Consider the following 57,671-nt stretch of genomic DNA (forward strand, 5'->3'; position numbering starts at 1 on the left):
ACCGTCTCGCCGGTGCCCGCGTCGGCGCCGACGCGGGCGACCCGCTCGCCCTGCCCGACGCGGCGCTCGGCCTCGCGGTCGGCTCCGTCACCGGCTCCGGGCCGAGCGCGGTCGCCGCGACGGGACGGCTGCGCGCGAGCCTGCGGGCGTACGCGGTGATGGAGGGCGAGGACCCGGTCGCCGTCCTGTCCGACCTGGAGCTGCTGCTGCGCCTGACCGAGCCCGCGCGGTCGGCGACGGCCCTGTTCGCGTACTGCGAGCCCGCGCTGCGCAAGGTCGTCCTCGCGGGGGCCGGGCACAGCCCGCCGCTGCTCGTCGGGCAGCGGCGCACGGAGTTCGTGGAGACCTCCCTGTCCGCGCCGCTCGGCATGCTCGCCTGCTGGGAGGCGCCCAGCGTCGAGATCCGCCCGGAGCCCGGGGAGACGCTGCTCCTCTACACCGACGGTCTGCTGCACCGCACCGGCGACGCCACGGACCGCGCGTTCGCACGGCTGCACGCGGCCGCCGCGAGCGTACCGAAGGCGGCCCGCGAGGACCCCGGTGCGATCGCCGACCACGTCCTGGGCGCCGTCCTGCCCGACGGTCCCGACGCGGGCGACGGCGAGGGCGACGTGGTCCTGCTCGCGGCCCGCTTCGCGTAGGGGCACCGCCGCGGGTGCCCCCTGCGCGCAGGGGTGCCGCAGGCGGTCGCGCTTCGAGTGGGGCCTCCTGGCCCGTGTGAGCCTTCGGTTCCATCGTGTAACGGGTCTTCTGCCTCTGGACCCCCTTCCGTACGGCCGTACGATGAGGGTGCCCGTTGTCGTACATAGGAGGCAGACCGTGTCGGACGCCCTCAATCCGGAGACTCCGGAAGAGACCGAAGAAGAGCCGATCAAGCAGCGCAAGAACGGCCTGTACCCGGGTGTTTCCGACGAGCTCGCCGCGTTCATGAAGGCCGGCTGGGCCGACACCGAGCTGCACGACCTGGAGCCGGTCCCGCAGGCCGGGCACACCGCCGCCCGCCGTGCCGCGCTGTCCGCGCGCTTCCCGGGCGAGCGCCTGGTCGTCCCCGCGGGCAACCTGAAGACCCGCTCCAACGACACGGAGTACGCCTTCCGCTCCTCCGTCGAGTACGCGTACCTCACGGGCAACCAGACCGAGGACGGCGTCCTCGTCATGGAGCCCACGCGCGACGGCCACCGGGCGACGATCTACCTGCTCCCGCGCTCCGACCGGGAGAACGGCGAGTTCTGGCTCGACGGCCAGGGCGAGCTGTGGGTCGGCCGCCGCCACTCGCTCACCGAGGCCGAGCGGCTGTACGGCATCCCCGCCTCCGACGTGCGCGAGCTGCCCGAGGCGCTGCGCGCGGCCACCGGCCCGGTCCGGGTCGTGCGCGGCTACGACGCCGGCATCGAGGCGGCCCTGACCGACAAGGTCACCGCCGAGCGTGACGAGGAACTGCGCGTCTTCCTCTCCGAGCTGCGCCTGGTCAAGGACGCCTTCGAGGTCGGCGAGCTGCAGAAGGCCGTGGACTCCACGGTGCGCGGCTTCGAGGACGTCGTGAAGGTCCTCGACAAGGCCGAGGCGACGAGCGAGCGCTACATCGAGGGCACGTTCTTCCTGCGCGCCCGCGTCGAGGGCAACGACGTCGGCTATGGCTCCATCTGCGCCGCAGGACCGCACGCCACCACCCTGCACTGGGTGCGCAACGACGGACCGGTCCGCTCCGGCGACCTGCTCCTGCTGGACGCCGGCGTGGAGACGCACACGTACTACACCGCCGACGTCACCCGCACGCTGCCGGTCAACGGCCGCTTCGACGAGCTGCAGAAGAAGATCTACGACGCCGTGTACGAGGCCCAGGAGGCCGGTATCGCGGCGGTGAAGCCGGGCGCCAAGTACCGCGACTTCCACGACGCCGCGCAGCGCGTGCTCGCCGGGAAGCTGGTGGAGTGGGGCCTGGTCGAGGGCCCGGTCGAGCGGGTCCTGGAGCTCGGCCTCCAGCGCCGCTGGACGCTGCACGGCACGGGCCACATGCTCGGCATGGACGTCCACGACTGCGCCGCCGCGCGCACCGAGACGTACGTCGACGGCACCCTGGAGCCGGGCATGTGCCTGACCGTCGAGCCCGGCCTGTACTTCCAGGCGGACGACCTGACGGTGCCCGAGGAGTACCGGGGCATCGGCGTCCGCATCGAGGACGACATCCTCGTCACCGAGGACGGCAACCGGAACCTGTCCGCCGCGCTGCCGCGCCGCTCCGACGAGGTCGAGCGCTGGATGGCGGAGCTCAAGGGCTGACGGCTCCGGCCGCGCCGGGCGCGCGCCCTTGTGCGCCGGGGCGTACGGTGCGCCGAGCGCCGGGACGGACTCGTTCCGCAGCGCCGGACAGGCTGGTCGCCGGCCTGTCCGGCGCTTTGCGTTGTCCAGGGGTACGCGGGTGGGGGCGCCGGGGGAGGCGTGGGACAGGGGCGCGGGGCGCGGGCGTGGGCCCACAAGGCAGGGGCGCCCGGCGAGGGCGTGGGACACGGGGCCGGGGCGCCTGGTGAGGGCATGGAACAGGGGCGTGGGGCGCGGGTCGAAGTGGCCCATGGACAGGCGTGGGAAATGGACCACTTGAGGGGGCCACCGCGTTCCTAGTGTTCGGGGCATGACGACTCCCCGGCTCCTTCCCGCCCGCGGCCCCCTGCGGCTCCTCGCCCTCGCGCAGTTCGGCAACTCCGTGGGCGACGGCGCCTACTACGTCACCTCCGCCCTCTACTTCACGCACGTCGTCGGGTTGCCTCCGGCGCGGATCGGGGCCGGGCTGACGGTGGCCTGGGCGGTCGGCTCGGTCGTCGGCGTGCCCCTGGGGCGGCTCGCCGACCGCCGCGGCCCGCGCGGGACCGCCGTCCTGCTCGCCCTCGCCACCGGCGCGGCGGTCGCGTCGTTCCTCGTGGTCCGCGGCTTCGTGCCGTTCGTCCTGTCCGCCCTCGTGTACGCCACCGCGCAGTCGGGCCTCTCGGCGGCGCGGCAGGCGCTCCTGGCGGGGCTCGTGGCGCACGAGGAGCGCACCGGCGCCCTCGCGCACCTCCAGGCCACGCTGAACGCGGGGCTCGCCGTCGGCGCGGCGCTCGGCGGGGTCGCGCTGCACCAGGGCGACCGTGCGGCGTACCTGGCGGTGTTCGCCCTGGACGCGGCCGCCTTCGTGGTGTGCGCGGCCGTGCTGTGGCGGCTGCCCGCGGTGGCGCCGTCCCCGGTGGTGCCGGGCGACGGGCTCGCCGTCCTCAAGGACCGCCCCTACGTGGCCCTGACCCTGCTCAACACCGTGCTGCTGCTGCGGATGCCGCTGCTCAGCCTGGGTGTCCCGCTGTGGCTCACCGAGCGCACGCAGGCGCCTGCCTGGCTCGTCTCCGTGCTCTTCGTGCTCAACACCCTGGGCGTGATGGCTTTCCAGGTGCGCACCGCGCGGGCGGTGTCCGGCCTGCCCACGGCGGTGCGGGCCCTGCGCGGATCGGGCGTGCTGATGCTGGTGACGTGCGCGGTGTTCGCGCTGTCCGCGCTGGACGCCGGGCCCTGGGTGGCGGCCGCGGTGCTCGTCGCCGGGTCCCTGGTGCTGCTCGCCGCCGAGATGCTCCAGTCCGCGGGGTCCTGGCAGGTGGGCTTCGACCTCGCCCCGGCCGGGCGGATCGGCGAGTACCAGGGCTTCTTCGGCACCGGCGTCACCGTCGCCCGCACGCTGGGCCCGCTGGTGCTGACCGCGCTGCTCGTGGAGTGGGGCGCTCCGGGGTGGCTGGTCCTGGGCGGGGCGGTCCTCGTGGCGTCGTACGCGATGGGGCCGGTGGCGCGGTGGGCGGAGCGGGCCCGGAGCACGCAGGTGCCGTGCTCCGCGCACGCGACCGCGTAGGGCGGGGCCAGGGGGCAGGGCCGGGGGCGCCGGGTTCAGCCCTGGCGCTCGTCCGTGCCGGCCACCTTCCCCGTGGCCAGGGCGATCCGGTTCCACGTGTTGATCGTGAGGATCAGGGACAGGACCTGGGCCAGTTCGCCCTCCTCGAAGTGGGCGGCGGCCCCGGCGTACACCTCGTCGGGGACCCCCGCGTCGGCGACGCGGGTCACGGCGTCGGTGAGGGCGAGCGCGGCCTGCTCCTTGGCGGTGAAGAAGTTCCCGGCCTCGCGCCAGACGGCCACCATGTGCAGCCGGTCCTCGCTCTCGCCCGCCTTGCGCGCGTCGTTGGTGTGCATGTGCAGGCAGTACGCGCAGCCGTTGAGGTGCGAGGCACGGATCTGGATCAGCTCGACCAGGGCCGGGTCGAGCCCGTCCCGGGCGGCGGCGTCCAGACCGATGACGGCCTTGAAGACCCTGGGCGCGGTCCTGGCGAAGTCGAGGCGCGGGGCCGGGGTCGCGGCGGGGGCGGGGGTGACGGCGGGGGCGGGCGTGACGGCCGCGGGCACGGGAGCGGTCGCAGGGACCCCGGGCGTTGCGGCGGTCGCGGCACCCCCGGCAGCGGCGGCGGACGTCGTGGCGGCGGACGTGGGGGCGGCGGACGTCGTGGCGGTGGTGGAAGCGTGCGTGGTGTTCGTCATGCCCACGAATCTAGGGTCCGGATAGACCACGAGTAGGGTGCATTTCCATGACGGAATCATGGGTCAATTCCGCGGAGCGCATCGGCCGTGACCTGCATATCGACCTCTCCGGGGGCGGCAGCCGCCGGGCCGCACTCCTCCACGCCCTGCGCGAGGCCGTGCGCTCCGGGCGCCTCGCCCCGGGCACCCGGCTGCCGCCGTACCGCTCCCTGGCCGCCGACCTCGGCCTGGCCCGCAACACCGTCGCCGACGCCTACGCCGAACTGGTCGCCGAGGGCTGGCTGACCGCGCGCCAGGGCTCGGGCACCCGGGTCGCCGAACGCGCCGCACCACCCCCGCGCGTACGTGTCCCCAAGCGCGCCCCTGTCGCGCCCGAGCCGCCCGCGCACAACCTCGTCCAGGGACAGCCGGACGCCGGGTCCTTCCCCCGCACCGCCTGGCTCGCGGCGGCCCGGCGCGCGCTGACCGCCGCGCCCAACGAGGCCTTCGGCCCCGGCGACCCCCACGGGCGGATCGAGCTGCGGCGCGCCCTCGCCGCCTATCTGGCCCGCTCGCGCGGGGTACGGGCCGACCCGGAGCGGATCGTGGTGTGCTCCGGGTTCGCGCACGCGCTGCGGCTGCTGTTCGGCACGGGCGGCGGCGGAGTGCTGCGCGGTCCGCTCGGCGTGGAGGCCTACGGGCTCGGCTTCCACCGCTCCCTGCTCACGACCGCCAAGGTGCGGACCGTCCCGCTGGGTCTTGACGAACACGGCGCCCGCGTCGAGGACTTGGCGGACGCTCCGGTTCCGGTACGGGCGGTGCTGCTCACGCCCGCGCACCAGTTCCCCACCGGCGGGCCGCTGCACCCCTCGCGCCGGGCCGCCGTCGTCGACTGGGCCCGCGCCCGCTCCGGGATCGTCCTGGAGGACGACTACGACGGCGAGTTCCGCTACGACCGCGAACCCGTCGGCGCCCTCCAGGGCCTCGACCCCGAACGGGTCGTCCACATCGGCTCGGTGAGCAAGAGCCTGTCCCCCGCCGTGCGGCTCGGCTGGATGGTCCTGCCCGAGCACCTCGTCGACGCGGTGGTCACCGCGAAGGGCGAGCGGGAGGCGTGGGCGAGCGTGCCCGACCAGCTCACGCTCGCCGACCTCATCGAGTCCGGCCACTACGACCGCCACGTACGCCGTATGCGCCAGCGCTACCGGCGCCGCCGCGACCAGCTCGTCGCCGCGCTCGCCGCACGCGCCCCGCACGTCACCGTCACCGGCATCGCCGCCGGACTGCACGCGGTGCTCCGCCTGCCGCCCGGCACGGAGGCGTCCGCGGTCAAGGCCGCGGCGTGGCACGGCGTCGGCCTGGAGGGGCTGGCCGCCTACCGCCACCCCGAGGCGCGGACGACGGCACCGGACGGGCTCGTCGTCGGCTACGCGACACCCGCCGAGCACGCGTACACGGCGGCGCTCGACGCGCTGTGCCGGGCGTTGCCGCCACCGCCCTAGCCTCGCCCTCGCGGCCTGCCCGGGGGCCGCCCTCCTGGCGCGGCCCCTCCGGGCGCGGCGTCTCCTAGCGCGGCGTCTCCTGGCGCGGCCCCTCCTGGAGCGGCGTCTCCTAGCGCGGCCCCTCCTGGGGCGGCGTCTCCGGGCGCGGCCCTCCTAGCGGGGTGTCGACTCCGTGAGCTGGTACAGCTCCGGCACGGACACCTTGATGGGTTCCTGGGTGGTGCGGGCGATGACGACCACCACCGGCTCGTCCGGGTCGGGGTTCTCCTCGCGGTGCGGCACGAACGGGGGCACCAGCAGGAAGTCACCGGGGCCCGCGGTGATCCGTACCTCCTGCTCGCCGTCGTGGAACACGAACACCGGGTGGCCGCTGACCACGTAGATGCCCGCTTCCGAATCACCGTGGTGGTGGTTGTCCGTCGAGCTCAGCGGCGGGTTCACCACCTTCCCCATCCAGAGCCTCCTCGAACCGACCGTGTGCCCGCTGAGGGCGGCGTACCCGTCCAGCTCGTCGGCACGGACGTGGTGCACGCGGTTGTTCAGCGACGAGCCGGTGTCCGTGGTGCGCGCGGATCCGACGCCTGCCTGAATCGCGGTCATGGTGAAGCCTCCTGACGGTCCTTCGAGTGCCGCTGTCCGGGCCCCAGCCTGCGTCCACAACCCCCGGTACGGCAATGAAAGTTGCCGTACCGGCAAAGCTCCATCGGGGCGCGGTCAAGCCGGACGGGAAACGGCGCGCACCTGACGCCTCCCGGACTCCGCTCGGTGGAGTGCGGTCCCCCCGGCGCTGCGCCGACCCGCCGACGTTGTGCCGAACGGGTCGACCAAGGCCGGTCCGACGTCACTTCGCGGGCGGTCCGGCGTTGCACAACGAGAGCTCTTGAGCAGTCCCGAGCAAGGAGCAGCAGTTGATGGATGTCGCGGACCGGGTCACCGCCGTACTGGTCAGGATGTACCGGCTCGCCCCGGAGTCGGTGCTCCCCGACGTACCGCTGTACCGGCTGCACATCGACTCACTGGCCCTGGAGGAGCTGCGGCTGGTGCTGGAGGACGAGCTCCGCATCGACCTGGAGGACGTGCGCCTGACGTCCCGCAGTACCGTACGGGAGCTGATGGACGCCGTGTGCGCGAAGACGGCAACGGTGTGACGGCGGGGACCGCAAGGCCCTGTGCCGCCGCGGTGACAGGCATCGGCCTGGTGACCGCGGCGGGCCACGACGCCAAGGAGACCTGGAGCGAGATCACCACGGCCCGGGCCCCCCGGGGCGTGCGCCGCCTGGAGTCCCTGCAGGGTCTGCCCTGCGACTTCATGTACACGGTGGAGGGGCTCGACCTCGAAGCGAGGCTCGGCCGCGCCACCCTGCTTCTGGACCGCTTCGCCCAACTGGCCGTGATCGCCGCCCGCGAAGCCGTGGCCGACGCCGGGCTCGACCCGGACACCTGGGACAGCACCCGCGTCGCGGTCGTCGTGGGCACCGCGCACGGCGGCCTGCACTACTACGACGAGCAGCAGGCCGTCCTGGCCGAGCGCGGCGCCCGCAGGGTCGCGCCGAAGGTCGCGCCGCTGAGCGTCAACAACAACGCCGCCGGCGGTGTCTGCCAGGACCTGGGCGCCCGCGGGCCGAGCCTGGCGGTCAGCACGGCCTGCGCTTCGGGCACCGACGCGATCGGCACCGCCCTCGGCTGGCTGCGCGCCGGCCGCTGCGACATCGCCGTGGCGGGCGGGGCGGAGGCCCTGCGCTCGCGGCTGATGTTCGCCAGCACCTGCCGGATGAAGGCGCTCTCCACCCGGGTGGACGCCCCGGCCGCCGCCTGCCGGCCGTTCGACGCCGGCCGCGACGGCTTCGTCGTCGGCGAGGGAGCCGGACTGCTGGTGCTGGAGCGCCCGGAACACGCCCGGGCCCGGGGCGCCGCCGTCCGGGCGTACCTCGCCGGGTACGGGTCGTCCAACGACGCCCTGTCCCCCGTCGCTCCCGACGAGAGCGGGCAGGGCATCGAACTGGCCCTGCGGGCCGCGCTGGCCGACGCCCGCGTCACCGCCGAGGACGTCGGCCACGTCAACGCCCACGGCACCTCCACGGTCATGAACGACCTCGTCGAGAGCGCCGCCCTGCACCGCGTCTTCGGCGACCGCCCGCTCGTCACGTCCACCAAGGCCATGACCGGCCACGCCCTGGGCGCCGCCGGCGGGATCGAAGCCGCCCTGACCGCCCTGGCCCTGGAGGAGCAGGTGGTCCCGCCGACGGTGAACCTGGAGGAGCAGGACCCGGGCGTGCGCGTGGACGTGGTGGCCGGGGCCGCCCGCCCCGCACGGCTGGAGTGCGCGGCCACCTCCTCCCTCGGCTTCGGCGGCCACAACGCCGTCCTCGTCCTCACCAGGGCCTGACGCGAGGACCGGCACATGGAACGCGTGCGCACCCTGACCGTGGACGGGCTGGCCTACCGCTACCGGCTCGTCCGTCCCACCGCCGCACGGACCGAACCGCTGATCGCGCTGGGCGGCGCCTTCCAGGGGATGTACGACTGGGTGCAGCTCGAGGACGCCCTCGCGGACGTGGCCTGCCTGGTCACCGCGGGCCTGCCCGGCGCGGACGGCTCCGACGTGCCGCGCCCCGAGCACACCGTCGACACCCTGGACAAGGCGCTCGACGCCGTCGTCGACGACCTGGCTGACAACCTGTCCGAGGACCTGTCCGGCGGCCTGTCCGACGACTTGTCCAGCGGCCTGTCCGGCGACCTGTCCGACGACTCGGGCGTACCGCGCGTGAACCTCTTCGGCTACTCCCACGGCGCGGTCATCGCCTTCCGCTACGCCCAGCGCCACCCCCGGCGCTGCGCCCGCCTGCTCCTCGGCGGCGTGCCCGCCCACCTCACCGACGCCCCCTTCGCCCGCTACCGGGAAGCCGGCAGGCTGTTGGCCTCCGGCGACACCGAGGGCTTCGTCAGGACGGTCTCCGCGGCGATGTTCTGCCTGGACGACGGCCGCCGGGTGCACCGCCGTGAACTCGCCCTGCGCTCCTTCCGACGCTCCCTCCTGCACGTCACCCAAAGGCATCACGCCGAGTACATGCTGGCCCGCGCCCTGGGGACCCGCACCGCCCTCACCGGCGGCCTGACAGGCGTGCCCACCCTGGTCTTCGCGGGCGCGCACGACACCCTCACCCCTCCCGGCCTGCAACGCGGCTTCGCCGCGACCATCGAGGGCAGCCGCTTCGTGACGATCCCCGACTGCGACCACATGCTGCTGATGGAGCGGCCCGATGCCGTCGCCGCCTTGGCCAAGGCCTTCATCACCGACAGCGAGCCACCCGCACACGCGCTGGGCCCTGCCGTCCGCCGCGGTGACCGGGCCGGGGGCCCGGCGCGGGGGTGCGAGCCTCGGTAGGCCTGCGCAGCCCGGCCCCGCGGGGTGCTGCTAGGCGCTGCGGGGTGCTGTCAGGTGCTGCGGGGTGCTGCTAGGCGCTGCAGGGTGCTGCGGGGCCGCTACGCGGGTCTGCGTCCGCGCGGGCCCCACAAGGCCTGGCGGAAGCGGGCTGAGGCACTGGCTCCGGTCAGCGCGGGCCGCCCGGCACGCCCTGCGCCTCGTCGTACGCCTCCCGCGCCGCCGCTATGGCCGGGCGGTGCGCTATCGACCAGTCCGCCAGCGACTTGATGAGATGCGTCAGGCTGTGCCCCATCTCCGTCAGCTCGTACTCGACCTGCGGCGGAATCGTGGGGTGCACCGTCCGCCGCACCAGGCCGTCCCGCTCCAGGCGCCGCACGGTCAACGTGAGCATGCGCTGCGAGATACCGCCGTGGATGCGGCGCTGCAACTCCTTGAACCGCAGCACCCCGCCCGCGAGTTCGACCACGACGTACACCGACCACTTGTCGCCGAGCCGGTCCAGCACGTCCCTGACACCGCACTCGTCCTGCGGCGTCTCACAACTGAGCACCGGTCCCTCGACCGGCGACCCGGTTACCGCCCTGTGCCCCACTGACATCAAAGTGCCTCCTTACGCGCTCCCCCACCACCGATCCACGATGGTCACGCACCGAGTGCACCGCACCTCCCGCACCGGTCGTCATCCATCTCAACTGCCCACGACGGGGGATCGTTCCCATGCTGTTGATCACCGGCGCCACCGGCGCACTCGGCACCCTCATCACCACCGGGCTCACCGCCCGCGCGGCCGACGACGTCGTCATCGGCACCCGCTCCCCCGGCCCCGGCCGACGCCGCGTCGACTTCGACGACCCGTCGTCCCTCGACTTCACCGACGTCGACACCCTGCTGGTCATCTCCGCGGGCGCCGCGGAGGACGACGTCGTCATCGCCCGGCACGACGCCGTGATCTCCGCCGCCGAGAGATCCGGCGTCGGCCACCTCGTCTACACCAGCCTCAGCGGCGACGGCGACCACCTCACCTACGCCCTCGCCCACCGCTGGACCGAGCGCAGACTCCGCCGCTCCACCCTGACCTGGACGGTCCTGCGCAACGGCCTGTACGCGGAGTTCCTCGCCGCCATCGCCGCGCCCGGCCCCGACGGGACGATAGCCGCGCCGCTCGGCGACGGGCGCCTCGCCGCGGTCGCCCGGGAGGACCTGGCCGAGGTCGCCGTCCGTGTGGCCACGGACCCGGCCCCGCACGCGGGCCGCACCTACGAACTCGTCGGCGAAGAGGCCCTCGGCGGCGCCGAGTTGGCCGCGGCGATCGGCGGCTCCTACGAACCGGGCACGCTGGAGGCGACCCGCGCCGCGGTGACGGCGGCCGGAGAGGCCCTGCCCTTCCAGATACCGATGCTGCTCAGCACGTACTCCGCGATAGCGGGCGGCTTCCTCGACGGCACGTCCATAGCGGACAACGCGCTGCGCACGCTCCTCGGCCGCGCGCCCCGCTCCGCCCTGGAGGTGTACGCGGCGGCGACGCGGAGCTGAACGCCGCCCTCGGCCACGGCGGGATGGCAGGGGTGCCGCTCAGGACACCATCAGCGGCGCGTCCTCGCGCCACTTGAGGATCTTGTCGAAGCTGATCACCGCGCCGCCGTCGCGGCCCGGCTTGTTCCCGAAGTGCACGTCGTCGGCGAGCTCACGGATGAGACAGAGACCGCGTCCACTTTCGGAGGTCTCAGGGGGAGGGGTGGGGGCGGGGGAGGGGGAGGGGGGAGGCCCCTGAGGACGCGACTGCCGCCGCCCCCGCACCGCCTCCGTCCGAGCCCTCCGCCGTGTCCGGCGGCCCCGTCGGCCGTCGTCCCTCCTGCCCTGGGGGGTCCGTGGTGCGAGGGTGCTCGCGCCGCTGGCGAAGACGCGGCCGGGTGGCAGGCCGGGGCCGGAGTCGGCCACCTCGATGCGGCACTTCTCGCCGTCGAGGTAGGCGGTGACGCGGTACTCGCCGGTGGGCGGGCCGGTCTCGCCGCCGTGCTCCACCGCGTTGGCACACGCCTCGGTGAGCGCGAGGGACAGGTCGTACGAGACCTCCGGGTCCACCCCGGCCGTCTCCATCGTGCCGATGAGCAGGCGCCGCGCGAGCGGGACGCTCGCGGCTTCACGCCGCAAATGGAGGGACCACCAGATGCTCATGCTCCAGCCTCCTGGCATGCTCCAGCCCTCTGGCCGCGGCTCGACATACCCCTACGTATTGCCGCGAGTGCCCGCGGATAAGCGCCCAGTTGACGTGATGACGCCCATACGGCGGACGCGGCGGAAACCGTGTCCGGTGTACCGGGACACGCGCCGCCACGGCCCCGCCGGTCCGGGCGGACGCACCGCGAGCAGGCCTTACCCGCACTTTCCCGGCTAGTTGGAACATTCCGGGTGGTTCCGGCATCTTGCGGCATTCACGGGAGCATGTGGACCTGCCGTACGGCGCCGGGCGGCCCAGTGCGATGATGGCCCGGCCATGACTGCCCCCCACCAGCGCCAGGCGCGCGCCGGAGCCGATCTCCGGCTGCTGCGGGCCGCGATGTTCGCCGCGGTCTGCCTCGTGCTGTCCGCCGGGGGCCATGTGCTCGCCTCCTGCGCCACCGTCCCGCTGTGGACGCTCGGCGCCGGTTTCCTCGCCGTACTCGTGGTGGCGGTGCCCCTGGCCGGGCGGGAGCGCTCCCTCCCCGGCATCGCGGGGGCGCTCGCGGTGGGCCAGCTCGGGCTGCACGCGCTGTTCGGGCTCGGCCAGCACGGCACGGCCATGGCGACGGCGAGCGGCACCGAGAGCCTCTCCCTCGTCGAGCGCGCCGCGCGCATCGTGTGCGGGGCGGGCGGGGCGACGATCACCCCCGTCCAGGCCCGGCACATCCTCGAGACGGCGGGCATCGACCCGTCCGGCGCCCACGGCGCGCACGCGCACGCCTCGGGCGAGGCCGCGGCCACGCACAGCGGGATGGCCGCCGGTTCCGCGGCGTCCCTGCTGCCGTCCCTGCCGATGCTGCTCGCCCATCTGCTGGCGGCGCTGGCCGCGGGCTGGCTGCTGCGCCGCGGCGACGTCGCGCTCACCCGGCTCGTCCGGCTCTCCGCCCAGGGGGCGCAGGTAGTGGCTCAAGGGGCGCTCATGCGTTCCCTGCGCGCCGCCCTCACCCTGGTGCGCGCGCTGCGGGCCGGCCTGATCGGTACGCCCGACCCGGTGACCGGTCCGGCGCGGGCCGCCGGTGCCCTGGTGCCGCCGAAGCTCCGGACGGCCGCGCTCCAGCACACGGTGATCCGGCGCGGCCCGCCCGCGGCCGCCGCGCTCACGCTCGCCGCCTGACGCGGGCCGCTCCGAGTCGACGTACGCGTACGTCCGTACGTACTGCTGTCGGAGGGGTGCCGCGCGGCGTGTCCGCGCGCGTGCGGGGGCCGACCGGCCCGCCGCGGCGCGTCCCCCCTTCCGAACACCCAGTACGCACGGCCGTGCCGTCCGCTCCGCGCGGGTCCCCCGGGATCCGCCGCGCCGGGCCCGGTCGCAGCGCACTCCTGCCGAAACCGGAGTACTCCGCCATGACGACCCAGACCCAGAAGTCCTCGACGTCGCCGAAGTCCGCCCTGACCCGCGTCTCCCTGGTGGGCGGTGTCGCCGCCTCCGCCGTCCTCCTGCTGTCCGTGCCCGCCTTCGCGCACGTCAGCGTCAGCCCGGAGGGCGAGGCCGCGAAGGGCGGCTACGCGACCGTCAACTTCAAGGTCCCCAACGAGCGCGACAACGCCTCGACGACCAAGCTGGAGATCACCTTCCCCGCCGACCACCCGCTCGTGTCCGTGATGCCGCAGCCGGTGCCGGGCTGGAAGGTGAAGGTCACCAAGACCAAGCTCGACAAGCCGCTCGAGATGCACGGCAAGAAGATCGACGAGGCGGTCTCCAAGGTCACCTGGACCGCCGACGGCAAGGGCGTCGAGCCCGGCTACTTCCAGAAGTTCCCGCTCTCCCTCGGCCAGCTTCCCGAGGACACCGACCAGCTCGTGTTCAAGGCGCTCCAGACGTACGACAACAAGGAGGTCGTCCGCTGGATCGAGCCGCAGCAGAAGGGTGCCGAGGAGCCGGAGTTCCCGGCGCCCGCGCTCCAGCTCTCCGCCGCCTCGGACGACCACCACGGTGGAGCCGCCGCCGGCAAGGACGACACCAAGTCCGACGACGCCAAGTCCGACGCCGCCGGGTCCGGTGACAAGAAGGAGTCCGCCTCCTCCGACGGGGACAGCAGCGACACCACCGCCCGCACCCTCGGCATCGTCGGCATCGTGGTCGGCGCCGCGGGCGTCGCCTTCGGGGTGCTCGCCCAGCGCCGCCGCGCCAACGGCTGAGGCGTCCGCCCCGGCTGCCCTCGGGACGCGCCGGCCGGCCGCACCGGCCCCGGCGCGTCCCGGCCCCCTCACATCTGGGACATTTTCGTATGCGCAAGTTGAGCAACCACACCCTCACCCCGGGCGCGAAGACCCCTAGGACCACGGCCTCGCGGACGGCGACGTCGCGGGCGCTCGCCACCGCGGCGCTGCTCGCCGCCGCGGGCCTGACGCTGACCGCCTGCGGCAGTGACAGCGGTGACAAGGGCGACAAGGCGGACAAGGTCGCCGACGTCTCCGTGGAGCCCGAGTCGAAGCAGGCCGCGACCGTCCTCGACAGGCCGTTCAAGAAGCCGGACCTGGTCCTCACGGACACCCACGGCAAGAAGTACGACCTGCGCGAGCGGACCAAGGGCAAGCCCGTGCTGCTGTACTACGGCTACACCAACTGCCCGGACGTCTGCCCGCTGACGATGAGCAACATCGCCGTCGCCAAGAAGGACCTCCTGCGCAAGAAGGCCGTCACCAAGGCCGAGCTCGACCAGCTCCAGGTCGTCTTCGTCACCACCGACCCCGAGCGGGACACCCCCAAGGAGCTCGGCAAGTGGCTGAAGGCCCAGGACCCCGAGTTCATCGGCCTGACCGGTGACTTCTCGACCATCCAGGCCAGTGCCCGCACCGTCGGCATCAGTATCGAGCCGTCCAAGAAGCTCAAGAACGGCAAGATCGAGTCGATGCACGGCACCCAGGTCGTCGCCTTCTCGCCGAAGACCGAGGCCGGTTACGTCGTCTACAACGGCCAGGACACCCGCGCCGAGGAGTACGCGCAGGACCTCCCCAAGCTCATCAAGGGACAGAAACCGTGAACCACCGCACCACCCGGCGCCGCCTGCTCACCGGCGGAGCCCTGGCACTGGCCGCGGCCCTGGCCCTGACCGGCTGCGACAGCGGCGACGACGACTCCGGCGACGCGGCGGACAAGCCCGAGCTGAAGGTCAGCGGCGCCTACATCCCCGCCCCGGCCATGGCCGACATGGCGGGTGGCTTCTTCACGCTCACCAACAAGGGCGCCGCCGACAAGCTCACCTCGGCGTCCAGCCCGCTCGCGGGCAGCGTCACCCTGCACGCCACCAAGGGCGGCACGATGAAGGAGCAGCGGTCCTTCGACGTACCCGCGAACGGCGAGCTGGTGTTCGCGCGGGGCGGCAACCACATCATGCTCGAGAAGCTGAAGCGCAAGCCGAAGCAGGGCGACACGGTGGAGGTCACGCTCCGCTTCGAGAAGGCGGACCCGATCACGGTCGAGATGCCGGTGAAGGCTGCCACGTACAACCCGGGCACCGGCGGTGACCCGAGTACGCACTCGGGGGACTCGACGGCGCACGAGGAGCACGCGAAGGACCACCCGAAGGCCCGCGCGGGTGACCCGCAGCCGCACACCGGCGACTCGGCGGACCACGGCGAGAAGTCCCGCTCCGGCGGGACGTCCCGCTCCGGCGATGCGACGGCCCACTCCGGACACCCGAAGACGCACACCGAGAACGATCAGCACGGCACGGCCGAGGAACCCCCGGCCGAAATGCACGCCTCGCACTCGTCGCACTGAGGGGACTGAAGAGTTGATGCGGACCACCGCCCCCCGCCCGGGGCCGGACCTCGCCGGACTCGGTCGGCTGCTGCTCGTCGTCGTGGCCCTGTTCGCCGCCGTCCTCGGGGCCGTCCTCGCCACCGCGGCGCCCGCCGGCGCGCACGCCGCGCTCACCGGCAGCGACCCCCGGCGGGGCGCGGTGGTCGCGAAGGCACCCGAGCAGGTGTCCCTGACCTTCTCCGAGAAGGTCGCCATGGCCGACGGTTCGGTACGGGTCCTCGACCCCGCGGGCAAGCGCGCGGACACCGGCAGGACCAGTGACCTCGGCGGAAACACGTACGGGGTGAAGCTGAAGCCGGGTCTGCCCGACGGCACGTTCACCGTGGCCTACCAGGTCGTCTCCGCCGACAGCCACCCCATCGCCGGGGCCTTCACCTTCTCCATCGGCGCCCCGTCCGACACGAAGGTCGTCCTGCCCGACCAGGAGGTCGGCGGCGGCCTCGTCGGGACGCTCTACGACACCGCGCGCTACCTCGCGTACGCCGGGTTCATCGTCGTCGTCGGCGGTGCGGCGTTCGTCCTCGGCTGCTGGCCGCGCGGCGCGGGGGTGCGGCCGTTGCAGCGCCTGGTCGTGGCCGGCTGGCTCGTCCTGACCGGCGCCACCCTCGCGACGCTGCTGCTGCGCGCCCCCTACACCGGCTCGGGGAAGCTCGCCGACGCCTTCGACCTGGCCGCGCTCGGCGACGTCCTGCAGACCAAGACGGGTGCCGCGCTCGTCTCCCGGCTGCTGCTGCTGGCCGCCGCCGCGCTGTTCATCGCCGTCCTGTTCGGCGCGTACGACAAGCGCGAGGACCCCAAGGAGAAGCGGGACCTCGCCTTCGGCCTGGCCGTCGGCGGCGGGGTCGTGGCCCTGGGCATCGCGGCGACGTGGGCGCTGGCGGAGCACGCCTCGACCGGTATCCAGGCGGGGCTCGCCATGCCCGTCGACGTGCTGCACCTGCTGGCCGTCGCCGTGTGGCTGGGCGGGGTGGGCGCGCTGCTGCTGTGCCTGTACCGCGCGCCGCTCGTCGACGCGGGGGCCGTGCGCCGCTTCTCGCGTGTCGCCTTCGCCAGTGTCGTGGTCCTGACCGTGACGGGCCTGTACCAGTCCTGGCGGCAGGTCGGCTCGTGGACCGCGCTCGTGGAGACGGACTACGGGCAGCTCCTCCTGGTGAAGGTCGCGCTGGTCGTGGTCCTGGTGGGCATCGCGTCGGTGTCCCGGCGCTGGACGGGGCGCATCGCCGCCGAGGCGGGCGGTCTGGCGCCGGAGGCGGCGGCCGCGGCGGTCGTCGAGCAGCGGGGCCGGGCCGCCGCCTCCACCGCCACGGTGGCCACCAAGGCGACCGCCACGACCACCGGCAAGGCGACCAGCAAGAAGAAGAAGCCCGTCGCCGTCGCGCACAGCTCCAGGGCCCGGACCGGCGCGACGACTGACGAGGCCAACGACAAGGCCAACGACAGGGCCACCGACAAGTCCACCGGCACGGCGACCGGCGCGACCAAGGGCGCGACCACGGGCGGGACGGCCCACGCGGACACCGGCAAGGACGACCCCGGGAAGTTCGGTCCCGGCAAGGCCGACCCCCGGAAGTCCGCTCCAGGCAAGGCCGACCCCCGGAAGTCCGGTCCAGGCAAGGCCGACCCCGAAAAGCCCAGCTCCGGGAAGCCGGACGGCGACGACAAGCGCGCCGCTCAGCTCGCCCGCCAGCGGGCCGCCATGGACGCCGCCCGGGAGAAGCGGGTCCGCGACGCCGACCCGCACCGCTCGGGCCTGCGCCGCTCGGTGCTCGCCGAGGCCGGGGTGGCCGTGGTGCTGCTCGCCGTCACCACGGCGCTGACCACGACCGAGCCCGGGCGCACCGTGGAGGAGACCGAGAACACGGTCTCGTCCGCGCAGCGGGCCGCGGGGCCCGTCAAGCTGGAGTTCCCCTTCGACACCGGCGGCCGGGACGGCAAGGGCACCGTGCGGCTCGAACTCACTCCGGGCCGCACCGGCAGCAATGACCTGCACGTCTACGCGACCCGGCCCAACGGCAGCGCCTTCGACCTGCCCGAGGTGAAGGTGGCCCTCACTCTGAAGGCCAAGGACGTCGGCCCGCTGCCGGTGGCTCCCGACCGCATCGCTACCGGACACTGGAGCGCCACCGGGGTGCAGGTTCCCATGGCAGGCAAGTGGAAGGTCGCGGTGACCGTCCGCACCTCCGACATCGACCAAGTCACTCTCGACAAGAACGTGCAGATCGGCTGAACCACCATGGCGGACCACACCATTTCGCGACGGCGCCTGCTCGGTACGGCGGGCGCCACCGGCCTCGCCCTGGGGGCGGCGGGCGGCGCGGCCGGGTACGCGGCGGCGTCCTCGGGCTCTTCCGGCGGCTCGGACGGGTCGCGGGCGCCGTTGACGTCGCTCGGCTCGGACGAGGTGATGTTTCACGGGAAACATCAGCCGGGGATCACCACGCCCGTGCAGTCCTGCGGCCATCTCGTCGCCTTCGACCTGGCCCCGGGCACCGGGCGCAAGGAGGCGGCGGCCCTGCTGCGCCGCTGGTCGGAGGTGGCACGGCGGCTGATGGCGGGCGAGCCGGTGGGCGGCGAGGACCGGGACACGGACGTCGCGCGGGACGCGGGTCCGTCCTCGCTGACGGTCACCTTCGGCTTCGGCCACGGCTTCTTCGGCCGTACCGGTCTGGAGAAGCAGCGGCCGGCCGCGTTGGATCCGCTGCCGGAGTTCTCCTCGGACCGTCTCGACAAGGCCCGCAGCAACGGTGACCTGTGGGTGCAGATCGGCGCGAACGACGCCCTGGTGGCCTTCCACGCGCTGCGGGCGGTGCAGCGGGAGACGGGCGCGGCGGCGCGGCTGCGCTGGCAGATGAACGGTTTCAACCGTGCGCCGGGGGCCACGGCCCGCCCGATGACGACGCGCAACCTGATGGGCCAGGTCGACGGCACGAACAACCCGAAGCCGTCCGACGACGACTTCAACCGGCGGATCTTCGTGCCGGACAAGCCGGCGGACGCCGACCCGGCCTGGATGGCGGGCGGCTCGTACGCCGTCGTACGCCGTATCCGGATGCTCCTGGACGACTGGGAGAAGCTCTCCACCAAGGCACAGGAGGACGTCATCGGCCGCCGCAAGGCCGACGGCGCGCCGCTGACGGGCGGTACGGAGACCACGGAGATGGACCTGGAGAAGACGACCGAGGGCGGTGACCTGGTCGTCCCCCTCAACGCGCACGCCCGTATCAGCCGCCCCGACCAGAACGGGGGCGCGGCGATGCTGCGGCGGCCGTTCTCGTACCACGACGGCTTCACCGCCAAGGGCGAGCCGGACGCGGGGCTGCTGTTCATCTGCTGGCAGGCCGACCCGCTGCGGGGGTTCGTCCCGGTGCAGCGGAAGCTCGACCGGGGTGACGCGTTGTCGGCGTTCGTACGGCACGAGGCGAGCGGTGTCTTCGCGGTGCCGGGCGGGGCGGGTCCCGGGGAGTACGTGGGGCAGGCGTTGCTGGAGGGGTGAGCGCGGGGATGTCGGCGCCGTTCGTGAGCCCGTGTCCGGCGGGCCGTCGCGCCGCATAGGCTGACCGCATGTCGGCGACGCGCTACACCTACCTCGGCCCTGAAGGCACCTTCACCGAAGCCGCCCTGCGCACCCTGCCGGAGGCGGCGACCCGCGAGCTGGTGCCGATGGTGTCGGTTCCGGCGACGCTGGACGCCGTGCGCGCGGGGGAGGCCGCCGCGGCGCTGGTGCCGATCGAGAACTCGGTGGAGGGCGGTGTCACGACCACCGTCGACGAGCTCGCCAAGGGTGAGCCGTTGATGATCTACCGCGAGGTCGTGCTGCCCATCGCGTTCGCGCTCCTGGTGCGTCCGGGCACCGAGCTGAAGGACGTCAAGACGGTGACGGGCCACCCGGTGGCCCAGCCGCAGGTGCGCAACTGGCTGGCCGCGCATCTGCCGGACGCGGTGTGGGAGTCGGCGGCGTCGAACGCGGACGGCGCGCGGCTGGTCCAGGAGGGCCGGTTCGACGCGGCGTTCGCGGGGGAGTTCGCCGCGGTGACGTACGGCCTGGAGCCGCTGGTGACCGAGATCCACGACGCGGCGAACGCGGAGACGCGGTTCGTGCTCGTGGGCCGTCCGGCCCGGCCCGCGGCGCCGACCGGCGCGGACAAGACGTCCCTGGTGATCTGGCTCGGCGACGACCACCCGGGTGCGCTCCTGGAGCTGCTCCAGGAGTTCGCGGTGCGCGGCGTCAACCTGATGCGGATCGAGTCCCGTCCGACGGGACGCGGCATCGGCGACTACTGCTTCTCCGTGGACGCCGAGGGGCACATCACGGACCGCCGGGTGGGCGAGGCGCTGATGGGCCTGAAGCGGATCTGTCCGAAGGTGCGTTTCCTCGGGTCGTATCCGCGCGCGGGGGTGGCGCCGCAGGAGGTGCGGGCGCTGCGGCCGGGGACGTCGGACGAGGAGTTCATGGCGGCTTCGGACTGGCTGGCGCGGTGCCAGGACGGCCGGTTCTGAACGTTTAGCGGGTGAGCACCGGGGTTGTCCCGGTGCTTTCGCATGCCCGCGTGCGGGCGGGTGCGCTCTCGCGGGGGACTCGTAGGGGCTGGTGTGGGCCGGCGTGGGCCGGTGTGGGCTCGTGTGGGCCGCTGTCCGCAGTCCTACCTGCAGATTTAACTTGTCCACAGGAGTTATCCACAGGTCCCCTTCTCGACCTGGGGACAAGTCGACAAGGGAACTCGACATTGCCGACATATAGGCCCTCAGTGCGCAAGACCGCCCAGAGCCACTCTCGCCACTCCTTCGTCCACCGCTTTCCACACGGCGACTCTTTGGAGTTAACCATTTCCACTCGAAAGTGGGCGCTGAGCAGGTTTGGGCCGGGATTCCCTCGTTGTGCGGGAGCATGGAGAGGGGCTTCTCGCGGCATCCACAGATCTTTCGCACAGCCTGTGGATAACTTCCTGGACGCACCCATTCCTGTGGACAACCCCGTCCCCAAGTCCCGTTCCCCACAAGGAAATCGAGTCAAGGCGGTGCGGGGCATCTGCCCCGATTCAGGGAACGGCGCCCCTTTTATTGACCTCGCGGGAACCGCCCTTCGCGGCCGCGTGGACAGCCGCGAAGGGCGCGTTCCGTCGCCACCGGGGGCGAAACGAGGGGCGAGAAATTCACATTCCGGCATATCGGGCATAACGGCGTCAGGTGTGAATATCGAGTCGTGACCCGGAAGCGCCCGACGGTAGCCTGGAGGGGTGATTGACCTTCGCCTGCTCCGTGAGGACCCCGACCGTGTTCGCGCTTCGCAGCGCGCCCGTGGAGAGGACGTCGGCCTCGTCGACTCCCTGCTCTCCGCCGACGAGCGGCGCAGGTCGTCAGGTGTCCGCTTCGACGAGCTCCGTTCCGAGCAGAAGGCGCTCGGCAAGCTCATCCCCAAGGCCTCCGGCGACGAGAAGGCCGAACTCCTGAAGAAGGCGGGCGAGCTGGCCGCCGCGGTCAAGGCCGCGAACGCCGAGCAGGACGAGGCCGACGAGGAGACCAAGCGCCTCCTGCTGCGCCTCGGCAACCTCGTGCACCCCGACGTCCCGGTCGGCGGCGAGGAGGACTTCGTCGTCCTGGAGACGCACGGCACGATCCGTGACTTCGCCGCCGAGGGCTTCGAGCCGAAGGACCACCTGGAGCTCGGCCAGGCGCTCGGCGCGATCGACGTGGAGCGCGCCGCCAAGGTCTCCGGCTCGCGCTTCTACTACCTGACGGGCGTCGGCGCGCTTCTGGAGCTCGCCCTGGTCAACGCGGCGATCGCGCAGGCCACGGAGGCCGGGTTCACCCCCATGCTGACCCCCGCCCTGGTGCGCCCGCACGCCATGGAGGGCACCGGCTTCCTCGGCCAGGCCGCCGAGAACGTGTACCACCTGGAGAAGGACGACTTCTACCTGGTCGGCACGTCCGAGGTCCCGCTCGCGGCGTACCACATGGACGAGATCATCGACGCCGACAAGCTGCCCCTGCGGTACGCGGGCTTCTCGCCCTGCTTCCGCCGCGAGGCCGGCACGTACGGCAAGGACACCCGCGGCATCTTCCGGGTGCACCAGTTCGACAAGGTCGAGATGTTCTCCTACGTCGCGCCCGAGGACGCACAGGACGAGCACAAGCGGCTCCTGGACTGGGAGAAGCAGTGGCTGACCGCCCTGGAGCTGCCGTTCCAGGTCATCGACGTCGCCTCCGGCGACCTGGGCGCGTCCGCCTCGCGCAAGTACGACTGCGAGGCCTGGATCCCCACCCAGGGCAAGTACCGCGAGCTGACCTCCGCCTCCAACTGCGACGGCTTCCAGGCCCGCCGCCTGTCCGTGCGCATGCGTGAGGACCGCGACGGCAAGAAGCACGTGCAGCCGCTGGCCACGCTGAACGGCACGCTGTGCGCGGTGCCGCGCACGATCGTGGCGCTCCTCGAGAACCACCAGCTCGCGGACGGCTCCGTGCGCGTGCCCGAGGTGCTGCGCCCGTACCTGGGCGGCCGGGAGATCCTGGAGCCCACCGCCAAGTGAGCGCCCCCTTCCCCTACCGGCTCGTCGCCACCGACCTCGACGGGACGCTGCTGCGCCCCGACGACACGGTCTCGACGCGTACGCGTGACGCGCTCGCCGCGGCCACCGCGGCGGGCGCGGCCCACATCGTCGTCACCGGGCGCTCCGTGCCCTGGACGCGGCACATCCTGGAGGACCTCGGGTACGAGGGCATCGCGGTGTGCGGCCAGGGCGCGCAGGTGTACCACGCTGGCGAGCGGCGCCTGCTGACGTCGGTCACGCTCGACCGGCAGCTCGCGGGTCTGGCCCTGGCGAAGATCGAGGCCGAGGTCGGGCCGCTGGCGCTCGCCGCGAGCCGCGACGGCCTCGAGGGCGAGGTCCTGGTGGGACCCGGGTACGTGGTCCAGGAGGGCCCGCTGCCCGTCGTCCCGCTCGCCGACCCGGCCGACCTGTGGTCGGCGCCGCTGAACAAGGTGTACATCCAGCACCCCGGCCTCGACGACGACGCGCTCGCGGCCGTCGCGCGGCAGGTGGCGGGTGACCTCGTCGGCGTCACGATGGCGGGCGCGGGCGTCGTGGAGATACTGCCGCTGGGTCTGACCAAGGCGACGGGCCTGTCCCTGGCGGCCCGCCGCCTGAAGGCGAAGGCCGCGGACACGATCGCCTTCGGTGACATGCCCAACGACATCCCCATGTTCGCCTGGGCCGCCCACGGCGTGGCCATGGCCAACGCCCACGAGGAGCTCAAGGCGGTGGCGGACGAGGTCACGGCGTCCAACGAGGCCGACGGCATCGCGGTCGTCCTGGAACGCCTGCTTCCCTGACCCGAGCCCCGGGAGCGATGGGGGTCCCCCCTGCTCGAGCGAAGCCGAGAGCTCGGGGGAGGGTGGGCACAGCACCCGGTGCCGCCCAAGACGTTCCACCAGAGCCTCACCCCGCAGGGCACAGGGGCAGCCAGCGCAGCACCCTCAACCCCACTCAAGCCCAGTGCAACGTACCGCGGAGGATGCGCGGATCGAACGCGCGCGGGGCGCCAACCCCGACGACGGCTTAGCAAGCCGCTGCCTTACCACTCGGCCAATCCTCCGGGTGGGCGGCCCGCGCAGAGGTCTGCGCGCTCGAAGCGGCCGCCCCGGGCGGTCTCCCCCGTGGCGCGGCTCTCACGGAGTGGGTGAGGACTCCCGAGCCTGCCGCGGACCGCCCTGTCGGGAGTGCGACGGACTACTGGTGCTCAACGCCGCCTCCTCTCCCGGTAGATGCGCGCCCGGCCATGGGCCTCGCGCGGTGACACATCCACTGTGCCGGGCGGGCCGGGACGCCCGCCACCGAATTTCCGGCGCGCGCCCCGGGCCCCCTGGCGTCCGCGGGACCTACTCGTCGCCCGCGACCGTCAGCGTCCGCAGGCGCCGCCCGGCGTACCAGGTGGTGCCGGCCGTGACCACGAGCAGCAGGACGACGGCGGCGGGCAGGCCCACGTCGGAGGTGACGAGGTCCCCCGCGTCGGTGGCCTTGTGGGCGACGGCGAGCGACCACTGCTGGACGCTGAGCGTGCGCGCCCCGGAGACCAGGGAGCCGAAGAGGGCCTCCCAGACGAGCGCGTAAACGAGCCCGAAGACCACCGCGTGGCGGGTGACGGTGCCGAGCAGCAGGAAGATCGCCGCGTACGCGATGGAGGAGACGAGGGCGGCGATGGTGTAGGCGACGGCGATCTGCTGGCTGTTGCCGTTCAGGATCAGCCCGGCGACGAGCGTCGGGACCGCGGAGAACACCATGGTCACGGCGATGGCGACGGTCAGCTTGGTGACGATGATCGTGGGCCGCTTGACCGGCTTGGACAGCAGGTACATCACGGAGCCGTCGTCGATCTCGGGGCCGATGGCGCCGGTGCCCGCGATGACGCCGATGATCGGCACCATGGTGGCGAGCGCGAAGCCGCCGAGCAGGTCGGCGGCCACTTGGTCGTCGGCGCCGTTGAAGCCGCGGACCGCGGCGGCGATCACGACGAGCAGCAGCGGCAGGGCGAGGAGGATCAGTGCCCGGCGGCGGCCGAGCAGGGCCCGGTAGGTGAGCCGGGCGACAGTGGGGTCGTACACGGTGGCTCCCTTCAGGCCGCGACGAGGTAGGAGAAGACCGACTCGAGGGACTCGTCCGAGGGCGAGACCGTGAGCAGCCGGATGCCGTGTTCGCGCGCGACGCGGGGCAGCAGGCCGGTGAAGCGGCCGAAGTCGACGGCCTGGACGCGCAGGGCGCCCTCCTTGAGGTCGACCTCGATGCCCGCGGTGGACGGGTCGGCGATGAGGGCGGCGGCGAGGGCGCGGTCGTCGCTGGAGCGCACCAGGTAGCGGTGCGGGCGGTCGGTCATGAGGCGCCGGATCCTGCGGAAGTCCCCGCTGGCGGCGTGCCGTCCGGCGACGATCACCTCGATGTGCGAGGCGAGCTGTTCGACCTCTTCGAGGATGTGCGAGGAGAACAGGACGGTGCGGCCCTCGTCGCCCATCGCGCGCAGCAGGTCCATGAGTTGCATGCGCTGGCGCGGGTCCATGCCGTTGAACGGCTCGTCGAGCAGCAGCACGGAGGGCTCGTGCACGAGCGCGGACGCCATCTTCACGCGCTGCCGCATGCCCTTGGAGTACGTGGAGATCTTGCGGTCCTGCGCGTACTCCATCTCGACGGTGGCGAGGGCCTTCTGGGCGGCCTTCTTGCCGAGGCCGTGCAGTTCGGCGTTGGCGACGACGAACTCGCGGCCGGTGAGGAAGTCGTACATCCCCTCCCGCTCCGGTACGAGGCCGAGCTCCTTGTAGATGTCCTCGTTGCGCCACGTGGGCTTGGAGTCGAGGGTGACGGTGCCGGTGGAGGGGGCGAGGAAGCCGGCCATCATGCTGATGAGGGTGGACTTGCCGGCGCCGTTGGGGCCGAGGAGGCCGGTGACGCCGGGACCGATGGTCATGGTGATGTCGTTGACGGCCACCACGTTGCCGAACCAGCGGGAGACGTGGTCGATGCTGATCGTTGTCACAGTCCGGCCTTTCGGTAGCGGCGCATGAGGGCGACGTAGCTGCCCGCGACGAGGGCGAGGACGACGAGGAGGTAGACGACGCCCACCGAGGCCGAGGGGCCCTCGCCCCCGGGGAAGGAGGAGGTCGCGCCGAGGAACGCCGTCTGTACGCCGTCGATGAGGGTGATCGGCGAGAACAGGCCGAGCCACTGGACGGCGGTGTCGTTGCCGCCCTGTTCGTGCGCGATGGCCTGGACGGTGGACACCGCTCCGTAGGAGATGGTCAGGACGGCGATGACGGCGGCGATGCCGAAGCCGCGGCGGGGCGTGACGGCGGAGATGACGAGCGCGATCCCGGCGAACAGCAGCGACAGCAGGGCCACGGAGACGAGTCCCTGGGCGAAGCCCTTCGTCTGCTCCGGGAAGTCGAGTTTCGCCAACAGCGCCCCTACGTAGAGCACGATCAGCGGTGTCGCGGTCAGGATGAACAGGGCCGATGCCATGGCGGCGAACTTCGCGCGCACGTAGTCGACGCGCTCGATGGGCCGGGAGAAGTACAGGGGCACTGTCTTGAACCGCAGGTCCCTGGAGACGGTCTGCGGGGCCTGGGCCGCCAGGTAGAGGCCGATGACAGCCTGGAGGAGTACGGCGTAGCGCGTGTAGTCGACGGGCAGCTTGTCGGCCTTGGTGGCGACGGCGACCGCGACCATGATCAGCGCGGGGGCGCACATCACCCCGAAGAGGATCATCGGGAGCACCTTGGACTTGGCGGAGCGGCCGAGGCCGTAGGCGCCGCGCAGGCTCTGCGAGTACAGGGAGCGGGTGGCGTAGGCGCGGCCGAGGCGGGGGCCGTCGTAGGTGCGGTACCCGATGTTGTGGATGCGGCTGGCGTCGGCGCCGTGGGCGCCGTGGGCGGGCGGGGTCTCGGCGGTCATCGCTGGGCGCCTCCGGTCTGCGGGGCGGGGGGCGTCGTGGTCGGGGCGGCGGGGCGGCCGGAGGGGTTTTCCGGCTGTCCGTGGTGTCCGTGCTGTTCGTGCTGCTCGTGGTTCTCGCGCTGTCCGTGCTGCTCGTGCCCGGTGCGGAAGACCTCGGCGATGTGGTGCCTGCGCTGTTCCATGCGGACGAGGCCGAGGCCGAGGTCGGCGACGGTGTCCCGGACGAAGTCGTAGACGGCCTCGTCGGCGGCGTCGAGCAGGACGATGTGGCCCGCGCCGGGCAGCCCTCCGCCGTCGTCCTGGGTGGTTACGCCGCGGGCGCCCAGGGCCGCGCGCAGCGCGCCGGTGCCGTCGGGGTGCTCGTCGCTGTCGGTGACCTCGACGGCCAGGGTCGTGGTGGTCTGGGTGAAGTCCGTGGTGGAGCTGGAGCGCAGCAGTTTGCCGCCGTCGATGACGACGACGTGGTCGCAGGTGCGCTCCAGTTCGCCGAGGAGGTGCGAGGTGACCAGGACCGAGATGCCGAAGTCGGTGTGGACGCGGCGGATCAGGTCCAGCATCTCGTCGCGGCCGACGGGGTCGAGGCCGTTGGTCGGCTCGTCCAGGAAGACCAGTTGGGGGTCGTGCACCAGGGCCTGGGCGAGCTTCACGCGCTGCTTCATGCCGGTCGAGTAGCCGCCCATGGGGCGGTAGCGCTCCTCGTAGAGGCCGACATGGCGCAGGGTGTCCGCGGTGCGCTCGCGGGCCGCGGCGGGCGGCAGTCCGGACATGCGCGCCATGTGGACGACGAACTCGGTGGCCGAGACGTCGGGCGGCAGGCAGTCGTGCTCCGGCATGTACCCGACGCGCTCGCGGATCTGGCCACCGCTGGTGGCGACGTCGAGGCCGAGCACGGACGCGGTGCCCTCGGTGGCCGGGGACAGACCCAGCAGGATCTTGATCATCGTGGACTTGCCGGCCCCGTTGGCTCCGACGAGTCCGGTCACGCCGGCCCCGATGTCCAAGGTCAGCCGGTCAAGTGCGGTCACCTTCGGGAACCGCTTGCTCAGGCTTTCGGTCGCGATCACAGTCACGTGTCCGACGGTAGAGGCGGAGGGCGGACGGGTCGTCAGTCCAGGGGCCTGTCCGGCGTCACTCTCGAGTATTAGGGGCCCGTAAGGGTCGTCCGGACGTCGATGCCCGGGTGATCTTCCGGGGGCTCGCTCGGCCATCACCCCGAGGGTCGCTCGGTGCTCACCCGGAGGCCCGCTCGGGGTTCTCCCGGACCGGTCCCGGAGGCTCATGCGGACCTCTTGACGCAGCCGCCAGTCATTGTCACATTCGTCAGTGTCACGTTACGAACGCGTAGAGGGACGAGCGCGCACCGGACGGACGCGCACCGGATGGACGCGCACGGGACAGACGCGCACCGGGACGGGCCCGCACGGGGACGAACGCTTAAGGGAACGAACGCGTAAGGAGATGAGGGCGCGGGGGACGAAGGGCGTACGGGGACGGCGCACCCAGGTGCGCGGCGGGTGGTACCGACTTGGGACGGACGGTGGCATGACCTCAGCAGGGAAGGGTGAACTCACCGCGGAGCTGCGGGGGTTCCAGCGTGTGCAGGCCCTCGCGTACGCATGCGCGGAGGCGGTCGCCGCCCAGCTCAAGCCGGGGGTGACGGAGCGCGAGGCGGCGCGGATGCAGCGGGTGTGGCTGCGTGAGCGCGGTGTGCGGGACTGGTTCCACCTGCCCTTCGCGTGGTTCGGCGACCGCACGGCGTTCGTGAACTTCCGGGTGCCGCTGCAGTTCTTCCCGACGCACCGCGCGCTGGAGCCGGGCATGCCCTTCATCCTCGACATGGCTCCGGTGTACGAGGGGTACACGGCCGACATCGGCTACTCGGGCTGCCTCGGCCTCAACCCCGTGCACGACAGGCTCCTCGCCGACCTGGAGGCGCACCGGGACCTGATCCTGCGCGAGGTGCGCGAGCGCCGTCCGCTGCGCGAGATCTACGAGGACGTGGACCGCCTCATGGTCCACCAGGGGTACGCCAACCGCCATCGCGCCTACCCCTTCGGCGTCATCGCGCACAAGGTCGGCCGGGTCAGGCAGCGCCGCTTCTCACCGCACGTCCTCGGTTTCGGCACGCAGTCCCTGAAGGGCCTCGCGAGCGACGCGCTGCGCGGCCACCGGGACGGCTGGTCGCCCCTGTGGTCGCCGTACCGGTTCTCCGACCATCCGCCGCGGCCGGGCCTGTGGGCGGTGGAGCCGCACCTCGGGTTCCGGGGCACGGGCGCGAAGTTCGAGGAGATCCTCGTGGTCACCGACTCCGCGGACCCCGAGGAGAGCGCGTTCTGGCTGGACGACGACCTGCCGCACGTGCGGCGCTGGGCCGAGGACAACGCTGCGAGGGCTGCCGCATGACGACCGTGGATCTTCCGGGTGCGCGTGAGCGCCGGGTGCGCACCGGCGGGGTGGAGCTGTGTGTCGCCGAGCTGGGGGAGGCCGGGCGGCCCACGGTGCTGCTCGTGCACGGCTATCCGGACTCCAAGGAGGTGTGGTCCGAGGTCGCCGTGCGCCTGGCCGAGCGGTTCCACGTGGTGCTGTACGACGTGCGCGGCCACGGCGCGTCGACGGCGCCGAAGCCGCTGCGGGGCGGCTTCACGCTGGAGAAGCTGACCGACGACTTCCTCGCGGTGGCCGACGCGGTCAGCCCGGACAGGCCGGTGCACCTCGTGGGGCACGACTGGGGCTCGGTGCAGGGCTGGGAGTTCGTGACGGTCCGCCGCACGGAGGGGCGCGTGGCGTCCTTCACCTCGATGTCGGGCCCGTCCCTCGACCACTTCGGGCACTGGATCGCCAAGCGCCTGACGCGGCCGACACCGCGCCGGGCCGCGCAGCTCGCCGCCCAGGGCGCCAAGTCCTGGTACGTGTACATGCTCCACACCCCGGCGCTGCCCGAGCTGGCCTGGCGCGGCCCGCTCGGCCGGCGCTGGCCGAGGCTCCTCCAGCGGCTGGAGAAGGTGCCCGCGGACGGTTACCCCACGCCGTCGCTGCCGACGGACGCGGCGCATGGCGCCTGGCTCTACCGCGACAACGTCCGCGCCCGTCTGCGCAGGCCCCGCGCGGACGCGTACGCGCACGTGCCGGTGCAGCTCATCACGCCGACGGGCGACGCGTTCCTGTCGGAGCGGCTGTACGACGACCTGGAGCGGTGGGCCCCGCGGCTCACCCGGCGCACGCTGCCCGCCAAGCACTGGGTACCGCGCACCCGCCCGGACCAACTGGCCGCCTGGATCACCGACTTCGTCACGGCGCACGAGGACGGTGTGCCGCCGGTGACAGCCGCCGCGGCCCCGCGGCCGTACGCGGACCGGTTCTCGGGCCAGTTGGTGCTCGTCACGGGCGCGGGCAGCGGCATCGGACGGGCCACGGCGTTCGCGTTCGCGGAGGCCGGGGCGCGGGTGGTGGCCGTCGACCGGGACGCGGAGGGTGCCGCCCGCACCGCCGAGCTGTCCCGGCTCGTCGGTGCCCCGGCGGCCTGGGCGGAGACGGTCGACGTCAGCGACGGTCAGGCGATGGAGAAGCTCGCCGAGAAGGTGGCCGCCGAGTACGGCGTGGTGGACGTCCTGGTCAACAACGCGGGCATCGGCCTGTCCGGCGCCTTCCTCGACACCAGCGCCGAGGACTGGAAGAAGGTCCTGGACGTCAACCTGTGGGGGGTCATCCACGGCTGCCGCCTCTTCGGCAGGCAGATGGCCGAGCGCGGGCAGGGCGGCCACATCGTCAACACGGCGTCGGCGGCGGCCTTCCAGCCGTCCCGGCTGCTGCCCGCGTACAGCACGTCGAAGGCGGCCGTCCTCATGCTGAGCGAGTGCCTGCGCGCCGAGCTGGCGGGCCGGGGCATCGGCGTCACCGCGATCTGCCCGGGCCTGGTGAACACGAACATCACGGCGACCGCCCGCTTCACCGGGGTCGACGCCGAGGAGGAGATGCGCCGCCGCAAGAAGTCCGCCCGGTGGTACGGGCTGCGCAACTACCCGCCGGAGAAGGTCGCCGACGCCGTACTGCGGGCCGTGGCGCAGAACCGGGCCGTGGTCCCGGTCACACCGGAGGCCCGCGGGGCCCACCTCATGTCCCGCTTCACGCCCAAGGCCTTGCGCGCCCTGGCCCGCTGGGAGCCCCCGCTGTGAGCACGGACCAGGGGAACCCGGACCACGAGGGCCCGGCCACTGCCGAGGAGCACCGCCGACCCCTAGGGGCCGCGGGCCGGCCCACACCGCAGGAGGACCACGACCCGGCGGCCCCGGGCAGGCCTGTCGTGGAGTACCGCATCGAGGACCTCGCCCACCACAGCGGCGCCACCGTGCGGACCATCCGCGCCTACCAGGACCGGGGGCTGCTGCCGCGGCCCGAGCGGCGCGGCCGCTCCAACGTGTACGACGACACGCACCTGTCCCGGCTGCGGCAGATCGCCGACCTGCTCGACCGGGGGTACACCCTGGCTTCCATCAAGGAACTCCTGGAGGCCTGGGACGCGGGCCGTGGCCTCGGCGGTGTGCTCGGCCTGGTCGCCGAGGTGGACGGCCCGTGGACGGATGAGGAGGCCGACCGGATCACCCGGGAGGAGCTGGACGCGGCGTTCGGCGGCGCCCAGGACGACGCGGCGGTGGCGGACGCCTTGGCACTCGGCGTGCTCGAACCCCTTCCCGGCAAGGACGACGAGTTCCTGGTGCCCAGCCCCCAAGAGCTGGCGGCCGCTGTGGAGTTGCACGCGGCGGGCGTACCGCTGTCCGCAATTGCCGGTCACTTGCGCGAGTTGCGAGGACAGGTCGAGCACATAGCCGCCCGATTCCTGGAGTTCACCAACGAGCACGTCTTCGCGCGCTATCTGGGAGACCATCCGCCGAGCGAGGCGGACGCCGCCGAAGCGGCCGCGCTCGTCCGCAAGCTGCGCCCGCTCGCGCAGAAGACGGTGGACGCCGAACTGGCGCGCGCCATGCGCCTGTTCGCGACCCGCTACCTACGTCAGCGCCTCACGGCGGAGGAGACTCCGCACCACGGTGTCGAGGTGCAGTACGTACCACTGTCCGCCGGGACAACCTCTGCGGTTCAGGCGCTGGTTGGTCAGGACAACGTGGCGGCCTTCGTCACGGCGGCCACTGAACGCGAGTTGCACAGCCGGACGTTGGACGCACTGACAGCAACACCCGACAAGGGGAGCGTAATTGCGCAAAAGCCGCATGGCGACTAGCAGTTATCCACAGACGACCCAACTCGCCTGTGGATAACCACAGTTAGTTGTGGATCAAACCTAGGGCGTGACATTTATCGGTGAAAGCTCGGCGACGGGAAGCCGAGCCAGGAAGAAACGGAAGCCCACCCACGCGCGGCGCCCGCGACAGCGGCGGCACTCACCGCACCCGCGCGCCTCCGGACCCGCGAACCCCCGGCCCGCCCACGTCAGGCAGGATCGACCGGCATGGAACACCTGCACAGCACCGAGGCGGCCGTCCGCGCACTGCGGGAGATCGCCCGTGAGTACGCGCGCGAGATCGAGGTCGCCCACGACACAGGAGCCGACCAGACCTCGCGCCGGTTCGCCGCGGGCGTCGGCGTGACCACCGACCCGGACGGTTCGCTGCCGCACGAGGCGTTCGTGGAGCTGGGCGGCTCCCCCTGCGTGACCGTGCGGCTCCACCCGGACGACGACGCGTTGATCACCGTCGACGGCGTCGAGTTCCACGACGTGCCGCGCGACGCCGTGCCCGCCTTCCTGCGGTCCGTCTACGGCGGCCTCGCGTACGTCAAGGGGCGCCGCTTCCCGCCCGGCTACTGGCTGGTCGTGCCGCTGCCCGGCGACGAGACGTACAAGGAACTGATCCTGCCGGTGACGCTCACGCCCTGGCTCAGCGGGAAGGTCCGCTGAAGGGGCGCCCGCGCCGACCCGTACGCTCGACCGCATGAGTCTGCGTCTGAGTACCGTGATCCTGCCCGTGCGGCGCTGGCACGAGGGCGGCCGGGAGCGCTGGCGGCGCGCCGAGGAGCTGGGCTTCCACACCGCGTACACCTACGACCACCTGTCGTGGCGGTCCTTCCGCGACGGGCCGTGGTTCGGCGCGCTGCCCACGCTGACCGCCGCCGCGGCCGTCACGGACCGCATACGCCTGGGCACCCTCGTCACCTCGCCGAACTTCCGGCACCCGGTCACGCTCGCCAAGGAACTGATCACTCTGGACGACGTGTCGAACGGCCGGATCACCCTCGGCATCGGCGCGGGCGGCAACGGCTTCGACGCCGGCACACTGCGCCGCGCCGACGAGGCGCCCTGGACACCCCGTGAACGCGCGGACCACTTCGCGGAGTTCCTGCCGCTGCTCGACCGGCTGCTCACCGAGGACGCGGTCACCCACGAGGGCGAGCACTACGCCGCGTACGAGGCGCGCACCGTCCCCGGCTGCGTGCAGCGCCCCCGGCTGCCGTTCGCCGTGGCCGCGACCGGCCCGCGCGGCCTCAGGCTCGCCGCCCACCACGGCCAGGCATGGGTGACCACGGGCGACCCGAAGACCTCCGAGACCGGCACCCCGGACGAGTCCCTGGAGGCCATCCGCGGGCAGGTCGACCGCCTCGGCACGGCCTGCACGGAGATCGGCCGGGACACCGCCGAGCTGGACAAGATCCTGCTCACCGGGTTCACGCCGGACCGGCCCCTGGAGTCCTTCGACGCCTTCGTGGAGTTCGCGGGCAAGCACGCGGCGCTCGGCTTCACCGAGATCGTGCTGCACTGGCCGCTGCCGGGCACGGACTTCGCCGCGGACGAGAAGGTCTTCGAGCGCATCGCGACCGAGGCCCTGGCGCAGTTGTAGACCGCGCCGGGCTGCACCCAACCTCTCGGAGGCAACCGGAGCCCCTGAGGACTCCCAGATCCCCTGAGGACTCCCGGATCCCTTGAGGCTTTCGGAGTGCCCTGGGCCGGAGGTGGCAGGGGTGTGGACGGGGCGCGCGGGGGTGCGCCGTACTCACATGTGCGCTCCACCACACACCCGTGCGCGCATATGCGGGACAATCGCGTGGTGACCTCAGCTACCGCCCGGCCGCGGACCCCGGCCCACTCCGTCCCGCCCCGGTTGATCGCCACCGACCTGGACGGCACGCTGCTGCGTGACGACAAGTCGGTGTCGGAGCGCACGGTCGCGGCGCTCGCCGCCGCCGAGACGGCCGGGATCGAGGTCTTCTTCGTGACCGGCCGCCCCGCCCGCTGGATGGACGTGGTCAGCGACCACGTCCACGGTCACGGCCTGGCGATCTGCGCGAACGGCGCGGCGGTCGTCGACCTGCACGGCGGCCCCGGCGCGCACCGCTTCGCCAAGGTGCGGGCCCTGGCCGCGCCCAACGCCCTGGAGGTCGTCGAGCTGCTCCGGGCGGCCGCCCCGGGTACGTCCTTCGCCGTCGACCGCACGGGCGGCGTGCACCACGAGCCGCACTACCCGCCGCTGCGGATGGACCCCGCGGTGAGCGTGGCGCCCGTCGAGAAGCTCCTCGCGGGGGACTCCGGCGGCGCGGACCAGCCCATCCTCAAGGTCCTCGCCCACCACCCCGACCTCACCCCGGACGCCTTCCTCGCGCTCGCCCGCGCGGCCGCGGGCGACCGCGCCGAGATCACCCGCTCCAGCCCGACCGCGCTGCTCGAGATCAGCGCCCCCGGCGTCACCAAGGCGGGCACCCTCGCGCTCTGCTGTGCCGAGCGCGGCATCTCCCCCGCCGAGGTCGTCGCCTTCGGGGACATGCCGAACGACGTGGAGATGCTCACCTGGGCCGGCTCCTCGTACGCGATGGGCAACGCCCACCCCGACGTGATCGCCGCCGCCTCGGGCCGCACGGTCGCCAACAACGACGACGGGGTGGCGGTCGTCATCGAGCGCATCGTGGCGGAACGTCTCTCCAGAGGAGCCGACTGACCCGCTCCCGCGGCTGGCCCGCACCCGACGGCTGACTTGCCCCTGCCAGGGGCCATTGGCTTGCCGGGCCCACCGGGCAAGGGGCGACCGGCCTCTCCGGGGAAGGAGGGCTCCGCCGCGCCCGTTCAGAGCGTGACCCCGCGTTCCTCCAGCCACTCCACCGGGTCCACGCCCGAGCCCAGTTCCGGCGTGAGCCGTGCCTCGAAGTGCAGGTGTGGGCCCGTCGAGTTGCCGGTCGTGCCCGCCTGGCCGATCCACTGCCCGGCGCCGACCGCCTCCCCCTGGTCGACGGTCACGGCGGCCAGGTGCGCGTACTGCGTGTAGTAGCCGTCGGCATGGCGCACCACGACCTCCACGCCGAAGGGGCCACCACAGGCGACGCGCACCACGCGCCCCTCGCCCACCGCGCGCACCGGCGCGCCGATGTCGACGGCGAAGTCCTGCCCGGTGTGGCGCCCCGCCCACCGCTCACCCGCGCTGTCGAACCCCGCGGACAGCTCGTACGAGTCCACGGGCGGCACCCATGCGTCCGTGGCGGACGGTTCCGGCTGGTCGAGCCGTACCGCGCCCCGGCACCGGCCCGCGGCGGCGGCCGCGTCGGCCTCGTCCTGGAGCGCCCACTGCGCGGTCTCCAGCTTCGCCTCGATGTCCCGTTTGAGCTGGGCGAGCCCGGCGGTGCGCTGGTCGAGCACCTTTCGCGCCTGGTCCGCCGACCGCTTGGCGGCGTCGAGGCGGTCGGCGGCCTGCTGGGTCCGGGCGACGGTGTGGGTGACGGCGAGGTCCGCCTGCCCCAGGGCGCGCCTGCCCCGCAGCAGCGCGTCGGGGCTGTCCGCGAGCAGCAGCCGTACGGTCATCGAGAGTCCGCCGCCGGTGCGGTACTGGGCGCTGGCCAGCCGTCCGAGGTCCTCGCGCAGGACGGCGACCTGGTAGTGCTCCTGGGCGAGCAGCCGGTCGAGCTCCCGCACGCGGGCACGCTGCGCCTGCGCCGCCTTCCGCCCCGCCTCGTAGCTCTCGGTGGCCCTCGCCGCCTCCTCGTAGAGGCGTGCCACCCGGGCGCTGGTGCTGCTCGGCCCGTCGCTCCCGTCGGCGCCGTCCGACTCGTGGTCGGCCGCCGCCGGCGGCGCCCCCAGGGCGAGGAGGGCGCACAGCAGGACGGGGACGGGAAGCAGACGGCGCGAACGGCGCGGACGTGGGCGCATGGTTCGGATGGTTGCCCGCACGCGCGCGGCGCCTCGCGGGAAATCGTACGCGTGGGGGGACCGGGTGACCCGTACGGTGCACGCGGGTACCGCCGAACAGCGGCCGGTCCCCGGTCCGGCACGGGCCCGGCTCTCAGTGCGGGGCCTGCCACACCACCATCGTGCCGCCGCCGTCCTCGCCGATGCCCGGCCCGTACCCGCTGGTGCCGCCCAGGGCCTCGGCCCGTCGCTTGAGGTTCTTCAGGCCGCTGCGGCGGCCGCCCTCGGGGATGCCGACGCCGTCGTCGGCGACGGTCAGGCGTACGCCCGGGCGGCCGTCCGGCAGGACGGCCGTGGCGTCGACGACGACCTCGACGCGGCCGGCGCCCGCGTGCCGGAACGCGTTGGACAGGGCTTCGCGCAGGGCCGCGACGAGGTTCTTGCCGGTGAGCTCGCCGACGGCCGTGTCGACGGGGCCGACGAAGCGGTGCGAGGGCTTGAAGCCGAGCGGCACGGCCGCCATGTTGATCTCGCGCAGGACCCGGGTCCGCAGCCCCGAGGGCGCCTCGGCGGGACCCTGCTGGAGCGCGAAGATCGCCGTACGGATCTCCTGGATGGTCACGTCCAGTTCGTCGACGGCCTTGCCGACGCCCCGCACCACCTCGGGCACCACGGACCGGCGCTGGGCGCCCTCCAGCATCATCCCGGTGGCGAACAGCCGCTGGATGACCAGGTCGTGCAGGTCACGGGCGATGCGGTCGCGGTCCTCGTACACCGCGAGCCGCTCCCGGTCGCGCTGTGCCTCGGCCATCATCAGCGCGAGCGCGGCCTGCGCGGCGAACTGCGTGGCGAGCGTCCGCTCCGTCCCGGTGAACGGCCGCGCCCCCCGCGCGCGCGGGGTGACGAGGGTGCCCAGGACCCGGCCGTCGCTGCGCAGCGGCAGCATCATCACGGGACCGTAGCCGCGCGTGAGGTCGGTCATGACGCGCGGATCACCGGCGGCGTCGTCGAGGAACACCGCCTGTCCGTCCAGGAGGTCGGTGACGATGCGGCTCTCCGGGGGGACGATCGTGCCGAGCGCGACGCCGGGCTCGTCCGCGGAGACGGCGACGATCTCCATGCCGCCCTCCTCGTGCGGCCGGAGCACGATCCCCGCCGCCGAGTCCGCGAGGCGCCGGGCGTGCTCGGCGACCACCCCGAGGGCGTCCTCCGCGTCCGCGCCCGAGAGCAGCGCCGTGGTGACCGCCACGGAGCCGTCGATCCACCGCTCGCGCTGCTGGGCGGCCTCGTAGAGGCGGGCGTTGCCGATCGCGATGCCCGCCTCCGCGGCGAGCACCCGCACCATGTGCGCGTCGTCGTCGGTGAACTCCGCGGCCCTCGCGGACGTGGTGCCGCCGCGCTTCTCGGTGAGGTACAGGTTCCCGAAGATCTCGCCCTGGACGCGGATCGGCACCCCCAGGAAGGTGCGCATCGGCGGGTGGTGGGCGGGGAAGCCGCAGGAGCGCGGGTCGGCGGAGAGGTCGGCCAGGCACAGCGTCTCCGGCTGGTGGATGAGCGCGCCGAGGAGCCCGCGGTGGCCGTCCGGCAGCCGGCCGATGCGCTCGGCGGTGGCCTCGTCGAAGCCGTGGTGGACGAAGTCCGACAACCCCTCGCCGTCCTCGGCGACGACGCCGATCGCGGCGTAGCGGGCGTCCGTGAGGTGGGCCGCGGTCTCGCAGATGCGGTCCAGGGTGGTGTGCAGCTCCAGCCCGGCGCCGACGGACCGCATCGCCTCCAGGAGCTGCGGCACGCGCGCGGTGAGCCCGGAGGACAGCCCGTGCAGGCCGCGGGCCGCCCGCGCGGCGACGTCACCCTGGTCCCGGGCGGGCACCGGGCCCTCCGCCTCGACCGGGCCGCCGGGGCCCGTCGCACCCCGCGGCCCCGCTTCCGGACCCCCCGCGCCCGGGGCGTCGTCGGCGGGCGGCGGCGCGGCGGAGGCCGGAGGGAGGGGCATGCCCCGAGCGTAATTAGTCCCATTTGCCGAGGAAAGTCGGAGCGCGTCCCGGGGCCGCACGTCAGCGACGCGCCGCAGCGCCCCGCACGCGTGCCCGGAGCACCTCCGGTGCCTTGCCCGCGTCAGCGGGCCCCCGCCGCCGTCAGCCGGTCGGCGGCCGCCTCCCGCTCCCGCATCCGCCGCAGCGGCCCGTCCACGGCCACCAGGTCCTCGTACGCGCCGCGCTGCACGACCCGACCGGCCTCCAGGACGATCACCTCGTCAACTTTGTCGAGTCCGGCGAGACGGTGCGTGATGAGCAGCGTCGTACGTCCCTCGGTGGCCGCGAGCAGGTCGGCGGTCAGGGCGTCGGCGGTCGGCAGGTCGAGGTGTTCGGCGGGCTCGTCGAGGAGGAGGACGGGGAAGTCGGCGAGCAGCGCGCGGGCCAGCGCGAGCCGCTGCCGCTGTCCCCCGGAGAGGCGGGCCCCGTGCTCCCCGACCAGGGTGTCGAGTCCGTCGGGCAGGGACCGCGCCCAGCCGTCGAGCCGGGCCCGGGCGAGGGCCGCGTACAGCTCGTCGTCGGTCGCGTCCTTGCGGGCGAGCAGCAGGTTCTCGCGTACGGAGCTGTCGAAGACGTGGGCGTCCTGCGCGCACAGGCCGACCAGGCGCCGCACCGCGTCGCTGTCGAGCCGGGCCGCGTCGGTGCCGCCCAGCGTGTACGTGCCGCCGGTGGTGCCCAGGAAGCGCAGCAGGGCGTGGGCGAGCGTGGTCTTGCCGGAGCCGGACGGGCCCACGACGGCGACGCGGCGGCCGCGGTCGAGGGTCAGGGACACGCCCGCGAGCGCGTCGCGGTCCTGCCCCTCGTACCGGGCCCGCAGGCCGTCGAGGCGCAGCGGGAACGGCGTCGGCGGCACCGGCGCGAGTTCGGCGGGCTCCGGCAGGGGGTCGGGGGTGTCGACGACCTCGTGGACGCGCTCGGCGCTCTGCTTGACGCGCTGGCGGTACTGCACGGCGAGCGGCAGCCCCGTCACCGCCTCGAACGCGGCCAGCGGTGTGAGCACGACCGCGGCGAGCGCGACCCCGCCGAGCCGCCCGTCCTGCACCGCCTGGGCGCCGACGAGGGCCGCCGCGGCGACCGTGAGGCCCGTCGCGAGGGCGCCGAGCCCGTCGCCGAGCGCGGTGGCCTTCGCCGTCCGGGACGCGATCCGGGTCAGTTCGGCGTCGGCGTCCCTGACGTGGGCCGTGCGCCGCCGCAGCGCGCCGGCGACCGTCAGCTCGGCCGTCCCCGTGAGCAGGTCGGCGACCCGCGTGGCGAGCGCGCCGCGCGCGGGGGCGAGCCTTCGCTCCGCGCGCCGGGCGACGGCACCGCTGACCAGCGGCACGCCGACTCCGGCGGCCAGCAGCCCGGCGGCGAGGACGGCGCCCGCCTCCGGCAGCAGCCAGGCGGTGAAGCCCACCGCTCCGGCGCTGACGACGGCCGCCGCGCCCACGGGCAGCAGCCAGCGCAGCCAGTAGTCCTGGAGGGCGTCCACGTCGGCGACGAGCCGGGACAGGAGGTCGCCGCGGCGGGTGCGGCGCAGGCCCGCGGGCGCGAGGCGCTCCAGGCGGCGGAAGACGGTGACCCGCATGTCGGCGAGCATCCGCAGCACCGCGTCGTGCGATACGAGGCGCTCGGCGTAGCGGAAGCAGGCGCGCCCGATGCCGAAGGCCCGCGTCGCCGTGACGGCGATCATCAGGTGCATCACGGGCGGCTGCTGCGAGGCCCGCGAGATCAGCCACCCGGAGGTGGCCATCAGCCCCACGGCGCTGCCCAGGGCGAGGCTCCCGAGCAGCAGGGCGAGGCCGAGCCGCCCCCTGCGGGGTCGCGCCACCGCCCGCACGCGGGCGAGCACGCCTCCCCGGGGACGGGAGTCCGCTGTCGGTGCACCCGACTCCCGGGTGTCGTCGGCGGGGGCAGCGCCGTCCCAGGTCCGGACGTGCGTGCCGCGAAGGGGTTCCGGAGAGGAGGAGGCCACCGTGTCGGGGGCGTCCACGCGGACCACGCGGTCCGCGACGGCCAACAGCGCCGGCCGGTGCACGACCAGGACGACGGTCCGCCCGGCCGCCAGCCGCCGGACCGCCTCGACGACCCCCGCCTCGGTCTCCCCGTCCAGCGCGGCGGTCGGCTCGTCGAGCAGCACCACGGGCCGGTCGGCGAGGAACGCCCGGGCGAGGGCGACGCGCTGGCGCTGCCCGGCGGACAGCCCCGCCCCGTCCTCCCCCAGGACGGTCCCGGTGCCCAGGGGCAGGGCGGCCACGAACTCCATGGCCCCGGCCGCGCGCAGGGCGTCCCGCACGGCCGCGTCGTCCGCCTCGGGCCGCGCGAGCCGTACGTTGTCCGCGATGGTCCCGGCGAACAGGTGCGGCCGCTGCGGCACCCACGCGATCCGCTCCCGCCACTTCTCCAGGGACACGTCGGCGAGGTCCGTGCCGCCGACACGTACCCGTCCCGCGGTGGGTGCGACAAAGCCGAGGAGGGCGTGCAGGAGCGTCGACTTGCCCGAGCCGCTCGGCCCGACCAGGGCCACGGTCTCGCCCGGCTCGACGGTGAACGAGACCCCGGCGACGGCGTCCGCCGCCCGCCCGGGGTAGCGCACGCGCAGGTCCTCCACGCTCAGGGCGCCCTGGGGCACGGGCCCGCTGCCTTCGGCCGGTACGGGGGTCTCCAGGACCGCGAAGATCTCCTCCGCGGCCGCGAGCCCCTCGGCCGCCGCGTGGTAGCGGGCGCCGACCTGCCGCAGTGGCAGATAGGCCTCGGGCGCGAGGACGAGCACGACCAGGCCGTCGTAGAGCGCCATGTCGCCGTGGACGAGCCGCATGCCGATGGTGACCGCGACCAGGGCCACGGAGATGGTCGCGAGGAGTTCCAGGGCGAACGACGACAGGAAGGCGATGCGCAGTGTCCGCATCGTCGCGCGCCGGTACTCGTCGGTGATCTTGCGGATCGCCTCGGCCTGCGCCTTGGCGCGGCCGAACACCTTGAGCGTCGGCAGACCCGCGACGACGTCCAGGAAGTGGCCCGAAAGCCGCGAGAGCAGCCGCCACTGGCGGTCCATCCGGGCCTGCGTGGCCCAGCCGATCAGCATCATGAAGACCGGGATCAGCGGCAGCGTGCCGGTGATGATCGCCGCCGACACCCAGTCCTCGGTGACGACGCGCGCGAGCACGGCTACCGGCACCACCACCGCGAGCCCGAGCTGCGGCAGATAGCGGGAGAAGTAGTCGTCGAGGGCGTCCACGCCTCGCGTGGCCAGGTTGATCAGCGAGCCCGTGCGCTGCCCGCTCAGCCACCCCGGGCCGAGCGCGCCCGCCCGCTCCACCAGCCTGACCCGCAGCTCCGACTTGACCGCCGCGCTCGCCCGGTGCGCGGCGAGCTCGGTCAGCCAGGCCACGGCTCCCCGGCCCACGGCGACCACTGCGAGCAGCAGGAGGGGCGTCCTCAGCTCGCTCACCGCCAGCCCGTGCTGGAAGGAGCCGACCACGATCTCGGCGATGAGCATCGCCTGGGCCACGACCAGGCCCGCCCCGGCGAGGCCGAGACCCACCACCGCGGCGAGGAACACACGGGTGGCGCGGGCGTACCGCAGCAGGCGCGGGTCGATTGGTTTCACGTGAAACACACCCTCCCAAGAACCGGGCCGGCGGTGTCCGTCGCTGCGGGGGCCGTGGTCATGGACTAGTGCGCCCTGCCGGCCGACACGTCCCGAGCACTGTCACTCGGCACGTCCGGCGCGCTGTCACTCGGTACGTCCGCCGCGCTGTCACTCGGCACGTCCGACGTGCCGTGCGGCAGGTCCGGCGCGATGTGCTGCGTGCCGATGCGCTTGCGGAACACCCAGTACGTCCACGACTGGTAGAGCAGTACAACCGGGGTCGCGATGCCCGCGCACCACGTCATGATCTTCAGGGTGTAGGGGCTCGACGAGGCGTTGGTGACGGTGAGGCTCCAGTCGTCGTCCAGCGACGAGGGCATGACGTTCGGGAAGAGCGTCAGGAAGAGCATCGCGACGGCCGCGACGATCGTCAGGCCCGACAGCGCGAAGGACCAGCCCTCCCGGCCGAGCTGGTTGGCGCCGAGGGCCGCGAGCAGGGCCACGACGGCCACGACCAGCGCGACCATGCTCGCGCCGTCGCCGTTGTCCGCCTGGGTCCAGCCGAGGAACCCGAGCGCGAGCACGGCGGTGAGGAGCCCGAGCGCGAGGGCCAGCTTGCGGGCCCGCAGCCGGATGTCACCGACCGTCTTCAGGGCCGTGAAGACCGTGCCGTGGAAGGTGAACAGCGTGAGCGTGACCAGACCGCCGAGGAGCGCGTACGGGTTGAGCAGGTCGAAGACGCTGCCCACGTACTCCTTGCGCGCGTCGATCTCCACCCCGCGCACGATGTTGCCGAAGGCCACGCCCCACAGGAACGCCGGGAGCAGCGAGGTCCAGAAGATCGTGTGCTCCCAGTTGGTCTGCCACCGCTCGTCGGGCCGCTTCGCCCGGTACTCGAAGGCGACACCGCGCAGGATCAGGCAGAGCAGGATGAGCAGCAGCGGCAGGTAGAAGCCGGAGAAGAGCGTCGCGTACCACTCGGGGAAGGCGGCGAAGGTCGCGCCGCCTGCCGAGAGCAGCCACACCTCGTTGCCGTCCCAGACGGGCCCGATGGTGTTGATCAGCACGCGCTTCTCGGCCCGGTCCCGGGCGAGCAGCTTGGTGAGGACGCCGACCCCGAAGTCGAAGCCCTCCAGGAAGAAGTAGCCGATCCACAAGACGGCGATCAGTACGAACCAGACGTCGTGCAGTTCCATGTCCGGTCAGCTCCTTCAGTACGAGAAGGCCATGGGCCGGTCGGCGTCGGCTTCGGCGTCCGTGCCGGTGCTCGCACCACCGGGAGGGCCGCCGATCCTGGTGGGCGGGTTGAGGTCGGCCTCGGACAGCTTCGGCGGGCCCTGCCGGACGTACTTGAGCAGCAGCCGGACCTCGATGACGGCGAGGATCGCGTAGACCAGCGTGAAGACGACGAGCGAGGTGATCACTTCGCCCTGGGAGACGCCCGGGGAGACCGCGTCCTCGGTGCGCAGCACGCCGTAGACGACCCAGGGCTGGCGGCCGGTCTCCGTGAAGATCCAACCCCAGGCGGTGCCGATCAGCGGGAAGATCAGGGTCCACTGGGACAGCCGCCACCACCAGGTGCCCAGCTTCGGTGCCAGCTCCTTGTTCTTGGTGAGCATGAGCTTCGGCACCTCGTCGGGTCCCGTGCGGTGCTCGGGCGCGAGCCACACCTTGCGCCGGGTCAGCCACAGACCGGCCGTGCACAGGGCCATGGAGACACCGCCGAAGCCGATCATCCAGCGGTAGGACCAGTAGGCGGTGGGGATGTTGGGCCGGTAGTCGCCGGGGCCGAACTTCTCCTGCGCCTCTTTGTTGAGGTCGTTGATGCCGGGGATCTCGGCGTTGAAGTTGTTCTTGGCGAGGAAGGACAGCACGCCGGGTATCTCGATGGCGACCTTGTTGTGCCCCTCGGCGACGTCACCGTAGGCGAACAGGGAGAACGGCGCCGGCTTCTCCGACTCCCACAGGGCCTCGGCGGCCGACATCTTCATCGGCTGCTGCTCGTACATGACCTTGCCGAGCGTGTCGGCGCTGATCACGGTCAGCAGGGTGCCGACGAACGCGGTGACCAGGCCGAGCCGCAGCGACATGCGCATCGTGCGGACGTGCCGCTTCCTGCGCAGGTGGAAGATGGCGATGCCCGTCATGAAGGCGCCGCCGACCAGGATCGTCGCCGCGATCACGTGGAAGAAGTTGACCAGCGCCGTCTCCTGGAACAGCACCTTCGCGAAGTCGGTGAGCTCGGCGCGCTGCACGCCGTCCCGCTCCACGAGCCGGTAGCCGACCGGGTGCTGCATAAAGGCGTTGGCGGCGATGATGAAGTACGCCGACAGGACGGTCCCGATGGAGACCATCCAGATCGTCGCGCAGTGCAGCTTCTTCGGCAGCTTGTCCCAGCCGAAGATCCACAGCCCGATGAAGGTCGACTCGAAGAAGAAGGCGATCAGCGCCTCGAAGGCGAGCGGGGCACCGAAGACGTCGCCGACGAACCGCGAGTAGTCGGACCAGTTCATGCCGAACTGGAACTCCTGCACGATGCCGGTGACCACGCCCATCGCGATGTTGATCAGGAACAGCTTGCCCCAGAACTTGGTGGCCCTGAGGTACTGCTCCTTGCCCGTACGCACCCAGGCGGTCTCCAGGATCGCCGTCAGGGCGGCCAGGGAGATCGTCAGCGGGACGAAGAGGAAGTGGTAGACGGTGGTGATGCCGAACTGCCATCGCGCCAGGGTCTCCGGCGCCAGTGCCAGGTCCACGTCGTCTTTCTCCTTACGTGCCGTGGTCGTAGCGGCAGTTTGCCCCTTATGTCATGGACATCCCGGGGCAAGCGGGGCACGCTTGTGAACGCGTTCACATTCACAAGCAATTATGTCCTATGAACACCACGGCTTGAAAGGGGGGTCCCGTTACCGCAGGGAACGGGCTAGAGCACAGGCCTCTACCGTGACTCGCGCCGCCCTGACCAGGCACTTTCGGGCTCGGAGGGGTGCTGGGGGCAAGAGCGGGGCCGCGCGCAAGGCGCTCGCGCACGTCAAGTTGTCCCTTGCGGGGCTCTCGGGGCCGTTCGGCCCTGGCGGAGAGGCGGGCGGCGAGGGACCGGGCGGCGGCAGGTCGCGCCCGGGCATACGAAGGGGACATACGAAGGCCGGACGGCCATGCGCTCGCGCTGCCGTCCGGCCCTACGTCTCACCTGGGGCGGCCGGTGCTCCCCGGCCGCCTCCTGCGGCAGGCCGCCGCCCCTCCTGGAGCTCCTCCCTGGAGCTCCTTCCTAGAGCTCCTTGCGGAAGGCCTCCGCCGCCTTCAGGAAGATGTCGTTGGCCTCCGTCTCGCCGATCGTGACGCGGACGCCCTCACCGGCGAACGGCCGCACGGTGACGCCCGCCTGCTCGCACGCGGCGGCGAAGTCCACCGTCCGGTCGCCGAGGCGCAGCCAGACGAAGTTCGCCTGGGTGTCGGGCACCGTCCAGCCCTGCCCCCGCAGCCCCTCCAGGACACGCGTGCGCTCGGTGACCAGGGTGTCGACGCGGCTGAGCAGTTCGCCCTCCGCGCGCAGCGAGGCCACCGCCGCGTCCTGGGCGAGCTGGCTCACCCCGAACGGCACCGCCGTCTTGCGCAGGGCGGCCGCCACCGGCTCGTGCGCGATCGCGAAGCCGACCCGCAGCCCCGCGAGGCCGTAGGCCTTGGAGAAGGTCCGCAGCACACAGACGTTGGGCCGGTCACGGTAGAGCTCGATCCCGTCGGGGACCTCCGGGTCCCGGACGAACTCGCGGTAGGCCTCGTCGAGCACCACGAGGATGTCGCTGGGCACCCGGTCGAGGAAGCGCTCGAGCTCGGCCCTGCGGACCGATGTGCCGGTGGGGTTGTTGGGGTTGCAGACGAAGATCAGGCGAGTGCGGTCGGTAATGGCCGCCGCCATGGCGTCGAGGTCGTGCACCTCGCCGGACGTCAGCGGCACCCGCACCGCCGTGGCCCCGCTGATCTGCGTGATGATCGGGTACGCCTCGAAGGAGCGCCAGGCGTAGATCACTTCGTCGCCGGGGCCCGAGGTGGCCTGGACCAACTGCTGCGCGACGCCGACGGAGCCGGTGCCCGTCGCGACGTGGGCGGCGGGCACCCCGAAGTGCTCGGCCAGCTCGCTCATCAGCCCCGTGCAGGCCATGTCCGGGTACCGGTTGAAGGAGCGGACCGCCTCCATCGCGGTCTCCATCACCCCGGGCAGCGGCGGGTAGGGGTTCTCGTTCGAGGACAGCTTGTAGGCCTGCGCGCCCTCGGCCGCGGCGGGCTTGCCCGGCTTGTAGGTGGGGATACCCTCCAGCACGGCACGCAGCCTGGGGCTCGTCTCGCTCACCGCGGTCCTCCTCGTGATCATCCGACCTTCAATGCTTCTCACCTTATGAGGATTCGCCGCCGCTGCGAATGCCCTGGCGAAGTAATCGGTGTGGACGGGCTCCGCGGGGCCGGCCCGGGCGCCCTCCGAACCACCGGCAGACCGCCGGAAGCCCTCCGAACCACCGGCAGACCGCCGGGAGCCCTCCGGCGCACCCCAGTAGACGGGCCCCGGAAGGCGGGCCGCAAAAAGCCCCGCGCATCACCGAGAGGCCCTGCCCTCGCTCGCGGACGAGCCGTGCAGCGACCCCACCTCGGGCTCCAGAGCCTGAGCCCCCCTCCACCAGCACCCCCCGGCCCCCACCACGGCTCCCGCGGCGACCCCCACCACGCCCCCCACCACGGCCCCCGCCGTGGACCCACTCCGCACCCCCTGAACCCACTCCGGCTCACCACCACCGCGCACACCCCGAAGGGGCGCCCCCGCCAGAACCACGCGCCGGTGGCTCACTCCGTGGCGCGCGTCCCCCGTGCAGGTGAGTTGAGACCTCTTCGAGACCTGGCCCATTTGGCAGGCCTCCACGCGACGACAAGGGGGCGATACCGAGTCACTGGCCCAACTCCCTTGCTTTCGAAGGTGATTGCCCCGTCACGGCCATGCAGAATCGTGCCTGTCAACGGGTGAATATGCGCCCGCACTACCCACCCCCATGAGCCCTACTATCGGCTCGCCATGACAGCAGCAGGGAAGCACCAGGTGAGCCGAGCGGAGACCGCCCGCCGGGGCAACAGGCAGAGCCGAGCCGGCATCAGAGACGTCGCCGCCGCAGCCGGTGTCTCCATCACGACTGTCTCCGACGCGCTCAACGGCAAGGGCCGGTTGCCCGATGCCACTCGACGCCATGTCCGTGAGGTCGCCGACCGCCTCGGCTACCGCCCGTCGGCCGCGGCCCGCACGCTGCGCACGGGCAAGTCGGGGCTCATCGGCCTGACCGTGACGACGTACGGGGATGAACCTTTCACCTTCACGGAGTTCGCGTACTTCGCGGAGATGGCGAGAGCCGCCACCTCCGCCGCGCTCGCCCGGGGCTACGCCCTGGTCATCCTGCCCGCGACCTCGCGCCGCAGCCCCGTCGACGTCTGGTCGAACGTGGCGCTCGACGGCACCGTCGTCGTCGACCCCTCCGACCACGACCCGGTGGTCAGCGAGCTGGTCCGCCAGGGCCTGCCGGTGGTCTCCGACGGCCGCCCCGCCGGGGCGCTGCCGGTGACGGCCTGGGTCGACAACGACCACGAGGCCGCGGTCCTGGAGATCCTCGAGCACCTCGCCGCCGCCGGCGCCCGCCGCATCGGCCTGCTCACGGGCACCACCACCGACACGTACACCCATCTGTCCACGACCGCCTACCTGCGCTGGTGCGAGCGCGTCGGCCAGGACCCGGTCTACGAGTCCTACCCGGCCCACGACCCGTGCGCGGGCGCCGTGGCCGCCGACCGCCTGCTCGCCCGGCCGGACCGGCCCGACGCCGTGTACGGCCTGTTCGACCCGAACGGCACCGACCTGCTCGCCGCGGCCCGCCGCTACGGCCTGCGCGTACCCGACGACCTGCTCCTCGTGTGCTGCAGCGAGTCGACGGTGTACGCCACCACCGAGCCGCCCATCACCACGCTGTCGCTGAAACCGCGCCGCATCGGCACGGCCGTCGTCCAGTTGCTCATCGACGCCATCGAGGGCTTGGACACCGGCCGTCCCGTCGAGCAGGTGATACCGACCGAGCTGATCGTGCGCACCTCGTCCGAGCGACGTCCGCCGCGCACGACCGTCAGTCCGCCCCGCTCGCCCGGCCACAGCTAGGTTCCGGCGCGTCGGCCCCGGTCCACGACCCGGGGCCGACGCCCGCCGGGATCCGCCCGGGCTGTCGTGACCTGTGGGGAAACCTCGGTCCAATTCGGGAGAAAACCATGGTGAACTGGGGCTCCCCGTCGATTCACCACCCCTGGTGCACCACACAGCGACAGCCGCATTCCTATGATGGGCGGACGACACCGCGGGCCGCTGCGACCAGGCAGTCCGATCCCGGTGCAGATGCGGCGCAATGGTGGTGGAGGGGTCGATGACTCAGGGGGCCGGTCAGGGACCCGAGGTGCGGACGGCGACGCTGCGCGACTTCCGCGTTCCCGCATATGTGTACGAGGGCGTCCGCGAGACCGGGACCCAGGCCGCCGACCAGGCCCGTCAGTCCGTCCATCAGCCCGCCGACCAGGCCCACCGCCCCACCGTCCCCGGCCAGCACCAGCCGCTCGCCCCCGGGCACCAGTCCATCCCCGGACACCAGTCCGTCGATTCCGGGCACCAGTCCGTCGACCCCGGGCACCCGTCCGCCGTGAACGGTCACCACCCGACCGAAGTCGGTCAGCACCCCGCCGCCCCCGGCCCCCGTTCCCCCGAGTACGGCGAGCAGCCCCAGGACCACGGCTACCGCCCCGCCGCGCCGGCCGACCACGGCGTGCCCCCGGCCGAGTACGTCGGACAGCCCGTGGAGCAGATCCCCCACCCGGACCCGTACGACGAGCAGCCGGAGACGTACGACGGGCAGCCGGCCGAGTACGCCGGGCAAACGGACGCCTATGCGGGCCAGGCGGACCAGGCCCACGCCATCCAGCCCGCGGAGGCGCAGGGCGGTCTCACGCCGCGCGTTCCCGCGCAGCCGGGCCCGGGGCTCGCCGCGCACGCCCCCGAGGGCCCCTCGCACCCCGCGGCCCCGCAGGCGGCCGTGGGCGCCCCGGACCCCCTGACGGCGCAGACCCACCCCGGGTCGGCCGCCGACGTGCCCGAGGGCTACACCCCCACGGAGCGCGACCTGCCCGTCATCGGCCGCCGCGGCGACACCGTGCAGGTCGAGGTGCGCGAGATGCCCGAGCCGCCGCCCGCCCCGGGCACGGAGGAGCTCGGTCCGCTGTACGTCGTCGGCGACGTCCACGGCTACCTGGACGAGCTGGTCGCGGCGCTCCAGGCCGAGGGGCTCATCGACACCGACCTCACGTGGTGCGCGGGCAACACCCGGCTGTGGTTCCTCGGCGACTTCACCGACCGCGGACCCGACGGCATCGGCGTCATCGACCTGGTGATGCGCCTGTCCGCCGAGGCCGCCGCCGCAGGCGGCTACTGCAAGGCGCTCATGGGCAACCACGAGCTGCTGCTCATCGGCGCCAAGCGCTTCGGCGACACGCCGGTCAACTCCGGCGCAGGCACCGCCACGTTCCAGGCCGCCTGGCTCCTCAACGGCGGCCAGAAGACGGACATGGAGCGCCTGGAGGACCACCACCTGCAGTGGATGGCCCGCCTGGACGCCATCGAGGAGGAGGACGGGCACCTGCTCGTGCACTCCGACACCACCGCGTACCTCGACTACGGCGACTCCATCGAAGAGGTCAACGACACCATCCGCGAGGCCCTCACGCGCAACGACCCGGACGAGTACTGGGACCTCTTCCGGAAGTTCACCAAGCGCTTCGCCTTCCGCGACGACAACGGCGCCCAGGCCGTGCGCGAGCTCCTCGACGTCTACGGCGGCAGCCGCATCGTCCACGGCCACAGCCCCATCCCGTACCTCCTGGGAGAGGTCGGCTCCGAGTACGACGGGGACGACGACGGCCGTCCCGTGATCGAGGGCCCGCACATCTACGCCGACGGCCTCGCCATCGCCATGGACGGCGGAGTGACCATGGCCGGAAAACTACTGGTGTGCCAGCTCCCTCTGGCTAACTGAGCGTCCACCGGGCAGGGGCACCACGAGTACACCGCGCGGAGACGGGACCACGCTGGCCAGCGGGCCAATTCTGGAAACCCCCTGTCACCGCGTACTGTCACGGCTCTACCATCGCTCTATCCGTAGCAGGCTCCCCTCCGTTCCTGCCCGACGGCTCGTGACCCTGCGAGCCCCAGCCCTACGGAGCATCGGGGGATGCACATGAACAGCGCTCCACACCTGCTCAATGAGGACCGCCCCGAGTACACGCGGATCCTCGACGAGGCGCTGCGCACCGCACCGAACCGCCCGGAGCTGGCCGCGGTGGGCCAGCGACTCAACCCCGAGCAGCTACGCACCATGGCGCTCAACGCCACTGCACTGATCACGGCCGCGGCAGCGGCCGAATACCGCCATTATGTGAAGGTCCGTGAGGATCTGCGCGACTCCGGCACCTCCGCCTCACCACCGGTCCGTGAAGGGAGCGGACCCAGCTCCACCCCGGCCGAATCCGCGTCCGGCGGCGTCGGTCTCGCCACGATGGGCGAGGTCACCGAGACCGCAGGGGCCGGAGCGGTCGCCGTGGTCGCGGTGCTCGCCCCGCTGCTCGCGGGCGCGGCCGCCGCGATCTTCCTGCTCGTCGGCTACATCCTGAAGATGCTCGACCCCGAGCCCGCCTTCGCGGACACCCTGCTCACCGCCGGGTGGCTGTTCGGCGCGCTCACGGCGGCCGCCATCCTGGTCGCCGCGGTCGGCCTGCTCCTGACCGCCCTGCGCAACGGCTCCACTTCCCTCCAGGCAGGCTCGCACGACGAGCGGAACACGGAAGTGGAACGGGCCAGGGAGGCCTGGAGCCAGGCACTCCTGGAGCGCGGCATCCTGCCGTTCCTGCGGGAGGCGCTCGCGGAGCCGGGCACGACGCCCGGACCCCGGACGCCGCCCGCCGGCCCGACCGGGCGCATGCCGCAGCTCGGCTACCACAAGCCGGGGTTCAGCAGCCCTGAGGGCGGCTCCACCACCGGCACCCGGCCGAGCTACTCCAGCCCGGACTTCTCCAGCCCGGACTACGGAGGGCCCGAGCACCGGCCCGAGTAACCCGAAGGACGTCACCCGGTCGCCGGTCGGCGACGGGAGCGGCCCGGTCGCCGCCCGGCGACGGGGCCACTCCGGTCCCGATCAAGGCCGGCGCCGACCCCCGCGCAGGGCGCGCCAGGCCCCCGCCCCGGCGCGCCAAGAGGCCGCTCCGCCCTGCCCGTACGCCGGTACGGGCCGCCCGAACAGGCGGGCCCGGCCGCCGGGCCCCGCGTCCACGGGGTCCAGGACCGGCGCTCAGTCCGCGATCGGCAGGTAGACCCGGTTCCCCGCCGCAGCGAACTCCTTGGACTTCTCCGCCATGCCCTGCTCGATCTCGTCCTGCGTCCCCCCGTGCTCCCTGCGGATGTCCTGGGAGATCTTCATCGAGCAGAACTTCGGCCCGCACATCGAGCAGAAGTGCGCCGTCTTCGCCGGCTCGGCGGGCAGCGTCTCGTCGTGGAACTCCCGCGCCGTGACCGGGTCGAGCGCCAGGTTGAACTGGTCCTCCCAGCGGAACTCGAACCGCGCGTCCGACAGCGCGTCGTCCCACTCCTGCGCGCCCGGGTGCCCCTTCGCGAGGTCCGCCGCGTGCGCCGCGATCTTGTACGTGATGACGCCGGTCTTCACGTCGTCGCGGTTGGGCAGGCCGAGGTGCTCCTTCGGCGTGACGTAGCAGAGCATCGCCGTGCCCCACCAGCCGATCATCGCGGCGCCGATGCCGGACGTGATGTGGTCGTAGGCGGGCGCGATGTCCGTGGTCAGCGGGCCGAGGGTGTAGAACGGCGCCTCCTCGCAGATCTCCTGCTGGAGGTCGATGTTCTCCTTGATCTTGTGCATCGGGACGTGGCCCGGGCCCTCGATCATCGTCTGCACGTGGTGCGCCTTGGCGATCTTGTTCAGCTCACCGAGGGTCTCCAGTTCGGCGAACTGCGCCCGGTCGTTGGCGTCCGCGATCGACCCGGGCCGCAGACCGTCACCGAGGGAGTACGTCACGTCGTACGCCGCGAGGATCTCGCAGAGCTCCTCGAAGTGCTCGTACAGGAAGCTCTCCTTGTGGTGCGCGAGGCACCAGGCCGCCATGATCGAACCGCCGCGCGAGACGATGCCGGTCTTGCGGTTCGCGGTGAGCGGCACGTACGGCAGCCGGACGCCCGCGTGCACCGTCATGTAGTCGACGCCCTGCTCGGCCTGCTCGATGACCGTGTCCTTATAGATCTCCCAGGTCAGCTCCTCGGCCTTGCCGTCGACCTTCTCCAGGGCCTGATAGAGAGGCACGGTGCCGATCGGCACGGGGGAGTTGCGCAGCACCCACTCGCGCGTGGTGTGGATGTTGCGGCCGGTGGACAGGTCCATGACCGTGTCGGCGCCCCATTTCGTCGCCCACGTCATCTTCTCCACCTCCTCCTCGATGGAGGAGGTGACCGCGGAGTTGCCGATGTTGGCGTTGACCTTCACCAGGAACCGCTTGCCGATGATCATCGGCTCGATCTCCGGGTGGTTCACGTTGGCGGGCAGGACCGCGCGCCCCGCCGCGATCTCCGCGCGGACCACCTCGGGTTCGACGTTCTCCCGGACGGCCACGTACTCCATCTCCGGCGTGATCTCCCCGCGCCGGGCGTACGCGAGCTGCGTCACCGCCTGGCCGGCGCGGGCGCGGCGCGGCTGGCGCGGGCGTCCGGGGAAGACCGCGTCGAGGTTGCGCAGGCCGCCGCGCGGCGAGGTGTGCTTGATGCCGTCGTCCTCGGGGCGGACCGGGCGGCCCGCGTACTCCTCGGTGTCGCCGCGCGCGATGATCCAGTTCTCCCGCAGGGGGGCGAGCCCCCGGCGCACGTCGGTGTCGATCTCCGGGTCCGTGTACGGGCCCGAGGTGTCGTACAGGGTCACGGTCTTGCCGTTGGTCAGGTGCACCTGGCGGACCGGCACGCGCAGATCGGAACGCGACCCCTCCGGGCCCGTCACGTATGCCTTGTGCCAGCCGATGGACTTCCCGGCCTCCGCGTCGCTCGGCCCGCTCTGGGCGGTTTGTCCGCCCTCGGGCCGCGTGGAGGCAGGCGTGCGTGTGTCCGATGTGGTCATGAGACCTACTCCCTACGCCGGCATTACCCGGTAACAGGTTCGGCGGTCGACGCAGCGGTTCCCGTACGGTCCGAATGCCGTTCGTACGGAGGTCAGCGCCCTCTCAGCCCGGTGCTCCGAGCTCCCGCGTGTGCAAAGGTGCCTCCACGCTAGCGTCATATCGGGCGCGGTGAACAGAGGGCCCCCTCCGTTCTTGCGATGATCGGGCCGTGACCACGACAGAGCCCCCCACACCGCCGCCCGTCCCGGAGCCGCACGGACACGGGCACGGCCACTCCCACAGCCATGGCCCTGCCGCGCCCGTCTCCCAGCATCTGCGCAAGGTCATCGCCGCCGTCCTGATCCCCTTCGCCGCGGCCGTCCTCGTGGGCCTCGCGGTGCTCTGGCCCGGCGGGACACCGGACCACGAGCGCACCGGCGTCGGCTTCGACCGGCAGACCAGGTCCGCCACCGTCGCGAAGGTCGAGGCGCTGCCCTGCAAGGACGTGAACGGCTCGCAGCCGCTGCCCAACGGCGACACCTCCACCGCCGAGGGCAAGACCGCCCAGTCCCGCGCCCAGGGCACCTGCAAGAAGGCCACGATCAAGGTGACCAGCGGCCCGCACAAGGGCTACACCTTCACGGAGATCGTCCAGCCCGACGCCCCCCGCCAGCTCGAACAGGGCCAGGACGTGGTGGTCGCCTACGAGCCCAAGGCCCCCAAGGGCCTGCAGTACTCGGTCACCGACGTGGACCGCGAGGTGCCGATGGCCCTGCTCGCCGGCATCTTCGCCCTCGCCGTCGTGGTGGTGGGGCGGCTGCGCGGCGTGATGGCCCTGGTCGCCCTCGCGGTCAGCTTCCTGATCCTGACCTTCTTCATCCTCCCCGCGATCCTGCAAGGCTCGAACCCCCTGGTGGTCGCCGTCGTCGGGGCGAGCGCCATCATGCTGATCGCGCTCTACATGTGCCACGGCCTGACCGCGCGCACCTCGGTCGCGGTGCTGGGCACCTTGATCTCCCTCCTCCTCATCGGTCTGCTCGGCTCGCTCTTCCTCGGCTGGGCCTCCCTCTCCGGCAACACGGACGACAACACCGGCCTCATCCACGGCCTGTACCCGTCGATCGACATGAGCGGTCTGCTGCTCGCCGGCATCATCATCGGCTCCCTCGGCGTGCTCGACGACGTCACCGTCACCCAGACCTCCGCGGTCTGGGAGCTGCACCAGGCCAACCCGACGATGGGCTGGCGCGGCCTGTACCGCGCGGGCATCCGCATCGGCCGCGACCACATCGCTTCGGTCGTCAACACCCTGGTCCTCGCCTACGCGGGCGCCGCCCTCCCCCTCCTGCTGCTCTTCTCCATCGCCCAGAGCAGCGTGGGCACCGTGGCCAACAGCGAGCTGGTCGCCGAGGAGATCGTCCGCACCCTGATCGGCTCGATCGGCCTCGTCGCCTCCGTCCCCGTCACCACCGCGCTCGCCGCCCTCGTCGTCTCCGCCGACCGGCAGAACGCCCCTGCCTCGCCCGCCGCGGCGGGAGTCCCGGGCCCGGGCGGACCCGTGGGGCCTTACACCGGCGGACCGTTGGGGCCCGGCCCCGCGGGAACCCCCCACCAGGGGGCAGCCGGGCCCGCCGGGCCTGCTGGTCCTCCCGGCCCGGCCGGCCCTGCCGGCCCCGGAGGTCCTGCCGGGCCGATGGGCGCCCCGGGGGCACCGGGTCCGACGGGGGCGCCAGGACCGACGGGGGCCCCTGGCCTCACTCCTCCCCGCTCGGGCACCAACCCCACCCGCCCCCGCCTCTCCCGCGGCGGCACGGGCCGCCGCCGAAAACCCTGACCCCCTCAGCGGACCTTTGCCACTGGGCATGGGGGCAGCCCCTGCCCCCACGCAGGTCCGCGCCCTACCCTTCGGCGATTACTGTGCGTCACAGACATCGCACCACCGCGGTTCTTCCGCCACGGCCCGGAGCGATGCTCAGCCAGCGCTCTGCTCCTCCGCGAGGATCCGGTCCAGCGCCTCGTCCAGGTGCGCGTCGAAGTCGGCCAGCGCCCGCTCCTGCCCCAGCGGGACCAGCTTGTCCGTCCGGTCGAGGAAGGCGAGCAGTGGTGGGATCCCCGCCCTGAACAGCGCCTGGTCCGCCCCGACCTGCAGCCTGATGAAGGCCTCGTCGAGCGCGTCGGGGTCGGCGGGCGCGATGTGCACATCCCCGTCGCCGCAGGCCCGGCCCACTCCGTCGACCAGTAGCTCCCGCCCGAAGGCCCAGGTCACCGGGGTGTCACCGGGCAGGTGGAAGGTCAGCCGCACGGCATAGGGATCGCACGTCTCGTACCGGAGCTCCACCGGGATGCGGAACGACAGCTCCTCGGACACGAGGAAGCTCATCATGACCTCTGCCTGGACCGACTCTCGCATCGCCGCCTACCCCGTCAGTAGCCTTCCGTGGCCAGGAACCAGCTCCCTGACACTCGTGTCATCTTGCTCAACGTACACAACAGATCACAAGGAGTGAGTTTTCAGATGCTGATAGAGAAGGCGAGTGTCCTGAGCAGCCTCCCGAGGTCCTCCTGCACGGCACGTGCCGCAGGCAACAACCGCTCCGCCTGAGCCGACGGAATCGAGATCGCCACGGTGGCCGCCGTGGTGCCCACCGTGATCGGAATCGCGGCGCAGACCGTGCCCAGCACGTACTCCTGGTGCTCCACCACCGGCGCCATCCGGCCAAGGCCGTCGAGCCTGCGGAGTAACGCCTGCTCGTCACGGACCGTGTTCGGCGTGAGCGACCGCACCGGATAGCGGTCGAGGTGCTCCCGCCGTGCCTCGTCGTCGAGTTGGGCCAGCAGACACTGCCCGATGGCGTGGGCGTGCCCGGTCTCCCGGAAGTCGGCCCACTCCTCGACGGCCGGGGTGCCGGGGGTGTCGGCGATGGAGACGACCTCGATCTCACCGTCGCGGTAGAGGGCGAAGTACACAGGCGCACCGATGGCGTCGCGCCAGTGCGCCAGCACGTCGTCCACCATGGAACGACGTTTCTGCTGCGCCGCGCTGGCACCCAGCCGCTCCGCCGCCTCGCCCAGCACGAACACCCCGTGTTCCCGCCGCAGATAGCCCTCGTGGGTCAGCGTCCTGAGCAAGTGGTACGCCGTCGGGAGCGCGAGCCCCGACTCGCGGGCCAACTGCTTCGCGGGCGCCCCGCTCTCGTGCGACGCGGCGGCCTCCAGCAGCCGCATCGCCCGCTGCACCGAGCCGATCAGCGTCGGTCCGACGCCGGCCGAGCCGGTGTCCGCCGACATCGACGCCGCGGGGGTTGCCAACGGTGTCGGGGCCGGGGTCAGGGTCGACGATGTGCGGCGCGCCGTACCCAGGGGCGGTGACTTCGGCCGCAGCGGGTGGATCGGCGACGAGTCGGGGGACGCCGAAGCGCGCGAGGGTGAGGAGGCGGGTGTGGAGGCGCTCTCCTCAGGGCCACCGTCGTGCGTCAGGGCGGCTTCGCGGGGACAGTTGGCTTCGTCCGCAGGGGCGGCTTCGCCTGCGGGGGCGGTGCGTTCAGGTGGGGGTGAGGCATCAACCGTGGCCATGGGTCACTCCCTGCGCATGGGGGTTCCCTCCGTGTCGGGGGTACACGGGAGGGGGCAGTGGGCCCGCCTGCGGGGACAGCCCCGCGTCGGTTTCCGGACTCTAACCCTTGGCCACCGCTCCAGGGCCCAGCCTGGGGAAACTTCCCCCTCGGGAGGGAACCCCGGACGGCCTCACCACTCGGCGCGTGACTTGCTGCGGGACGACGGCGAACTGGATATGAACTTCCGTACCACGTAGACGACTCCGCCGACCAGCGCCACGAAGAGCAGCACCTTGAAGAGCAGGGCGAACACGAAGCCGACGACACTCGCTATCAGGCCGCCGAACACGACCAGGGCGATGAGGGGCACCGCGACCCACTTCACCCACCACGGCATACCGCCGAAGATCTCTCCCATTGCCCTTGCCCTTTCCGTTCTCCGCCATGGGACGGAACTCCACGAGCCGCTGGAACTCCGTCGGTGATGGAACTCCGCCGGTGACGGAACTCCGTCAGTAACGGAGCTTCGCTCCTGCGTGAGGCTCCGCACCTGCGCGGATTCCTTGCCTCACGTATTCGATGCTAGAGGGGCGAGCGCCCGTTCGGGGCGGCTCGATCCCTTGTCCTCCCCTGACTCTCCCCCTAGGGAACCCTGAGGCACGAACCCTGAGGTCCGGCCCTTGATCCGGGCCGACCGCGTCCCCCGACACCGGCCGGGCCCCAGGAGACGCGGGCAGCGGGAGACGCGGGTGCCGGGAGACGCGGGCTCCGGGAGACGCAAGCAGCAGGAGACGCGGGCAGCGGGGAACGCGGTCGGCGAGGTCACTGCTCCGGCGGCGAGAACACGACGAGGACCCGCAGGTCTTCGGTGATGTGGTGGAACTTGTGCGGCACCCCGGCGGGGACGTACACGACACTGCCGCGCGCGACCGGCGTCGTCTCCATGCCGACCGTGATCGAACCGCGGCCGCTGACAACCATGTACACCTCATCCTGTCGGTGCGGCTGTTGCGGGTCGGTGTCCCCGGCATCGAGCGCGTAGAGCCCGACCGACATGTTCCGCTCCCGCAGGAATTGCAGATACGCGCCGTCGTTGGCGGCGCGCTCCGCTTCGAGCTCGTCCAGTCGGAATGCCTTCATCGCTCCTGTATGCCCCTTGCCACATCGTGGGCCGACCGCTGCCGGCCCAGGTCTGCCACGATCAGACACATGAAGAATTTCGTAGTCAAGACGCTCGCCAACGCGGTGGCCCTGGCCGTCGCCGTGTGGCTGCTCGACAAGATCACGCTCACCGGCGACAGCACGAGCTCGAAGACACTGACACTCCTCGTGGTCGCCCTGCTCTTCGGCCTGGTGAACTTCTTGGTCAAGCCCGTCGTACAGGTCCTCACGTTCCCGCTGTTCATCCTGACGCTGGGCTTGATCACCCTGGTGGTCAACGCCCTGATGCTGCTCCTGACCTCCTGGCTCGCCGACAAGCTGGACGTCAGCTTCCACGTCGAGGGTTTCTGGACCGCCGTGCTGGGCGGCTTGATCATCTCGGTCGTCTCCTGGGCCCTGAACGTCGCCCTTCCCGACAAGGACTGACCCGGTTCCAGGACCGCCGCTCGGCCGCGTCGCCATCCCCCCATACGCACGCCGTATCCCACGCACGCCGTACGTCCCGCGCGCCCCTCCTGGGGCCGCCCCACTCCGAGGAAACAACCGACCCCATGCCTTCCTCCGCGCCCTCACCCCGTCCTGCCGCCACGACGTTCGCCGTCTGTTTCGTGTGCACCGGCAACATCTGCCGTTCGCCCATGGCCGAGTCGGTCTTCCGCGCGCGGGTGCGCGACGCCGGTCTCGAAGGCCGCGTCCTGGTGGACAGTGCGGGCACCGACGGCTGGCACGAGGGCGACGGCGCCGATCCGCGCACCGTGGCCGTCCTCGCGGCGGCGGGCTTCGGGACCGACCACGTGGCCCGGCAGTTCCAGGCCGACTGGTTCGACCGGCTCGACCTGGTGATAGCCCTCGACCGCGGCCACCTGCGCACCCTGCGCCGCCTGGCGCCGACCCCGCGGGACGCCGAGAAGGTGCGCCTGTTGCGCTCGTACGACCCGGCCGTCGGCTCCGAGGACGGGCGCGGCGGGCGCCGCGGCGGCGGCGACCTGGGCGACCTCGACGTGCCCGACCCGTACTACGGGGACTTCGCCGGGTTCGAGGAGTGCCTGAAGATGGTCGAGGCGGCGAGCGACGGCCTGCTCGACGCCGTACAGGAAGCGCTGGAAGGACGGGCGGCATGACGGAGCGGGCACAGACCCCGGTGCACGGCGGGGACCCGGCGCCCGGGCGCTCGGCGCAGGGCACGGACGCGGCACCCACGACGG

General features: G+C 72.6%; 49 protein-coding genes and 1 tRNA gene (1 of these 50 running past the window's edge). 30 read left to right on the forward strand and 20 right to left on the reverse strand.

Going from position 1 to position 57,671, the window contains the following annotated elements:
• The 3 genes from IE330_RS04400 to IE330_RS04410 all read left to right on the forward strand — a co-directional run.
• Positions 1–641: PP2C family protein-serine/threonine phosphatase (locus tag IE330_RS04400; RefSeq protein ID WP_190134512.1), on the forward strand; the 641-nt coding region annotated here is incomplete at its 5' end.
• A 142-nt stretch (positions 642–783) separates the two neighbouring features.
• Positions 784–2,280 (forward strand): aminopeptidase P family protein, encoded by a 1,497-nt coding sequence (locus tag IE330_RS04405; RefSeq protein ID WP_190134513.1) that lies wholly within the window; start codon positions 784–786, stop codon positions 2,278–2,280.
• Between the two features lie 349 nt (positions 2,281–2,629).
• Positions 2,630–3,865, forward strand: coding sequence for an MFS transporter (locus IE330_RS04410; protein WP_190134514.1), 1,236 nt, complete (start codon positions 2,630–2,632; stop codon positions 3,863–3,865).
• Between the two features lie 35 nt (positions 3,866–3,900).
• On the opposite strand, the gene IE330_RS04415 is transcribed toward IE330_RS04410, so the two are convergent.
• Positions 3,901–4,410 carry a carboxymuconolactone decarboxylase family protein gene (locus IE330_RS04415; protein WP_190134594.1) on the reverse strand — a complete coding sequence of 170 codons (510 nt, stop codon included), beginning with the start codon at positions 4,408–4,410 and terminating at the stop codon, positions 3,901–3,903.
• 179 nt (positions 4,411–4,589) lie between these two features.
• On the opposite strand from IE330_RS04415, the gene pdxR reads away from it, so the two are divergent.
• Positions 4,590–6,023, forward strand: a complete 1,434-nt coding sequence (gene pdxR / locus IE330_RS04420) for a MocR-like pyridoxine biosynthesis transcription factor PdxR (RefSeq protein ID WP_190134515.1) — start codon at positions 4,590–4,592, stop codon at positions 6,021–6,023.
• Between the two features lie 153 nt (positions 6,024–6,176).
• Here the strand turns inward: pdxR and IE330_RS04425 are convergent, their stop codons facing one another.
• On the reverse strand, positions 6,177–6,623 hold the full coding sequence (locus IE330_RS04425; RefSeq protein ID WP_190134516.1) for a cupin domain-containing protein: 447 nt from the start codon (positions 6,621–6,623) through the stop codon (positions 6,177–6,179).
• 311 nt (positions 6,624–6,934) lie between these two features.
• Between IE330_RS04425 and IE330_RS04430 the strand changes: the two genes are divergently transcribed.
• Genes IE330_RS04430 through IE330_RS04440 form a run of 3 tightly spaced genes read left to right on the forward strand, consistent with a single transcriptional unit; the run spans position 6,935 to position 9,408 of the window.
• The gene (locus IE330_RS04430; protein ID WP_190134517.1) at positions 6,935–7,171 is read left to right on the forward strand and encodes an acyl carrier protein; all 237 of its coding nucleotides are present in this window, start codon (positions 6,935–6,937) and stop codon (positions 7,169–7,171) included.
• 32 nt (positions 7,172–7,203) lie between these two features.
• Positions 7,204–8,409: a beta-ketoacyl-[acyl-carrier-protein] synthase family protein gene (locus tag IE330_RS04435; RefSeq protein WP_229925381.1), complete on the forward strand. Its 1,206-nt coding sequence runs from the start codon at positions 7,204–7,206 to the stop codon at positions 8,407–8,409.
• Between the two features lie 15 nt (positions 8,410–8,424).
• On the forward strand, positions 8,425–9,408 hold the full coding sequence (locus IE330_RS04440; RefSeq protein ID WP_190134518.1) for an alpha/beta fold hydrolase: 984 nt from the start codon (positions 8,425–8,427) through the stop codon (positions 9,406–9,408).
• A 166-nt stretch (positions 9,409–9,574) separates the two neighbouring features.
• Here the strand turns inward: IE330_RS04440 and IE330_RS04445 are convergent, their stop codons facing one another.
• Positions 9,575–10,006, reverse strand: a complete 432-nt coding sequence (locus tag IE330_RS04445; protein WP_190134519.1) for a winged helix-turn-helix transcriptional regulator — start codon at positions 10,004–10,006, stop codon at positions 9,575–9,577.
• Between the two features lie 119 nt (positions 10,007–10,125).
• On the opposite strand from IE330_RS04445, the gene IE330_RS04450 reads away from it, so the two are divergent.
• Entirely contained in the window at positions 10,126–10,941 is an 816-nt protein-coding gene (locus tag IE330_RS04450) for an NAD(P)H-binding protein (protein WP_190134520.1), read from the forward strand.
• A 39-nt stretch (positions 10,942–10,980) separates the two neighbouring features.
• Here the strand turns inward: IE330_RS04450 and IE330_RS04455 are convergent, their stop codons facing one another.
• Entirely contained in the window at positions 10,981–11,583 is a 603-nt protein-coding gene (locus tag IE330_RS04455) for an ATP-binding protein (protein WP_190134521.1), read from the reverse strand.
• A 319-nt stretch (positions 11,584–11,902) separates the two neighbouring features.
• Here IE330_RS04455 and IE330_RS04460 point away from each other — a divergent pair, with 319 nt between their 5' ends.
• From IE330_RS04460 to IE330_RS04500, 9 genes are all read left to right on the forward strand, one after another.
• A complete protein-coding gene (locus IE330_RS04460; RefSeq protein WP_190134522.1) occupies positions 11,903–12,742 on the forward strand; it encodes a hypothetical protein in 840 nt (279 codons plus the stop codon).
• Between the two features lie 230 nt (positions 12,743–12,972).
• Entirely contained in the window at positions 12,973–13,767 is a 795-nt protein-coding gene (locus IE330_RS04465; RefSeq protein WP_190134523.1) for a YcnI family copper-binding membrane protein, read from the forward strand.
• An 89-nt stretch (positions 13,768–13,856) separates the two neighbouring features.
• On the forward strand, positions 13,857–14,612 hold the full coding sequence (locus tag IE330_RS04470) for an SCO family protein (protein WP_190134524.1): 756 nt from the start codon (positions 13,857–13,859) through the stop codon (positions 14,610–14,612).
• Positions 14,609–15,352, forward strand: coding sequence for a copper chaperone PCu(A)C (locus IE330_RS39985; RefSeq protein ID WP_373314562.1), 744 nt, complete (start codon positions 14,609–14,611; stop codon positions 15,350–15,352). Before IE330_RS04470 ends, IE330_RS39985 begins: the two co-directional genes overlap by 4 nt.
• A gap of 16 nt (positions 15,353–15,368) precedes the next feature.
• Positions 15,369–17,621, forward strand: coding sequence for a copper resistance CopC/CopD family protein (locus IE330_RS04480; protein WP_190134525.1), 2,253 nt, complete (start codon positions 15,369–15,371; stop codon positions 17,619–17,621).
• A gap of 6 nt (positions 17,622–17,627) precedes the next feature.
• On the forward strand, positions 17,628–18,887 hold the full coding sequence (gene efeB / locus IE330_RS04485; RefSeq protein WP_190134526.1) for an iron uptake transporter deferrochelatase/peroxidase subunit: 1,260 nt from the start codon (positions 17,628–17,630) through the stop codon (positions 18,885–18,887).
• Positions 18,888–18,955: 68 nt separating this feature from the next.
• Complete coding sequence (gene pheA, locus IE330_RS04490) at positions 18,956–19,891, forward strand: prephenate dehydratase (RefSeq protein WP_190134527.1); 936 nt, start codon at positions 18,956–18,958, stop codon at positions 19,889–19,891.
• A 737-nt stretch (positions 19,892–20,628) separates the two neighbouring features.
• Positions 20,629–21,918, forward strand: coding sequence for a serine--tRNA ligase (gene serS / locus IE330_RS04495; RefSeq protein WP_190134528.1), 1,290 nt, complete (start codon positions 20,629–20,631; stop codon positions 21,916–21,918).
• Entirely contained in the window at positions 21,915–22,721 is an 807-nt protein-coding gene (locus IE330_RS04500; protein WP_190134529.1) for an HAD family hydrolase, read from the forward strand. The genes serS and IE330_RS04500 overlap by 4 nt, the downstream gene beginning before the upstream one ends.
• Before the next feature lie 176 nt (positions 22,722–22,897).
• Here IE330_RS04500 and IE330_RS04505 read toward each other — a convergent pair.
• From IE330_RS04505 to IE330_RS04525, 5 genes are all read right to left on the reverse strand, one after another.
• Positions 22,898–22,984 (reverse strand) — tRNA-Ser (locus IE330_RS04505).
• 283 nt (positions 22,985–23,267) lie between these two features.
• A complete protein-coding gene (locus IE330_RS04510) occupies positions 23,268–23,990 on the reverse strand; it encodes an ABC transporter permease (protein WP_190134530.1) in 723 nt (240 codons plus the stop codon).
• A gap of 11 nt (positions 23,991–24,001) precedes the next feature.
• A complete protein-coding gene (locus IE330_RS04515) occupies positions 24,002–24,913 on the reverse strand; it encodes an ABC transporter ATP-binding protein (RefSeq protein WP_190134531.1) in 912 nt (303 codons plus the stop codon).
• On the reverse strand, positions 24,910–25,827 hold the full coding sequence (locus tag IE330_RS04520) for an ABC transporter permease (RefSeq protein WP_190134532.1): 918 nt from the start codon (positions 25,825–25,827) through the stop codon (positions 24,910–24,912). The genes IE330_RS04515 and IE330_RS04520 overlap by 4 nt, the downstream gene beginning before the upstream one ends.
• Positions 25,824–26,891 carry an ABC transporter ATP-binding protein gene (locus IE330_RS04525; protein WP_229925386.1) on the reverse strand — a complete coding sequence of 356 codons (1,068 nt, stop codon included), beginning with the start codon at positions 26,889–26,891 and terminating at the stop codon, positions 25,824–25,826. The genes IE330_RS04520 and IE330_RS04525 overlap by 4 nt, the downstream gene beginning before the upstream one ends.
• Positions 26,892–27,369: 478 nt before the next feature.
• Between IE330_RS04525 and IE330_RS04530 the strand changes: the two genes are divergently transcribed.
• The 6 genes from IE330_RS04530 to IE330_RS04555 all read left to right on the forward strand — a co-directional run bounded on the left by IE330_RS04530 (position 27,370) and on the right by IE330_RS04555 (position 33,764).
• Entirely contained in the window at positions 27,370–28,230 is an 861-nt protein-coding gene (locus IE330_RS04530) for a M24 family metallopeptidase (RefSeq protein WP_190134533.1), read from the forward strand.
• Entirely contained in the window at positions 28,227–29,999 is a 1,773-nt protein-coding gene (locus IE330_RS04535; protein WP_190134534.1) for an SDR family oxidoreductase, read from the forward strand. The genes IE330_RS04530 and IE330_RS04535 overlap by 4 nt, the downstream gene beginning before the upstream one ends.
• 128 nt (positions 30,000–30,127) lie before the next feature.
• On the forward strand, positions 30,128–31,060 hold the full coding sequence (locus tag IE330_RS04540; protein ID WP_190134596.1) for a MerR family transcriptional regulator: 933 nt from the start codon (positions 30,128–30,130) through the stop codon (positions 31,058–31,060).
• A 228-nt stretch (positions 31,061–31,288) separates the two neighbouring features.
• Positions 31,289–31,735 carry a hypothetical protein gene (locus IE330_RS04545; protein ID WP_190134535.1) on the forward strand — a complete coding sequence of 149 codons (447 nt, stop codon included), beginning with the start codon at positions 31,289–31,291 and terminating at the stop codon, positions 31,733–31,735.
• 34 nt (positions 31,736–31,769) lie between these two features.
• Positions 31,770–32,672, forward strand: coding sequence for an LLM class flavin-dependent oxidoreductase (locus IE330_RS04550; protein WP_190134536.1), 903 nt, complete (start codon positions 31,770–31,772; stop codon positions 32,670–32,672).
• Positions 32,673–32,861: 189 nt separating this feature from the next.
• Entirely contained in the window at positions 32,862–33,764 is a 903-nt protein-coding gene (locus IE330_RS04555) for an HAD hydrolase family protein (protein WP_190134537.1), read from the forward strand.
• A gap of 125 nt (positions 33,765–33,889) precedes the next feature.
• Here IE330_RS04555 and IE330_RS04560 read toward each other — a convergent pair whose 3' ends face one another.
• From IE330_RS04560 to hisC, 6 genes are all read right to left on the reverse strand, one after another.
• On the reverse strand, positions 33,890–34,963 hold the full coding sequence (locus tag IE330_RS04560) for a M23 family metallopeptidase (RefSeq protein WP_190134538.1): 1,074 nt from the start codon (positions 34,961–34,963) through the stop codon (positions 33,890–33,892).
• Positions 34,964–35,096: 133 nt separating this feature from the next.
• Positions 35,097–36,935, reverse strand: a complete 1,839-nt coding sequence (locus IE330_RS04565; RefSeq protein WP_190134539.1) for a GAF domain-containing sensor histidine kinase — start codon at positions 36,933–36,935, stop codon at positions 35,097–35,099.
• A 122-nt stretch (positions 36,936–37,057) separates the two neighbouring features.
• Positions 37,058–40,564 carry a thiol reductant ABC exporter subunit CydD gene (gene cydD, locus IE330_RS04570; protein WP_190134540.1) on the reverse strand — a complete coding sequence of 1,169 codons (3,507 nt, stop codon included), beginning with the start codon at positions 40,562–40,564 and terminating at the stop codon, positions 37,058–37,060.
• Between the two features lie 65 nt (positions 40,565–40,629).
• Positions 40,630–41,742 carry a cytochrome d ubiquinol oxidase subunit II gene (gene cydB / locus IE330_RS04575; protein WP_190134541.1) on the reverse strand — a complete coding sequence of 371 codons (1,113 nt, stop codon included), beginning with the start codon at positions 41,740–41,742 and terminating at the stop codon, positions 40,630–40,632.
• Positions 41,743–41,757: 15 nt separating this feature from the next.
• The gene (locus IE330_RS04580; RefSeq protein ID WP_190134542.1) at positions 41,758–43,302 is read right to left on the reverse strand and encodes a cytochrome ubiquinol oxidase subunit I; all 1,545 of its coding nucleotides are present in this window, start codon (positions 43,300–43,302) and stop codon (positions 41,758–41,760) included.
• 512 nt (positions 43,303–43,814) lie between these two features.
• Positions 43,815–44,894, reverse strand: coding sequence for a histidinol-phosphate transaminase (gene hisC / locus IE330_RS04585; protein WP_190134543.1), 1,080 nt, complete (start codon positions 44,892–44,894; stop codon positions 43,815–43,817).
• A gap of 711 nt (positions 44,895–45,605) precedes the next feature.
• Between hisC and IE330_RS04590 the strand changes: the two genes are divergently transcribed.
• The 3 genes from IE330_RS04590 to IE330_RS04600 all read left to right on the forward strand — a co-directional run bounded on the left by IE330_RS04590 (position 45,606) and on the right by IE330_RS04600 (position 49,716).
• Positions 45,606–46,727 carry a LacI family DNA-binding transcriptional regulator gene (locus IE330_RS04590; protein WP_190134544.1) on the forward strand — a complete coding sequence of 374 codons (1,122 nt, stop codon included), beginning with the start codon at positions 45,606–45,608 and terminating at the stop codon, positions 46,725–46,727.
• An 802-nt stretch (positions 46,728–47,529) separates the two neighbouring features.
• Positions 47,530–48,642 (forward strand): metallophosphoesterase family protein, encoded by a 1,113-nt coding sequence (locus IE330_RS04595; RefSeq protein WP_373314564.1) that lies wholly within the window; start codon positions 47,530–47,532, stop codon positions 48,640–48,642.
• Between the two features lie 195 nt (positions 48,643–48,837).
• Positions 48,838–49,716, forward strand: coding sequence for a hypothetical protein (locus IE330_RS04600; RefSeq protein ID WP_190134546.1), 879 nt, complete (start codon positions 48,838–48,840; stop codon positions 49,714–49,716).
• A 234-nt stretch (positions 49,717–49,950) separates the two neighbouring features.
• On the opposite strand, the gene thiC is transcribed toward IE330_RS04600, so the two are convergent.
• A complete protein-coding gene (gene thiC / locus IE330_RS04605) occupies positions 49,951–51,771 on the reverse strand; it encodes a phosphomethylpyrimidine synthase ThiC (RefSeq protein WP_190134547.1) in 1,821 nt (606 codons plus the stop codon).
• Positions 51,772–51,980: 209 nt separating this feature from the next.
• Here thiC and IE330_RS04610 point away from each other — a divergent pair, with 209 nt between their 5' ends.
• Positions 51,981–53,585: a YibE/F family protein gene (locus IE330_RS04610; protein ID WP_229925382.1), complete on the forward strand. Its 1,605-nt coding sequence runs from the start codon at positions 51,981–51,983 to the stop codon at positions 53,583–53,585.
• A 138-nt stretch (positions 53,586–53,723) separates the two neighbouring features.
• On the opposite strand, the gene IE330_RS04615 is transcribed toward IE330_RS04610, so the two are convergent.
• The 4 genes from IE330_RS04615 to IE330_RS04630 form a co-directional block, all read right to left on the reverse strand.
• Positions 53,724–54,161 (reverse strand): SsgA family sporulation/cell division regulator, encoded by a 438-nt coding sequence (locus IE330_RS04615; protein ID WP_190134548.1) that lies wholly within the window; start codon positions 54,159–54,161, stop codon positions 53,724–53,726.
• A gap of 101 nt (positions 54,162–54,262) precedes the next feature.
• The gene (locus IE330_RS04620) at positions 54,263–55,039 is read right to left on the reverse strand and encodes an IclR family transcriptional regulator (RefSeq protein WP_229925383.1); all 777 of its coding nucleotides are present in this window, start codon (positions 55,037–55,039) and stop codon (positions 54,263–54,265) included.
• A gap of 456 nt (positions 55,040–55,495) precedes the next feature.
• Positions 55,496–55,723, reverse strand: a complete 228-nt coding sequence (locus IE330_RS04625) for a DUF5326 family protein (protein ID WP_190134549.1) — start codon at positions 55,721–55,723, stop codon at positions 55,496–55,498.
• A 404-nt stretch (positions 55,724–56,127) separates the two neighbouring features.
• Positions 56,128–56,445, reverse strand: coding sequence for a cupin domain-containing protein (locus IE330_RS04630; RefSeq protein ID WP_190134550.1), 318 nt, complete (start codon positions 56,443–56,445; stop codon positions 56,128–56,130).
• Positions 56,446–56,514: 69 nt separating this feature from the next.
• Between IE330_RS04630 and IE330_RS04635 the strand changes: the two genes are divergently transcribed.
• The 3 genes from IE330_RS04635 to IE330_RS04645 all read left to right on the forward strand — a co-directional run.
• Positions 56,515–56,892, forward strand: coding sequence for a phage holin family protein (locus IE330_RS04635; protein WP_190134551.1), 378 nt, complete (start codon positions 56,515–56,517; stop codon positions 56,890–56,892).
• Positions 56,893–57,017: 125 nt separating this feature from the next.
• On the forward strand, positions 57,018–57,587 hold the full coding sequence (locus IE330_RS04640) for a low molecular weight protein-tyrosine-phosphatase (RefSeq protein WP_190134552.1): 570 nt from the start codon (positions 57,018–57,020) through the stop codon (positions 57,585–57,587).
• Positions 57,584–57,671, forward strand: the 5' portion of a protein-coding gene (locus tag IE330_RS04645) for a cystathionine gamma-lyase (protein WP_229925384.1). Its footprint extends 1,184 nt past the window's final position; 88 of the gene's 1,272 nt are visible here — the first part of the coding sequence; the start codon lies at positions 57,584–57,586; its stop codon lies off the right edge, out of view. The genes IE330_RS04640 and IE330_RS04645 overlap by 4 nt, the downstream gene beginning before the upstream one ends.

It is taken from the genome of Streptomyces longispororuber (assembly GCF_014656095.1).
Classification (GTDB): Bacteria; Actinomycetota; Actinomycetes; order Streptomycetales; family Streptomycetaceae; genus Streptomyces; species Streptomyces longispororuber.

Coding starts and splice junctions, on each gene's coding strand:
- IE330_RS04405 (WP_190134513.1), top strand. CDS start 784: ATGAGGGTGCCCGTTGTCGTACATAGGAGGCAGACCGTGTCGGACGCC.
- IE330_RS04410 (WP_190134514.1), top strand. CDS start 2,630: ATGACGACTCCCCGGCTCCTTCCCGCCCGCGGCCCCCTGCGGCTCCTC.
- pdxR (WP_190134515.1), top strand. CDS start 4,590: ATGACGGAATCATGGGTCAATTCCGCGGAGCGCATCGGCCGTGACCTG.
- IE330_RS04425 (WP_190134516.1), bottom strand. CDS start 6,623: ATGACCGCGATTCAGGCAGGCGTCGGATCCGCGCGCACCACGGACACC.
- IE330_RS04430 (WP_190134517.1), top strand. CDS start 6,935: ATGGATGTCGCGGACCGGGTCACCGCCGTACTGGTCAGGATGTACCGG.
- IE330_RS04440 (WP_190134518.1), top strand. CDS start 8,425: ATGGAACGCGTGCGCACCCTGACCGTGGACGGGCTGGCCTACCGCTAC.
- IE330_RS04445 (WP_190134519.1), bottom strand. CDS start 10,006: ATGTCAGTGGGGCACAGGGCGGTAACCGGGTCGCCGGTCGAGGGACCG.
- IE330_RS04450 (WP_190134520.1), top strand. CDS start 10,126: ATGCTGTTGATCACCGGCGCCACCGGCGCACTCGGCACCCTCATCACC.
- IE330_RS04455 (WP_190134521.1), bottom strand. CDS start 11,583: ATGAGCATCTGGTGGTCCCTCCATTTGCGGCGTGAAGCCGCGAGCGTC.
- IE330_RS04460 (WP_190134522.1), top strand. CDS start 11,903: ATGACTGCCCCCCACCAGCGCCAGGCGCGCGCCGGAGCCGATCTCCGG.
- IE330_RS04465 (WP_190134523.1), top strand. CDS start 12,973: ATGACGACCCAGACCCAGAAGTCCTCGACGTCGCCGAAGTCCGCCCTG.
- IE330_RS04470 (WP_190134524.1), top strand. CDS start 13,857: ATGCGCAAGTTGAGCAACCACACCCTCACCCCGGGCGCGAAGACCCCT.
- IE330_RS04480 (WP_190134525.1), top strand. CDS start 15,369: ATGCGGACCACCGCCCCCCGCCCGGGGCCGGACCTCGCCGGACTCGGT.
- efeB (WP_190134526.1), top strand. CDS start 17,628: ATGGCGGACCACACCATTTCGCGACGGCGCCTGCTCGGTACGGCGGGC.
- pheA (WP_190134527.1), top strand. CDS start 18,956: ATGTCGGCGACGCGCTACACCTACCTCGGCCCTGAAGGCACCTTCACC.
- IE330_RS04520 (WP_190134532.1), bottom strand. CDS start 25,827: ATGACCGCCGAGACCCCGCCCGCCCACGGCGCCCACGGCGCCGACGCC.
- IE330_RS04530 (WP_190134533.1), top strand. CDS start 27,370: ATGACCTCAGCAGGGAAGGGTGAACTCACCGCGGAGCTGCGGGGGTTC.
- IE330_RS04535 (WP_190134534.1), top strand. CDS start 28,227: ATGACGACCGTGGATCTTCCGGGTGCGCGTGAGCGCCGGGTGCGCACC.
- IE330_RS04545 (WP_190134535.1), top strand. CDS start 31,289: ATGGAACACCTGCACAGCACCGAGGCGGCCGTCCGCGCACTGCGGGAG.
- IE330_RS04550 (WP_190134536.1), top strand. CDS start 31,770: ATGAGTCTGCGTCTGAGTACCGTGATCCTGCCCGTGCGGCGCTGGCAC.
- IE330_RS04555 (WP_190134537.1), top strand. CDS start 32,862: ATGCGGGACAATCGCGTGGTGACCTCAGCTACCGCCCGGCCGCGGACC.
- IE330_RS04560 (WP_190134538.1), bottom strand. CDS start 34,963: ATGCGCCCACGTCCGCGCCGTTCGCGCCGTCTGCTTCCCGTCCCCGTC.
- IE330_RS04565 (WP_190134539.1), bottom strand. CDS start 36,935: ATGCCCCTCCCTCCGGCCTCCGCCGCGCCGCCGCCCGCCGACGACGCC.
- cydB (WP_190134541.1), bottom strand. CDS start 41,742: ATGGAACTGCACGACGTCTGGTTCGTACTGATCGCCGTCTTGTGGATC.
- IE330_RS04590 (WP_190134544.1), top strand. CDS start 45,606: ATGACAGCAGCAGGGAAGCACCAGGTGAGCCGAGCGGAGACCGCCCGC.
- IE330_RS04600 (WP_190134546.1), top strand. CDS start 48,838: ATGCACATGAACAGCGCTCCACACCTGCTCAATGAGGACCGCCCCGAG.
- thiC (WP_190134547.1), bottom strand. CDS start 51,771: ATGACCACATCGGACACACGCACGCCTGCCTCCACGCGGCCCGAGGGC.
- IE330_RS04615 (WP_190134548.1), bottom strand. CDS start 54,161: ATGCGAGAGTCGGTCCAGGCAGAGGTCATGATGAGCTTCCTCGTGTCC.
- IE330_RS04620 (WP_229925383.1), bottom strand. CDS start 55,039: ATGTCGGCGGACACCGGCTCGGCCGGCGTCGGACCGACGCTGATCGGC.
- IE330_RS04625 (WP_190134549.1), bottom strand. CDS start 55,723: ATGGGAGAGATCTTCGGCGGTATGCCGTGGTGGGTGAAGTGGGTCGCG.
- IE330_RS04630 (WP_190134550.1), bottom strand. CDS start 56,445: ATGAAGGCATTCCGACTGGACGAGCTCGAAGCGGAGCGCGCCGCCAAC.
- IE330_RS04635 (WP_190134551.1), top strand. CDS start 56,515: ATGAAGAATTTCGTAGTCAAGACGCTCGCCAACGCGGTGGCCCTGGCC.
- IE330_RS04640 (WP_190134552.1), top strand. CDS start 57,018: ATGCCTTCCTCCGCGCCCTCACCCCGTCCTGCCGCCACGACGTTCGCC.